This window comes from Mesorhizobium sp. M1006 (assembly GCF_040318825.1).
GTDB lineage: Bacteria > Pseudomonadota > Alphaproteobacteria > Rhizobiales > Rhizobiaceae > Mesorhizobium.
The window spans coordinates 1-53,057 of record NZ_JAMYMZ010000012.1; the positions used below are offsets into that span (position 1 = coordinate 1).

Consider the following 53,057-nt stretch of genomic DNA (forward strand, 5'->3'; position numbering starts at 1 on the left):
TCGGTGCCATCGAAGGCCGGCATGCCATAGCCGGGGCTTGCCCGCTCGATGACGTCGAAACCGCCAAGGCCCCAGGCATAGCCCAGCCAACCCTGGTAGAGGGCACCTAGCTTGGTCCTGCGCGAAGACTCGTAGGTGAGTGCGATCGACGGCTCGATGCCATGAAAATCCAGGACATCGATGCCGATGGCATAGCCCAGATTGCCGTTGCCTGAGCTCTTCGGCAAATCCACCTTCGGCGTGCCGATCGCCTCGGTATCGCCGCTTGTCGTGGTCGTTGTCGCGGTGGCAGCCGCCGCGGCCGGCTCCTCGGGTGCAGCTTCCGTGTCGGTCGACTGATCTGTGGTGCCGACCGCGGCCGCCGCGTCTGGGGCCTCGGTCGCAGGCGCGGCATCTCCCGTCGCACTTGCTGCCGACGTTGCGCCCGCATCATTCGTCCCGGAGGCCGTCCCCGAGCCGAGCGCTGCCCCGCCATTGCCAAGGCCACCGCTTGCGGCTGCGCCAGGGTCGGGCGAAGTTCCTTGCGCCTCCTGCGCAAAGGCCGCCATCCCTGCGGAGCTTCTAATATAAGAAACGAAAGATGTATCCGCGCCGAAGACACCGCCGGCAAGCAATGCTGCGCCAACAAGCAACTTGTTCATGATTCCCCCGAGCCCAAGTTGCTTACTTCTACTCAGCCGCGACCAAACGAATACGACACCGCATCGTCACAATGGGAGTATCCACAGGGAAATTTTTAGGAGCCGTGAGCCTAGGAGAGGTATTTTTTTGACACCCAAGAGCCCTCGGCTGATCTATGGGATGCCATTGGGAGCGCCTTTGATTGATCGTCCACTGCAACACAGAATTATCGCCCGTGCGGCTGTCACTGACCTTCACGCGAAAGCTCTGAAGAAACGGCGACGGACCCGGTTCCGATGACCACGGGACCCCGCGTGGGGGATAGGTTTCGTTGAGACTGGCCTCGCATGTGTCACCCTTAGCGTGTGGGCGATACGGCAAGCTTCGAAATTGAGCTATCAAGAGGCCGAAATCGGTTCCGCATTGAGCGATACAGCTTGAGATACAAACTGTGATACAAACCGCTACGAAATCCCGGAAAAAACGCTTTAAAATCAATATGGGAACCGGTGCAGTGTTGCATCTCGAAGACTCGAACCTCAAATCGCCTTCTGAAGGGAATGTCGGTATCGGCGGTCGCGCGTCCCCGCAACCGGACAATGGATGTCGCACGAATCCATATCGGCGCTGCGGACTGGCCATCAAAAACGCCGTACTAATTGCCGTACTAATTCGCAAAAAAGTACGCGGCAATTTGCTAAACACCTGAAGACATTGGTGATCCCGACAGGAATCGAACCTGTGACCTACAGATTAGGAACCCGTGCTAGACTCAGCATTTGTACGGCTTGTCGCCAGCATGTTGCGTTTATGTTGCGTTCACAACGAGGGCAGGGAACGAGCGCATAACGGCGTCGAGTTCTCCCTCATCCTCCTTGTGCTCAAATAAGTGGCCGTAAGTGTCCATCGTTAAGCCGATAGTTGAATGGCCTAGGAGCTTTTGAACGCGGGCGGGCAGCAATCCCCTGCCGCCGTCTTTCTCACGGTTCAAGCACCACGACGCAAACCAATGGCGGAAGACGTGGAGGCCGGTGTATTTGGGCGCGAGGATCGGTTTTCCGTCCTGGTCCTTCTCGCCAGTGTCAACTGTGACGCCCGCTGCAAACATAGTCGGAATAAGCCCGCTGCGAATGATGTTGCCATGCGCCTCAATGTTCCCGAGCGTGTTGGGGAAAACGAGATCCAGCTTCTTCTCGCCCTTCGGGCATTGCAGCTTCCATTCCTTCAGCACATTCACCACGAAGGGTGGAAACAGGGGGATGGTGCGCTGGCTCGTCTCCGATTTTGGCATCCCGATCACATGGAAGCTGTCTGCCCGCTGGGTCACATGAAGCCTGCTCTTCACCAGATCGACATCTGCCCAGCGCAGGCCGCGCAACTCGGATGCGCGCAAGCCGGTAAAGACCGCGGTTATCAGCAGCGGGCGGAAGCGGCCCTTTGCAACGGCGATCAGCTTGTTGACTTCATCCAGCGTCGGAATGTCCACGCCATACCTAAGCTTCTTCTTGCGTCGTTTCTCGCCCTTCGCGGCCGTACGTTTGTTACGCATGCCATGAAGCGGGTTCTGCATCATGTAGCCGCTTTCCTTCGCTTCCGAGAAAATGGAACTGAGGCTGGTGCGCACTGCCATGACCATGGCGCGCGAGCGGGGTTCGCGGCGCAGATCGTCCTCAGCAAGGCTATCATCACCCATCGCCAACGCGTCCAGGAAGTTGCGAATGCGCGGCATGTTCATCCGCGATAGCTTTACGTCCCCGATGAACGGTTTGATGTGGAGGTTGAGGTGCTGCTTGTATTGGAGGTAGGTGCCGTGCTCCAATTCATTCTGCGCTCGCGTCAACCACAGCTTACCAACGTCGTTGACCGTTTTTGACGTGCTGTCCACAACGTGCAGGCCATCACGAACTTCGGCGCCGGCTTTCAATGCGTAGGCATCGGCATCCTTCTTCTTGTCGAATGTCTTGGCGCGGCGCTCGCCGTTCTGATCAACATAGTCGACTAACCACGCTTCCCGATGTGCGCCGTTCTTCGTGGTCCACTTACGCTTACGAACTGACATAGCTGTGTATCTCCTGTCTCAAGAGACACTATGTTGCATAAAATCTGTTGGTCAACAACGAAGCCGCTATTGACTCTTTGACCAAGGGGCAGTCTGATGGTCGGCGAGCTCTCCAGCTCGTTCTCCAGTTCTTCGGTTTAGACACACTGGGGCGGAATCGCAGGTGCCAAAAGGCCTGCAGGTCCGCTGCGGTGCGTTGTGCTGCGGTCTTCGTCCTAAACGCGCCAACAGGAGAACTACACATGAGCATACTCGATGAAATCACGGCCGCAGAAATTGCGCAGTTGGACACCGCCTTCGCGCCCAATGCCGCGGCACGGATCAATAGCCGCACGTCTGCCGACATTCCGGCCGGCCACGTGCTATTGCGCCAACCCAAGTCCAACGAGAAAGACCTCCGCGTCACAATCCCTGTGGAATTCATGCAGGATTGGAAGGCTGAGGAATGGAAGGGCGTGGCGATTAAGCAAAAGAAGATCCAGCTGCTTCTCGCCAACGCTACCCCCGGGCTGTTTGCCTTGAAGCCGGTCGCATCCGACTTTGAGGGCAAGGGGGTCTATAGCCTCGACCAGAACAACGATGGGAGCCAGGCTCGTTTCATGACCACGCGGTCGTATGTGATGCGCAAGCTCAATGGGCCATCGGCTGTGGTCCCGTTCAAGCTGGTGGATTCAGTAGGGTTCCTCGATCTCACTACCCTTAGCGTAATTTAGGTCTGCCTTTGCACTTTGCAGCGCAGCTTTTCCCCTAGCTGCGCTGCATTGCAGCCCCGCCCAGCGCGATAAGCGCACGCGTCGCCCAACTACTACGCTGTGCGCTTATCCGCGCTGTATGGGGCATCCCAACTCTCAGATAAAACAGGAGCAATTCTAAACGTGCTCGTTCCCTGAATCGCAGCGAGCAAGTTGGTCGGAATGCTGGGCCAAATCTTGATGGCGCGCCCGTATGTGAGGTCATCATGATGGAACATGGGTCCCATATCTTCGATGTAGCGCGGTTCGAGTAAACCAAACTCGGAAGGTTCAAACGCCTGGCCGATAGCACTCACAACGCAGTCGGCCATCTGTAAGCCGCGAAACTCGTTGTTGGGGCGGAGAAAAATCCCTTTGTTTCGAAGAAAGCTCCACTCCATTCGGTCAGTGGTAACAAACGGACTGGCAATGACCTTCGTGAGATAATCGTTCAGATTCCCGAGCTGGAGACCGCGCCGGGTGGACAGATAGACATGCATTTCGTCGTATGACCCATGGTCTCGGCACCAAATTGTGGCCTTTTCCAACAAGAACCGAAGCGCGTAGAAATAGAGAAAGTACTTTTTGCGGAAGTTATCTTGGCGAGTAATCGATGGTTTGTGGATCGCAACGGCGATCGCGCGCATGCCGGTGTCACGCATGGCATGAATAAACCCGAGACGGATGTTATGGGAGGCATTTTGGAAATGAAAATGCCAATTGGGTTGCCTGTGCTCGGCTTTGAACGCGTCATAGGCAATCTTGGTCGCCTGGAATACTTCTTGGGAGGGCTGCAAGACGCCGCCGACGATGAGCCACTGAGAACTTGTGGGACTAAATCCTTCCTCGCCAGATTCATCGACATAGAGCACGGCCATTTTACAGGCTCCAGAAGATCAAACTAGACGCGGAGAAAGAGTAGAAACAGGACATGCTAGGCGACTCCTTTGCTGAACAGGAATCACTCTACACCGCCCTGAAATCGAACGGAACATGAACATTTCGTGATGACCGGTCTTCAATGCACCGATCCAAGCGCTACGACTGCAAGGAGATATGAAAGAGCTATCATCATGTAAGCAACTTGGAGGGAGGTCATCTGGGAGCGAATCCTTGGTTGAAGATGACCCCCTACATACTCTTCCTTTTGGCGCTCATTGCCAGTTATCTGCAAGAGTCCCCACCAAAACGACATTGATACCCGCTATTCACACCTCAAACGAACTTGTGCACAGCCAAGGGCTTGACACGTTCCCGATGACAACTGCTCGTACGTCTACCAACTAGGAATGTTGTCCTAGTCTGCTTTTCGTCCATCAAGGACGTGTCAGACAGGAGAACATCACATGCCCAAGAGCAAAGACGTAGCAGCCGCCAAGCCGCAGACGAAGAAATCCCGCGTCCAGGAACTGCTAAATGCCGGCGCCGTTAGCGTGGCAGAAATTGCCGACGCACTTTCGATCAGCAAGCAGGCCGCCTACTCGCTGATCGGCGACGTGAAGCGCAGCGGCATTGAAATTGCCGGTGTCATGAAAGACGGCGCGATGCGCTACAGCGTCGTTCCTGCAAAGCGCGGAAAGGCCAAAGCAGCCGCTTTTGGCAAGGGTCCAGTTGTCAGTGCCGCCGCTTCAAACCCGACTGTAGCCGACTGAAGTTGTTGCCAGCGGAGGGGGCGGCGGGCTTGCCGCGATATGCTGCCCCTTCCTCGCTCTGCATGAACTGCTGGACGACGCGATCAACAGGAGCGAGTCCAAGACTTGTCCGGGCGAGCACGGCGTAGGTGCCGTCATCAGACTTCTCCGCCTCAAACTCATTCCTGTTTTTCAGTATCGCCATAGCGCCTTCAACCAGCCCTTCGTGTGCCCCGGCTTTCGCGAGCGACAATTGAAGGGTCGTATTGACCGCGTCGTCGCGCATCTGCTGCTTCACGGCGGCGAGCTTTACTGGTCCCTCCACTTGAAGTTTTTCGAACTGCGCATTGAGCGACGCAATCTCAGCCTCGCCGTCCCGAATGACATCCGCGATAGCGGTGGACAGTTCGTAGCCCCGACCGGGGTCATCTTCCTCGATATAGTCGTATGCGGCACGGTAGGATTCCGGGATCGCCTCCAGCCGATCCGTTGCGATGCGTCGTGGCAGCCGCAACAGATCAGCTTGATTGTGCACTTTGACGAAATAGTTGTTGATGTGGTTTTCACCGGCCATGATCATGCCTCCTGTTGATGTGCCGCCAGCGCGCTTTCGCGCTTCGAGCGAGCAGCGATTGCGCCATTGGCGAATGTGGTGTCGGCCGCCTGCTCAACGAGCTTGACGAACGCCTTGCCGCCGGTGTCCGATGCGGCGCGCATCTTCTTGAGGCGCTCTAGACGAGCCATCTCAGCGGGGAAATATTTCATCTGGAACCGGTGCCTAAGGGCGGCGAGCTCAGTTGATTTCATGCCTGACAGCAGTGCAGGGGCGCGCAGCACGGCGCCGATCAACGTCATGTCATCAGCTTCGAATGCCTCAGCGAAAGCTTCGCCGCGTTCGTCGTGTGTCATGGTCTTGAGGGCATAAAGGATCTGCTTGTCGAACTTCTCGCCCATGTCTGCGTCCGGCGAGGGAGCGAACGTAGCCTTTTGAAGCGAAGCGATTGTGGCATCCGCCTTCTCCTGAGCGTCGAGCAGGCGGGACGCAACACGCTCGCCTGTCTTCTTGGCGGCGGTAGCCACTTGGATCGCCGCGGCAGCGGGCGTCTGCGACGCGTCCCCGTAAACAGTGTTGGCAAGGGCGACCAGCGCGTGGGCCTGCTCCCGTGCTTCCCGCATCGCTCCCGATAGGGCGACATGCTCCAGGTCGGGTTCCGGCTTATCGTTGCCTCTCTGCCGTTCGGCAAAGTGGTCGATCGCCAGTTCACTGATGCTGGGCGAGACGTGCAGTTTCAGTTCTTGTTCGGCGACGGTTGTCATGGTTCTTCTCCTTAGATTTTTCGATTTTGGATGACGAACAGGGCGTAGCTGGCGCGGGCAACGCCGGCCTCGATCTGGACAAATCCGCCGCTCGATAACTGGCGTCGGCGTGGTTCCAGCATGATGCGCGCCACGTCGCCATCGCGGCTCATGTATGTGCCCTTGAAGCCGTCAATCGTCACTGCATCGCCGGACTCGAAAACAGGCGTCTCCACCGGGATCAGCATTTCGGCGTCCTTCTGGAGGCCGGTGAAAGCGCCTTCGCTGTTTTTGCGGATTAGCTTCGCGTCCTGTGTCCCGGATGCGTTGCCAACGAAGCCCAAGACGCACCATCGCAACCCTGATCCCGACACGACGATATCGCCAACTTGCAGGGCCATCAGATTGCCCCCTCTGCGAGGGTTGTTATGTCCGCCGTCTCAAAGCTCATCGGCTTTTTGCGCAACACGAGGAGCGACGCTTGCCAACGCCACAAGGCGGTGAACGATTGGTCTGCCATACGGAAGAAGACGAACAGAGCTGTGGCGCTGTGCACTTCGACGCGCTCGCCCTCCACCATGAAGCGCTGCCCCTTTTCGAAGGCAGGGCCGGCTTGCCAGCCGAGGTAAATATTATCCTCGGACTGCAGTGTGGAAACGAGATCGACATCCCCGTCTGCGTTCTTTTCATCACGAATGAGGAAGGCGTGCCTGCCGTCGCCCAGACATGGGAACATGCCCTCGGGGATGACATTGGCGACCACCCATGTCTTGCCTGAATTTGATTTGCTGTAGTCACCAATGCGCATGTTCGCCCTCATGACGACTGCTTCAAATACTCAGGCCAGACAATCTCGTGGAACGGGCGTTCGCGAGGGGTAATGTCAGTGGCTGATGGGCCGACGCCCCTGCCGCGCATCTTTGACACCAGCATGCCGAGTTCCACCAAGCTGCGTTCCGACATGCCAGGCATTCCCACCTCGTTTGCCTGATGACTTAGCATCTTGAAGCGTTGCTGCTCCGAGGGGGAAAGCTTCATCGTGTCTAAGACAGGTGTGACGTCGCGAGGGGGTTCAACGCGGGCAAGGCCCAGCGTCTCGAAGATGCGCCGAAGGCTGTTCGCGATAGTCTGGTAAGCGAGCAGTGCGGGCAGGCTAGCCGTCCCTTCCTTCGCAAACTCAAGCTCCCATTGCTCCATCACGATGATGATGTTAGCCGCGCTCTTGACCAAGACGTACTGCGACTGTGTGACGTGACCGGGTCCACCGAGGTCCGCGACATGATTTGCGATTAGGTCATGCAGTCGCCGCGCCCACTTCGACCGCCCGTCGATCCCTGGCAGGATCTCCTTGCCGTTAGTGACGCGGGTCTGAAACTGCCGGCTTCGGGGGCGTGGGTAATTGCTGGACATAGGTGAAGTGCGGGCTTTCGGGGCGCTTGTTTGGAGCAAGATGAAGTAATGCAAAGCGTATGGCGGCCTGCAACACGGGCGCAACATGAACTATTTTCGGGAATAGTTTGAATCACTTAGCTGGTGAGGGACAGATACAAAAACTGTGGGTAAAAAGTGAGATCTAGCCCAGCTTGGATCGAGGGACGCGCACAACAAAACGCTGGCCTTGGCTCGGAATTCGTCATCACCCGAGTTTATGCAGGTGGCGCGGGATGTGCGGCCTTCTCTCCAAGGACTTTCTTCTCAGATTAAACAGGGGTGACGCCGCTTGCTGTGCCGGGGGTGCCGGGGACTTACTCACCTTCTACACGTAGGGGAATGTATTTTTTTCTTGCAGCGCGCAGCGCAGTAGCAATCGTTGTTGTGTATATCCCCGGCACCCCCGGCACAGCTAAAACGGGATTTTCGGATCAATCATCTCGCCCGGGGGCATCTCACCCGAGTCCCGGTAGAGCATCGCGGCCTGATTGGGCGTCAGCTTGCCGCCGGTCGGAACCATCTCCGTTAAGTTGATCCCGGCATAGTGAGGAGTGTGCTTGCCCTCAAGCCGTGGTTTGCTGGGCCTGATGCCCATTTGCAGCGCATACAGGTCGGACCCAATAGTCTCGTCGGCCATGGCGTAATGGCCGTGGTCCCTCAACCACTCGTTCAATTCCATATTGAATAGTTTCTTGCTGATTTGGTGTTCGGGTCCGACGGTGCACATCTCTTCGACAAAGCGCTTCACCGGCCCGGTGTTCTCGTCCATCAGATCGAGCAACTCTCGGCCTGACTCGGGCTGCTCAAAGCGCCCGCGCGCCCGCAACCGTTTCAGCCCCTCGATCCAGACGTTGATGATACCAGGCAATTCAGCCAGCAGCTCGGACGTAAGGTTCGGGTTCTCGCGACCATAGAAGGACTGCCGGAACTCGATCACAATGAACCGCGTCACGATGACCCCGGAAGCATCTTTGAGCTTCGGGATTGTGTTCGCCATCATGATGATGCGCGTATTGAGGACGCCGTTCCAATCCGACTTGTACTTGCGATGGATCGATACCGGGTCCTCGCCAGTGATAGTCAGGATGTTCTCCACCGCCGCGTGTGGATTTGATCGCCCCTGTCCTCTTGCGTCGGATATGACGGCCAGCGACTTGCCGACAAGGTTCTGCATCCCGAATGTTTCGCCAAAGTCCGACAGCTTGGGATTTGCGTATCTGCCTGCGCCGACCGCCGCTCGGGCTATTCGCCCCGTGGTGCCTTTACCTGAGCGCTTCTCCCCGATGAAGGCGAAGGCCTTCTGCTGCGACGTGTCGCCGGTCATGCAGTAGCCAAAGATTTCGGCAATGCACTCGATGGACTTGGGATCGTCGGGAAATCCATCCCGCATGAACTTGTTCCATACGGGTGCTGTCGCTGTCGGATCGTAATTGCACTCAACGCCATGTAACGCGAACAGGCGTTGCTGGGGCGGAAGCAGCACGTATGTCCGCAAGTCTAAGGTACCGTTTTTGAAGGGGAGCAGGTCCGCTGGCGCCGGGTCGTTGCTTGTTGCGTCGATCCAGAATGGTGGCTCGGTGGCATTATGCAACTGTCTGACGCCGGCAAGTGCGGCGAGGATGTCACCAACTGCATTGCGTGTTGACTTGAACGGGACAGGCTTCCCTTTATCCAGAACCCTGATTGTTTCAAGCCATGGATAGAGCCGGCCCCGAAGCTCCTCGTCATCCATTTGGACCCACCAGCTTCCGGTCCAGCGGTAAAAGTCGCCCCGCCAGTGCCAGACATCATCCAGCGTCTTGGCGAACTGGCGTGCGATAAAGATGGGTTCCGATGACGCGAGGATGCCGCGCTCTTCCTCGGGGCGCATGTCGATCCATGAGCGCAGCGTGTCCGGGTTGATATTGAGCGATTCAGCCAGTTTCGGGATGCCGGTGCACGCCTTCTGTTTATCGCCTAGACGCTTGGCCGTAGCGCTGACGCGTTTGACGGATTTCTCTATCGCCCCGGCATCGTCACCGCACTTGGTTGCCACCTTGCGGATCAGCTTTTCAACTTCCGCCTCCGTCCAACCGTGCGTTAGCAAAGCGCCAGGCACGCGAAGGCCAAGCACGTTGCGTAGTCCATCCTGCCAATGCCGCATTATCAGGGATGCGAGCGCGAGGCATCGCACGCACTGAAGAAGGAACTCACCATCTATCTCAAACGGCTGGCCCTCCTCGGTCCAGCTAAGTCGTTCCCCCGAAGGATGGACGGACGGCGGAAACATTGTCTGCCCGCCTGTGGACCGAAGCTCGACCAGCATCCCGTCCTTCTTGCCGTTGTAGGTGAAGGGCACAGTGGCGGGCACGACCGCCCTGTAGAGCCGGTGCGCCTCGGGCGTAGCGGGGCGGCCAAATCGCGCCGCTGTAGGTGGCAGGAACTCCGCCGCGAGCGCAATTGCTTCTGCGCTGTCCAGATCCACGTCAACGAGATTGCCTGATGGCGTCCCAAGCAACACGCCAACGTTTGAACTGTTGCCTGCGAAGGCTTTATCGACATCGACCTTATCGAGCGTCTTCTTCTGCCAGTTCTTTTCGAGGGGTGCCTTGGTCTGGTGCTGGTAGGCGATTGGTACCCAGCCCGCCTCTTTATATCGCCGCGCTGCTGATCGGGTCTTGTCAATATCGATGGTACCTGTTCGTTGAGCCATGACGCCGCAACTCCTTGTTTTATCAAGCTTTTGCGGGTATATTGGGAGTTGGTCCAAGCGAATTTTCGCACCACTTGGCTCCATTGCTCATGCTTCTCCTGGACGCCGGTCCTGCTCATACAGGGCCGGCGTCCTTTTTTTGATAGACGATGCCCCTTGCCATGCGCATGGCATCGATGGCCTCCAGCATCGACAGGCTGTGGGCGCTGCGCAGGCGAGGGATGATCGGACGCTCGATCGTGTGCCAATTGTCGGCAAGCCATTTTGCCGCCGATTCCACGGTTGCGGATGGGTGATAATCGCCCATGTCACGCGGCCTCTGTCATGCCGAACTTCTCGCGCAGCTTGTGGCGGCTGATAACCCACTTGCCCAGCACCTTCGTCGCGCCAGGAATTTCACCCTTCTCAAGCATGTAGGCGGTGATGCGGGGCTTGCGGTTGATAGCGCGGGCAATGTTGGGGCTGCCCCAGATTAGGCTGAGGTCAGTTTCGTCGGGACTGGCTTCCATGATCTTCGCTCCGAGTCGAGCGCCGGTGGCAGTCAACGGGAGCGGAGACAGAGGACGGCGCAATTGAATGCGTCAGGCGCTTTTGGCGCGGGCCTAGCTGAGAAAATCTCAGCGGGCCTTATGTCCTGTTTTCCTGTCTAAGGGGTAGCTAAGCACGCATTAGCGGTTCATGCAAGCGCCCGCAAACACTGGCGTTTTTGCCCCGGCCATGTTGCGTTCATGTGGCGTGTAGCAGCTTGCCTGTCCTTGCAAGTCATTGTTTTTGCTTGCCGCGTGTTGCAGGCCGGCGCAACATAAAATCACCAGATTTTAAGAGCCACCAAATCTCCGCAAAGCCTTGTGCTGTATGGGTTTGCGAGTGGTGATCCCGACAGGGGTTGAACCTGTGACCTGCAGATTAGGAATCTGCCGCTCTATCCTACTGAGCTACGGGACCACGCGGCCCGACACATAACCGCTTCGGGACGTTTCGCCAAGAGGCAGCTAGGCCGCTCGCTTGGGTTCGACCGCGAACGGGCTCAGGCCGAGCCAGGTCTGCATTTTGCGCGCGATGTCCTGGTCGCCCGTCAAGATGACTTTCGGCCCGGCCTTCTCGACGGTGATCAGCCCCATCCAGATTTCGGTCATGGTGTGCAGGTCGGTCGAGACGTAGAGATCGACATCGAAGCCCGGATCGTACCAGCAGAGGTCGACCTCGCCGTGCTTCTCGACGATCAGCCACCATGACCGCTTGGAGGCGGGGAGCTCCTGATACAGAAATTGTATTACTGTGCGCCCGTCGGGCAGCGGCGACGCGTTGAGATTGCGCCGCATGTCCCACATCAGCAGCGATGGATCGAGGTTCTTCAGCGACAACCGGGACTCGACCCATTTCTGGCCCCAAAAACCCATCGCCTCGACGACGGAACGCAGATCCCTGCCTGCCTCGGTCATCCGGTATTCGAAGATGCCTTTCTCGCCGCGCACCTCCTTGCGCTCGACGATCCCGGCCAGCTCGAGCTCCTTGAGGCGTTGCGACAGAAGGGTCGGCGACATTTTGGGGACGCCGCGGCGCAAATCGTTGAAACGGGTCGATCCCGCCACCAATTCGCGAAGCAGAACCATGGTCCAGCGGGTGCACAGCACCTCGGCGGCCATCGATAACGGGCAGAACTGTTTGTATCCGGACTGGGTCACGATGTTGCCTTCCCTCAAACTCCGCCGGAACCATAGGCCTTTCCCGGCGACGCGGCGAGTACAGAAACTGTACCGGCCCAGTGCGGTGGATTCGAAGTTCCTGCTTTCTGGGTGGCATCAGCATTAGGAACTTCAAATCCAAAACCACACTGGAAATCCAAGCACTTGCTGGTGTGGCTTTTGAATCCGAAATTCGCTCGCTGCGTTGCTCCAAAGTGAATGCGAATTTCGGATTCGCCACACCAGTACAGATCGCGGACTGGCTGGCGCCGGCCCTGCCATGCGACCCCTTGGCCGCTGCACGGGATACCCCTGTGCACGACCAGGAGACATGACCCATGACCGCTTACGTTATCGCAGACATCAAGGTGAGGGACCCGAAGTGGATGCCGGCCTATGCCGCGTCGGTCCACGACCTCGTTCACAAGCACGGCGGCAGATATCTGTCCCGCAGCGGCAATGTGAAGACGCTCGAAGGCAAGCCGCTCGACACCACGCTGATTGCCTTGATGGCGTTCCCGACCGAGGCCGCGGCGCGCGCCTTCACCGACGATCCTGCCTACGCGCCGTTCGTTTCGGCCCGTCAGGGCGGCAGCGACAGCCGTTTCCAGCTGATCGACAACTCCGATCTGGCCGGAACCATCCCGTATCTGCCGAAGGGATGATCTTCCCCTGCATTCGTCGCATCGGGACAGGGATCTCCCAGCAACAACAGCCACAGCGCCCACCTGCCGGACCTCCTTACCTCCGGCGGCCGGCCGGGCTGTGCTTTTCAAGAAGAATGGAATGACTATGACAATCAACTTTCGCAATAGAGTTCTCGCTGCCGCGGCGCTGCTGTCGGCCTGCACTGCGTTGGCGCAGGCGCATCAGGCAGCGCCCGCGTCCGGTCCCAATCCGCTGGCCGACAAGGTACGCGCGGCCAACAGCCGCTTCGAGAATGTGGCGGCGGCGACCGCCGAGGGCTATGCGCCAATCCCCTGCGCCAGCGGCATCACCGGCGGCGCCATGGGCATCCACTACGTCAATCCGGGCTACCTCAAGGACGACGCTGTCGATGTCGCCAAGCCGGAAGCGGTGATGTACGAGCCGATGGCCGACGGCACGCTAAAACTGATCGCTGTCGAATACATCACCTCGAAAGGCCCGGCCTCGCTCGATGGGCATCTGTTCAACTTCAACAGCGCGCCCAACCGCTATGGCCTCGGCCCGTTCTACGAGCTGCATGTCTGGGCCTGGAAGGGCAACCCGACCGGCGCGTTCGCGGACATGAACCCGAACGTGTCGTGCGAACCGACGACTGCTGCCAGCCAGTAAGCAGCCGAGCCAGGCGGCGCCAACGCCGCCTGGCCGCGCTGAGTTGCGGGGCAGCCGGCAACGGGCGCAAAGACGGCTCAGAGAGCGGAACTTTCGGGATGCCGACGCGCTTTAGTGTCCCGAGGAGAGACCGCATGAGCGCCACCAAAGAGTTCTTTGAGACCTGGCTGCAGGAGAATGTCGGCAATCTGCCGGCCGAGAGCGAGGTGAGCGTCGCTGTCCTGGCGCAGCAATTCGAGCAGGATGCCGATGCTGCCGGCTATGGCCACGAGGTTCGCGAAGACGAACTCGGCAATATCCAGGAGGCGATCGAGGCAGCCCTGACGAAGGCGAGGACAGGCGAAGAGCCGCAGGCTGCCGATGACAATGAGCTGGCGCCGGTCATGGAGGCGCTGGAGGTCGAGGATCCGAAGAGCGGACCGTAGCGGTTGCGGCTCTTCCCTTCCACGCTACATGACCGGGCATGATGGATGCCAAACACCTCACACTCGGCGTCGTGATCGGCGTGGCTATCGGCGTCGTGTTGGACAACATTGTTACGGGCATTGGTATAGGTATCGCTCTGGGCATTGCCTTCGGCCTTGCCCGGAAGTCGTCCGGCCGGAAGTGACCAGCCGAACATGTCCTGCCCAGTTTTGCCGCCCAGAGGTGCGGCGGTTGCCGCACCGCCGATGCCGAATGGCTACGCCGCCAGCGCTGTTTCCGCCAGCTTCACCCAATAGCTCATGCCGTGCGGGATGACCTCGTCGTTGAAGTCGTAGGCTGGGTTGTGCAGGCCGGCGGTATCGCCATTGCCGATGAAGATGAAGGCGCCCGGCCGCGCTTCAAGCATGTAGGAGAAATCCTCGCCGCCCATCACCGGCTGGATGGCGCGGTGCACATGGCTGTCGCCGGCGACGTCGGCCGCGATGTCGCTGGCAAAGACCGTCTCTTCCGGATGGTTGAAGGTGACGGGGTAATTGGCATTGTAATCAACCTCGATTGTCGCGCCGAAGGCAGCGCCCAGGCCTTGGCAAAGTGCGCGGATGCGCTCTTCGGCCTTCTTGGCGACTTCCTTCTTCAGCGTGCGTACGGTGCCGGCGATCTCGGCAGTCTCGGGAATGACGTTATAGGCGTCGCCGGCGTGGAATTTCGTCACCGAGACGACCACCGCCTCGACCGGATCTGTGCTGCGCGAGGCGATCGTCTGCAATGCGCCGACGAGTTGGCTGGTGATGACGATCGGATCGATGGTGCCGTGCGGCATCGCCGCGTGGCCGCCCCGGCCCTTGACGGTGATGGTGAATTCGGCGGTCGCCGCCATGATCGGGCCGGGCCTGATGGCGAACTGGCCGACCGGCAGGCCCGGCATGTTGTGCATGCCGAAAACCTTGGAGATAGCGAAGCGCTCCATCATACCGTCCTTGACCATCTCGTTGCCGCCGCCGCCGCCCTCTTCGGCCGGCTGGAAGATGACCGCGACGGAGCCTGCGAAATTGCGCGTTTCGGCGAGGTATTTGGCGGCACCCAACAACATAGCGGTGTGGCCGTCATGGCCGCAGGCGTGCATCTTGCCGGGGACGGTCGAGGCATAGGATTTGCCGGTGATCTCGTTGAGCGGCAGGGCATCCATGTCGGCGCGCAGGCCGATGGTCGAGCCTTCGCCGTGGCGGCCGCGGATGATGCCGACGACGCCGGTCTTGCCCAAACCCGTCACGATATCGTCGCAGCCGAAAGCCTTCAGCTTCTCGGTGACGAAAGCGGCGGTCTTGAAGACGTCGAAATTCAGCTCCGGCGTCTGGTGCAAATGGCGGCGCCAGCCGGCCACCTCGTCCTGCATTTCGGCGGCTCGGTTCAGGATCGGCATGATGGTTCCATTTCGCTGTTGGAGCAGGCGGTCTTGGCCTGCTGCTTTGCAATTGTGCCTGCTGCCTTGCAACCATGCACGCTGCTTTGCATTGTGCTGCTGCTTCCACATTGTGATCGGCAGCACTTTGCCATGTTGACGTCACATAGAGTAAATAGCACCGCGACTGTGGTCCGGGAACAGAGGGCCGGACCATTATCCTGGCGATCGTGTAACGAAATCTTACGGAGCCAGGTGCGACTGCGGCAAGAGGCTATTTCGGTTTTCATGATGCGCTACAGGCATTTCCTCAGACTGTTGGTGGCGGGCACGGTGGTGCTTGCGTCGCTGGCCGGGCCTGCCTTGGCCAATCCGACAATCCTGTTCGACCTGAACAGCGGCAAGATCCTGCAGCACCAGGAGGCGTTCAGGCGCTGGTACCCGGCGTCGCTGACCAAGCTGATGACCGCCTATGTGGCGTTTCGGGCGATTGCCGCGGGCGAGGTCCAGCTCGATTCGCCGGTCAAGGTAACGAAACATTCTGCCGGCGAGCCGCCGAGCAAGATGGGCTTCAAGCCGGGCTCGGTGATGCGGTTGGACAATGCGCTGAAGATGATGCTGGTCAAATCGGCCAACGATATCGCCATGGCGGTCGGCGAGAATATCGGCGGTTCGCAAGCGGCTTTCGCCGAACGCATGAATGCCGAAGCGCAGAGGCTCGGCATGAGCGGGTCCCATTTCGTCAATCCGAACGGGCTCTATTCGCCGGACCAGTATACGACAGCGCGCGATCTCGCTTTGCTGGTGATGGCGATTCGCAAGGAATTTCCGCAATATGCCCCCTGGTTCTCGATCGAAGGCCTTGCCGTCGGCAAGAAGGCGATCTCCAACTACAACCTGCTGATCGGCCGCTATCCGGGTGCCGACGGCATGAAGACGGGTTTCGTCTGCTCGTCCGGTTTCAACATGATCGGCTCGGCGACCCGCAACGGCCGCACCCTGGTCGCCGTGGTGCTCGGCGAACGATCGGCAGTCACCCGCGCCGAGGCGGCGGCGAAACTGCTCGACCAGGGTTTTGCAACCCCGGCGCCGAGCTGGCTGACGGTCGCGGCGCTGCCCGCCTATGGCGACACCATGTCGGCCAACGACATGAACGACGAAATCTGCAAGAAGAAGCCGGTCGAGGAGCAATCGGAAACCGCACCCGCCGTCGGCGACAAGGGCAAGGACGTGCCGAAATCGCCCTATCAGGAAAAGCTCGACCATGTACCGACGCTGATCGCCGTCGGCCTCGGCGGCGCCACGGGACCGAAGCCGAAGGCGATGCTCGACGCCTCCGGGCAGGAATATGCCGACGTGCCGCTGCCGACATGGCGGCCGGACCGGGCGCCGCCGGCCGGCGCCGAGCCAGTTGTGGCCGGATCCGCCACCGCCGCGCAGGTCCAGCAGCCGGCCAAGGCGCTGAACTAGCCGCATGGCCGGCTTCCCGATCCCCGTTTCGGTGCTCACCGGCTTTCTCGGTGCCGGCAAGACGACGCTGCTCAACCGGCTGCTCCGGGATCCGGCGCTCGCCGACACCGCCGTCATCATCAACGAGTTCGGCGAGGTGGCGATCGACCATCTCCTGGTCGAGCAGGCCTCCGACGGCATCATCCAGCTCTCCGACGGCTGCCTCTGCTGCACGGTGCGCGGCGAGCTGGTCGACACGCTGGCCGACCTCGTCGACCGGCTGCAGACCGGCCGCATCGACCGGCTTGCCCGCGTCATCGTCGAAACCACCGGGCTCGCCGATCCCGCCCCCGTACTGCAGTCGATCATGGCACACCCGGCCCTGGTCCAGGCCTTCCGGCTCGACGGCGTCATCACCCTGATCGATGCCGTCAACGGCAATGCGACGCTCGATGCGCATGTCGAGGCGGTGAAGCAGGTGGCCGTCGCCGATCGCATGGTGCTCAGCAAGGCCGACCTGACCACGGATGCAGGCGATGTCGAGGCGTTGCGGGCGCGGCTCAGGCAGCTCAACCCGGGCGCCGTGGTGCTCGACGTGGGCGAGGCAAGCACCGCGACCCTGTTCGATAGCGGCCTCTACAATCCGGCCACCAAATCCGTCGATGTGCAGCGTTGGCTCGGCGAACAAGCCGGCCACGACCATGACCACGGCGGGCATGACCACGGCGGGCATGATCACGACGGGCATGACCATGCCGACCATGATCACCATGACCACAGGCACGATTCCCGCGTGCGTTCGTATTCGCTGGTTCATGACGGGCCGGTGCCGTTTTCGGCAATCGAGATGTTTCTCGATCTGTTGCGCTCGGCGCATGGCGAGCGCCTTTTGCGGATGAAAGGCGTCATCGAGCTTGCAGAAGACCCGTCGCGGCCGCTGGTTATCCATGGCGTGCAGAAGATCCTGCATCCGCCGGTGCAACTGCCGGCCTGGCCGGACAGCCAGCGCGGCACCAGGCTGGTGCTGATCACGCTCGACATGCCCGAAGACTATGTCCGGCGGCTGTTCGCCGCCTTCACCAACCGGCCGTCGATCGACACGCCGGATCGCGCAGCACTGGAAAGCAACCCGCTGGCTATTGCCGGATCGTGATCTCCCCCCTTGAGGGGGAGATGTCGCCGAAGGCGACAGAGGGGGTCGCCTCGGCTGGCGCGACCCCCCTGTGGGACCAAACTTGGTGCTTCACGCGCGGCGACCCCCTCTGGCCTGCCGGCCATCTCCCCCTCAAGGGGGGAGATTACGCGTTCAGCCGCCGCGCTCGACCAGGAAGCGGTGGCCGCCTGCCGCCGCCGCCGTTTCGACCAGTCGATGGCCGCTCTCGGCGCAGAAGGCGGGAATGTCGATGACGGCGAGCGGGTCGGTGGTTTCGAGCCACAGCCGGCTGCCCGGCTGCATTGCGGCCAGGCGCTTTTTTGCCTTGAGCACGGGCAACGGGCAGTTCAGGCCTTTGAGGTCGTAGACGGCGGCGGGGCTGGTTGAGGGCCTGTCTTCTTGGCCCCCATCTTCTTGCTCAAGCATGAAGTTCAGCCGCCAAACATGCCGAGCAGCTTTTTCTTCAACCTTGTCGCCGTGCTTTCGGCGTCCGCAGCCTGCGTTTCGACTGCCGGGGCGGCGTCCGATGGCGCTACGGTGGCGGTGGCGACAGGCATCTCTGCGGCGGTCTTGGCAGCTTCCTTTTCGGCTAGCGCCTGGGCTTTTGCAGCTTCCTTCTCGGCCAAGGCCTGTGCCTTGGCTGCCGCTTTCGCTGCCTTCGCCGCTTCTATCGCGGCAAGCCGCTGTTCCTCGGCCTTCTGCTTGGCAGCCTTTTCGGCGTCGAGCGCTGCCATCTTGCGGCCCGCCGGCGAATCGATGCGGCCCATGCGCGCCGTTTCGGCCACCGTGCCGTCCGGGTTGAGCGAGGGCGGCTCGATCGGAACGCGTTCGCCGCGCGCACGCCGCTTCGACCAGTCGGAAACGATGCTGGCTTCCTTGATCCCGGCGATGGTCGGCTTGGGTGCCGGCACGCTGGCCTTGATGGCGCCGTTGAAGGCCGCCTCATAGGTGCTTTGATAGGCGTTGATGGCGCTCTTCAGCGAATCGGGCTGGGTGGTCACAGGGCAAGGGCCGGTCGGATTGAAGGTCGAGCCGTCGGCCGCAACCTGGTTGAACACGTAGCGCTTCTCGCAGACGTCGACTTTCGGCGGCACCTTGGTGACCTCGAAATTGTCGTAGCCAACCTTCAGCATCTTCCAGAATTCGTAGTTCGGGTCGTTGCGATAGCGCGCCATGTTGGCGGCGGTCATGCGGAACGGAAAAGCCTGGATCTGGAACTCGGTCTGGCCGCCCTGGAAGGCGTCGCGGCCGAAAGCGTAGATCTGCTCGATCTGCGCGTCGGTCATCGAATAGCAGCCCGACGACGAGCAGGCGCCGTGGACCATCAGGTTGGAACCGGTGCGGCCATTGGCGCGGTCATAGGCGTTCGGGTAGCCGATATTGAAGGACAGGTGGTAATTCGACCGCGGGTTCATCTGTGCCGGGCGGACCGTGTAAAAGCCTTCCGGTGCCTGGCGGTCGCCTTCGGTGAATTTCGGGCCGAGCTTGCCCGACCATTTGCAGATGTCGTAGCTGGCGACCAGGTCGTAGCGGCCGTTGGTCTTGGCCTTCCAGATTTCGAGCTTGCCTTCTTCCTTGAAGATGCGCGCCATCACCGAGGAGGTGCGGATCATGCCCTTGGCTTTCATCTCGGCCAGGATCTTGTCCGGCAGCGGCTTGTTGGCTTGCGGCGCAAAATCCTTCATCGAAGCGTCATTGCAGCCGGCGACGCCGATCGCAGCGATCAGAACTCCGGTGCGGGCAAGCTTGGCAAACATGGATATGGCTATCGTCTTCATCTCTGCGCCGCGGATGCCGCAGCTGCTAAACCGACCGCTGACGGACCTTAAGCCCGTTAACCTTGAAAATTCCTTACCGCAAGCATGCGGCGCGTCCCCTTACGTTAAGCTCACTGAGCCGAATGCAGCGGCATTTTTGTGGCGAAACTGGTTCACGCCGCCACATTTCAGGCTGCGTGTCTGCGTTGGTTACAGATTGCGGCCCATCGCCAGGTATTTCTCGCGGCGATGCTCGCGGAAGTCGGTGTTGGCGCCGGAGAATTCCTTCATCGTCCTGGCGATGAGGTCGCCGGTGGCGGCGATCACCGTTTCGGGGGCGCGATGGGCACCGCCGAGCGGCTCGGCGATGATGGCGTCGATGATCTTCAGCTCCAGCAGGTCCTGCGCCGTGATCTTCATGTTGGTCGCAGCATCCTTGGACCGCGTGGTATCGCGCCACAGAATCGAGGCGGCGCCTTCCGGCGAGATCACCGAATAGATGGCGTGTTCGAGCATGTAGACGCGGTTGGCGGTGGCGATCGCTATGGCGCCGCCCGAGCCGCCTTCGCCGATCACCACCGAGATCGACGGCACCTTCAGGCCAAGGCAGGCCGAGGTCGAGCGGGCGATGGCTTCTGCCTGGCCGCGCTCTTCGGCGTTGACGCCGGGATAGGCGCCGGCCGTGTCGACCAGCGTCAGCAGCGGGATCTGGAAGCGGTCCGCGAGTTCCATCAGCCGCACCGCCTTGCGGTAGCCCTCCGGCCGCACCGAGCCGAAATTATGCTTCAGCCGGCTTGCCGTATCGGAACCCTTCTCCTGGCCGATGATCGCCACCGGCTCGCCACGGAAGCGGGCGAAGCCGCCGACGATCGCCTGGTCTTCGCCGAAATTGCGGTCGCCGGCAAGCGGCGTGAAATCGGTAAGCAGGCCCTTGATGTAGTCGATGCAATGCGGCCTGTCCGGATGGCGCGCCACCTGCACCTTCTGCCATGGCGTCAGCGCCTTGTAGGCGTCGCGCAGCGCATCGCGCGAGCGCTTCTCGAGACGGGCGATCTCATCGCCGACATCGACCGCCTCGCCGTTCTCGGCAAGCTTCTTCAGCTCAAGGATCTTGCCTTCGAGATCCTGCACAGGCTTTTCGAAATCGAGGTAATTGTACATTCTTGGGCGAACCGGCAAGTCGGAAGGCAATGACTGACGCAAGCCCGAAAATGCAGGCTGGGCGCGGTGGAGCGTCGTTCTCACATAGCGATATGACGCCTAGTCGGCAAGCGGATGATGATCGTTGACCAGACGCACCAGCCGCTCCTCCAGCACATGCGTGTAGATCTGCGTCGTTGAAATATCGGCATGGCCGAGCAGCTGCTGCACGGCCCTGAGATCGGCGCCGTTCTGCAGCAGATGGCTGGCGAAAGCATGGCGCAGCACATGCGGCGATATCTTCGCCGTGGCAATGCCGGCCCGCGCGGCAAGCGCTTTCAGCTCGCGGGCAAAGACCTGTCTCGAGAGATAGCCGCTGTCGGCGGCGGCCGGAAACAGGAACGGGCTGTCGGCAAAAGCCGGCACCGTTGCCCGTGCGGCAAGCCAGGTCCGCATCGCCGCGCGCGCCTTGGCCGACAGCGGCACCATGCGCTCCTTGTTGCCCTTGCCGCGCACCATGAAGAAGCGGTCGTCGCGCTGTGCCACCGTCACGGGAAGGCCGACCAGCTCCGAAACGCGCAAGCCGGTGGCGTAGAGCACCTCGACCAGTGCGTGCAGGCGCAGCGCCGCCAGCCTGTCGCCGTCATGCATGGAGGGGTCCATCGCCTCCTGCGCGGCGCGGTCGAGCAGCCGGCCGGTATCGGCCTCGCTCATCGTCTTAGGCAGCGGCCGGCCCTTCTTCGGACTGTCCAGCGTGCCGGTCGGATCGTCACCGCGCAGGCCTTCGGCGTAGAGGAACTTGAAGAACTGCCGGATCGCCGACAATTTGCGCGCCTGCGAGGTGGCGGCAAAGCCGCGCGCGGCGATGTCGTCGAGATAGGCACGGATGTCGGCGCTGGTGGCAGCGGCAAGCCCACCGCCGATCCCGGCGGAAGCGTCTTCGAGGTCGCGGCGATAGGAGGAAAGCGTGTTTTCGGCCGCGCCGCGCTCGGCGCTCATCATCTCCAGGAAGGCTTCGATGCGGGCGGCGCTGTTCATTTTTTGGGATTGAGCTTTTCTGGAGGGATACGCACGCTCATTTCCGCCTTCCTCGGCTCGACGAACATGACCAAGGCGAACATCGCGCCATAGACAATGCCGGCCAGAATCGCGAGCGTCACGACAAAGCGAAACAGTGTTGGCATTAATTTTCGCCCGTCGTCTTATTCTGCATTTCCAACCCTGTGCCCTTATGAGACGCCAATCCGGCCAATTCAAGGGTGAAGCCCATAGTCCCGGTTGCGCCGCGCTTGACGCAAACAGGCTTTTGATGTCGATACGCCGCCAAAGAGGCCCTAGAAGCATGAACGCGCTACCAGCAAATCCTCCGGGCGAGAGCCATGCCGCGCTGCTCGGCCGGCTGGGCGGCCGTTCCATCGTCTTTGTCGGGCTGATGGGCGCCGGCAAGACGGCGATCGGCCGCAAGGTGGCGGCGATGCTGGCACTGCCCTTCATCGACAGCGACCAGGAGATCGAAACTGTTTCGCGCATGAGCGTCCCGGACCTGTTCGAGCGCTATGGCGAGGCGGAGTTCCGGGCACTGGAGCAGCGCGTCATCCTGCGTGTGCTGGAGCACGGGCCGCAGGTGCTGTCGACCGGCGGCGGCGCCTTCATGAACGCGCAGACGCGCGAGGCGATCGCCAGCCATGGCGTTTCGGTTTGGCTGAAAGCCGAGATCGACCTGTTGATAGAGCGCGTTTCCAAGAAACAGAACCGGCCGCTGCTGAAAAGCGCCGATCCGCGCGCCGTGCTGGAACGGCTGATGGCGGAACGCTACCCGGTTTATGCCGCGGCCGATGTCATCGTGCCGACCCGCGACGACCGCAAGGAGATCATTGCCGCCGAAGTGGTGGACGCGCTGCGCGGCCATCTCGGCGTTGCCGATATTGACGAGGTGCGGTCGTGAGCGCTGATGCAACGGTCACTGTCGAAGTCGGGCTTGGCGAGCGTGCCTACGACATTTTGATCGGCCCCGGCCTGCTGTCACGCGCCGGCGCCGAGATCTCGCGCCGTCTGCCGGGAACGCGGGCGGCGGTCGTCACCGACGAAAACGTCGCTAGCGCGCATCTCGCAGCGCTTGCGGCCGGCCTGGCAAGCGGTGGCATCCAACATGCCGTCATCACGCTGCCGCCAGGCGAAAAGACCAAGAGCTTTGCGCATCTCGAGGAGGTGGTCGACGGCGTGCTGGCCGCCAAGCTGGAGCGCGGCGATGTCGTCATCGCGCTCGGCGGCGGCGTCATCGGCGACCTGGCCGGCTTCGCCGCCGGCATCGCGCGGCGCGGCATGAACTTTGTGCAGGTTCCGACCTCGCTGCTGGCGCAGGTCGATTCCTCCGTCGGCGGCAAGACCGGCATCAACAGCAAGCGCGGCAAGAACCTGGTCGGGGTATTCCACCAGCCGAAGCTGGTGCTGGCCGACACCGAAGTGCTCGACACGCTGCCGATCCGCGAGTTTCGCGCCGGCTATGCCGAACTGGCCAAATACGGGCTGATCGACCGGCCCGAGTTTTTCGCCTGGCTGGAAGAAAACTGGCGTCAAGTGTTTGCCGGCGGGCCGGAGCGGGCTGCGGCCATCGCCGAGGCCTGTCGTGCCAAGGCCGACGTCGTTGCCCGCGACGAGTTCGAGACCGGCGACCGCGCGTTGCTCAATCTCGGCCACACCTTCGGTCATGCGCTGGAGGCGGCGATCGGCTATGACGGCGCAAGGCTCGTGCATGGCGAGGGCGTCGCCATCGGCATGGCGCTGGCGCACCGCTTTTCGTCAAGGCTCAATTTGGCGAGCCCCGACGACGCGGCGCGTGTCGAGGCGCATCTTCGCGCCGTCGGTCTGCCCTGGCGGATGGCCGACATTCCAGGCGAACTGCCCGACGCCGAGACGCTGTTCTCCTTCATCACCCAGGACAAGAAGGTGTCGCGCGGCGCGCTGACCTTCATCCTGACGCGCGGCGTCGGCCAGGCCTTCATCGCCAGGGATGTGCCGGCCTCGGAAGTGCTGGCGTTCCTCCGGGAGAACCATCCGGGTCGGCAGGAAAGCCGGCCGGGATGAGCCAGGCCGGCTGGATCGCGGCTGCCGTGCTCGCCGGCCTCGGCGTGCTGGGCTTCGTCTTGCGCCGGCGCCTGCTCGCCGCCTTCGGCTACGAGCTGCAACGCATGGAGCCGCAGCGCTCTGCGCGCGAGGAACTGCGCGGCGCCGTCGACGATTTCCGCCGCGACGGCCAGGTGGTGCGCGAGGACCGCGCCCGCATCGGCGGCCTGTTCGACCTCGAGGAGCTCGAAGTGTCGGACGTCATGGTCCACCGCACCAATATGCGCTCGGTCAACGCCGACGACCCGCCCGAAGCGGTGGTTCGCGAGATCCTGCAGAGCCCGCACACCCGCATGCCGTTGTGGAAGGGTTCGCTCGACAACATTGTCGGCGTGCTGCACGCGAAGGATCTGCTGCGCGCGCTGAACGAGGTCGGCAACGATTTTTCCAGGATCGACGTGATGAAGATCGCGTCGAAACCGTGGTTCGTGCCCGACACCACGACGCTTCAGGAGCAGCTCAATGCCTTCCTGCGCCGCAAGGCGCATTTCGCCATCGTCGTCGACGAATATGGCGAGGTCGAAGGGCTGGTGACGCTGGAGGACATCATCGAGGAGATCGTCGGCGAGATCGCCGACGAGCACGACATCGACATCCAGGGCGTCAAGCAGGAGGCCGACGGCTCCGTCGTCGTCGACGGCACGGTGCCGATCCGCGACCTTAATCGGGCGCTCGACTGGAACCTGCCGGACGAGGAAGCCACCACCATCGCCGGCCTTGTCATCCACGAGGCGCAGTCGATCCCGGACGAAAAGCAGGCCTTTACGTTTCACGGCAAGCGCTTCGTCGTCATGAAGCGCGACAAGAACCGTATCGCGCGGCTGAGGATCAAGCCGGCGATGCTTGGAGAATGACAGTGCGCACCTTGTGGCAGCCGTGGGCAGTCAGGCGTTGATGAAGATCGATCGGCGAAGCCTGCTTCTGGCGTCGATGGCGGCGCTGCTGCCGGGACAGGCTGCGGCGGCATTGCGGCTGCGTTCGCCGTCGCCCGAAACCTTCGACTATGGGCCGGCCAAGCTCGACATTTATTCCCGCGACGGCGCAAGCGGCCTGCCGGTCGTCTTTTTCGTCCATGGCGGCGCCTGGCGAGTCGGCAACCGCGGCAACGTCAATGCCAAGCCGCAATTCCTGCTCGACAATGGCTTCGGCTTCGTCTCGATCGACTACCGGATGCTGCCCAAGGCCGACGTCGCCACCCAGGCGGCAGATGTCGAACTGGCCTATCGTTACGTCCGCGCCAACATCGCCAGGCATGGCGGCGATCCGGACCGGATCGTCGCCATGGGCCATTCGGCCGGCTGCCATCTCGTCGCATTGACCGGGCTGCGCGGCGGCCTGCCCGGCGTCGCGGCGCTGGTTCTCGACGACACCAGGGCCTACGATCTGGAGGCGCTGGCCAGAAGCGGCGGCATGGCAGGGGTCTATGCCCGCGCCTTTCCCGATCCGGCGCAGTGGCGCGCGCTGTCGCCTGTCACCTACGTCGAAGGCCGCAAGCACCCGCCGACCTTCATCGCCCATTCGCGCGCGAAAGCCCGCGCGGCGGATGCGCAGGCCTTCGCCGGGCGTCTGCGCGCCACCGGAACCAGGGTCACGCTGTTCGACGGCAGCGCCTATTCGCACATGTCGATCAATCGCGACTTCGGCACCGAGGGCGATGCATTGACCGCCGCGGTGATGGCTTTCCTGAGGGCGAGCTTCGGCTGAAATTACCAGCGGGTCTTTTCGCCGGGCGCCGCCGGCTCGATCGCCAGGGCGTGCACGCCGGATTTCAATTCCTCGGCCAGCAATGTGTTGACGGCGCGGTGACGTTCGACGCGGCTCATGCCGGCAAAGGCTGGCGCGACGATGCGGACGCGAAAATGCGTCTCGCCGGTGCCGTCGAAGGTGGCGTGATGGCCGGAATCCACATGATGATGCCCGGCATGGAGATGGCTTTCGTTGATGACGGCCAGCCGTTCCGGCGAAAACGCCTTTTTCAGCTTGTCTTCCATCGTTGCCTGTATGGACATCGCCGCTTCCCTTCACCACATCTATGTCATCGCACAAAATTCGCAATTCGCCGGTTTTATGCCGCGATTCAGCGGTTAGGGCGATCATCGCGAAAATGTCAATTCTTGTTTCGCATCCGCGAACAGCCCATAAATGGGTGAGATGAAGCCGTACCCAAAATATTTCGAGAAGATTCGCATCCGCCCGGAGAAGGACGCGGAGCTGAAGTCGCGTTCGCCGATCTGCCAGTGGGATGGCTGCAAGGAGGCCGGTACCCACCGTGCCCCGGTCGGACGGATGAAGGAAGGCGAGTATTTCCAGTTCTGCTTCGATCACGTGCGCGAGTACAACAAGGGCTTCAATTATTTCTCGGGCGTTCCCGATACCGAGATCGCCCGCTTCCAGAAGGAAGCCATGACCGGCCACCGGCCGACCTGGAAAATGGGCGTCAACGGTGCCTCGACACGCTCCTCGCCCGACTTCGCACAGGCGCGCTCCGGCCGCGCCGGCTACTACAATCGCATGCGCGATCCGTTCGACCTGTTCAAAGGCCCGAAGGACCCGCGCGAAGCACGCGAGCGCAAGGCCAAGCCGCTTGAGGCCAAGGCACTGGAAACGCTTGGCCTTGATACAAAGGCAACTGGCAAGGATATCAAGGCGCGCTATAAGGAACTTGTGAAACGCCACCACCCGGATGCGAATGGCGGCGACAGAGGTTCGGAAGACCGGTTCCGCGATGTGCTCCAGGCGTATCGCGTGCTCAAGCAGGCAGGTTTGTGCTGAGCGACCATACGGTTCGTGTCGCTTTCCAACTTTCATAAGGTTGGAAAAGGCTCTAAGACCGCCCCCGAACAAAATCGATTGCCGGCGAAACGCGGCGTTTCGCTTGTGGAGATGTTGATAGAGATGAACAAGGTCGATCGCGACATCGCCAACCTGCCCGACACCACGGTGTCGGTGAAGGAGAAATTCGGCTTCGACTCCAAGATGGTGGTGCCGGCCTATGCGGTGACGAGCGAGCATGTCCCCGACATCGATCCGGACTACCTGTTCGACAAGAACACGACCATGGCGATCCTCGCCGGCTTTGCCTACAATCGCCGCGTCATGGTGTCGGGCTATCACGGCACCGGCAAGTCGACGCATATCGAGCAGGTCGCCGCCCGCCTCAACTGGCCTTGCGTGCGCGTCAACCTCGACAGCCATGTCAGCCGTATCGATCTCGTCGGCAAGGACGCCATCGTCGTCAAGGACGGGCTGCAGATCACCGAATTCCGCGATGGCATCCTGCCCTGGGCCTATCAGCACAATGTCGCGCTGTGCTTCGACGAGTACGATGCCGGCCGCCCGGACGTGATGTTCGTCATCCAGCGCGTGCTGGAATCGTCGGGCCGGCTGACGCTGCTCGACCAGAGCCGGGTCATCCGCCCGCACCCGGCCTTCCGGCTGTTTTCGACCGCCAACACGGTTGGGCTGGGCGACACCACCGGCCTCTACCACGGCACCCAGCAGATCAACCAGGCGCAGATGGACCGCTGGTCGATCGTTACCACGCTGAACTATTTGCCGCACGACAATGAAGTGAACATCGTGCTGGCCAAGGCCAAGCATTATCGCGACGGCAAGGGCAAGGAGATCGTCAACAAGATGGTCCGTGTCGCCGACATGACGCGCTCGGCCTTCATCAACGGCGATCTGTCGACGGTGATGAGCCCGCGCACGGTTATCACCTGGGCCGAGAATGCCGAAATCTTCGGCAATATCGGCATGGCGTTCCGGCTGACCTTCCTCAACAAATGCGACGAGCTGGAACGCTCGCTGGTGGCCGAGTTCTACCAACGCGCCTTTGGCGAAGATCTGCCGGAATCGGCGGCGAATGTGGTGCTGGGCTAAGCAGAGTCTCGATGGCGGGTCCGGGCGACAATACGCGAAACAAATCCAAGACCGGCGCTGAGAACGACAGCTTCAAGCGCGCCGTCACCGTCTGCATGCGCGCCATCGCCGGCGACAAGGATCTCGAGGTCGGTTTCGCCAAGGATCGGCCGGCGCTGGCCGGCAGCCGCGCCCGGCTGCCGGAACTGCCGAAGAAAGCGTCGAAGGCGGACATCGCCATCACCCGCGGGCTCGGCGATTCCATGGCGCTGAAGCGCGCCTGCCACGATTCGCGCATCCACACCAGGCTGGCCCCGGAAGGCAAACAGGCCCGCGCCATCTATGACGCGGTCGAGCAGGCCCGGGTGGAGGCGATCGGCAGCCGCGCCATGCAGGGCGTCGCCGACAATATCGGCTCGATGCTCGAGGACAAATACGCCAGGGCCAACCTCGTCGACGTCAAGGACAAGGCCGACGCGCCGATCGAGGAAGCGCTGGCGCTGATGGTGCGCGAAAAGCTGACCGGCCGCACTGTGCCGAAGAGCGGCGAACGGCTGGTCGATCTCTGGCGCCCCTGGGTCGAGGAAAAGGCCAGTGCCGACCTCGACGGGCTGTCGGCAAAGCTCGATGACCAGCAGGCGTTCGCCCGCGTCGTGCGCGAGATGCTCGCCTCCATGGAAATGGCCGAGGAGCTCGGCGATGACCAGGAGACGGAAGACTCCGAGGACAACGACGAAAACCAGCCGCAAGGCGAGGAGCAGAGCGAGGAGGGCGGCGAAGACGATTCCGGCTCCGAGCAGTCGCAATCCGAGGATACCGAGGCATCGTCGGACGACGAGCAATCGGCCGAGACGGAAGCCTCCGACGCCACCGCCGAGGATCTCTCCGACGATGACGACGCCGATGCGGAGACGCCGGGCGAGGCGCGCCGCAACGACAATCCCTTCACCAATCTGCCGAAAGAGATCGACTACAAGGTCTTCACGACCGCCTTCGACGAGACCGTAGGTGCGGAGGAACTGTGCGAGGAGGAGGAGCTCGACCGGCTGCGCGCCTTCCTCGACAAGCAGCTCGCCAACCTTTCCGGCGTCGTCGGGCGGCTGGCCAACCGGCTGCAGCGCCGCCTGATGGCGCAGCAGAACCGCTCCTGGGATTTCGACCTCGAAGAAGGCTATCTCGATCCGGCACGGCTGGTGCGCGTCGTCATCGACCCGATGCAGCCGCTGTCCTTCAAACAGGAGCGTGATACCAAATTCCGCGACACGGTGGTGTCGCTGGTGCTCGACAATTCGGGTTCGATGCGCGGCCGGCCGATCACCGTCGCCGCGACCTGCGCCGACATCCTGGCGCGCACGCTGGAACGCTGCGGCGTCTCGGTCGAAATCCTCGGCTTCACCACCCGCGCCTGGAAGGGCGGGCAGGCGCGCGAGAAATGGCTGAAGGAAGGCAAACCGCCGAACCCCGGCCGGCTCAACGATCTGCGCCACATCATCTACAAATCCGCCGACCACCCGTGGCGGCGGGCGCGCCGCAATCTCGGCCTGATGATGCGCGAGGGCCTGCTCAAGGAAAACATCGACGGCGAGGCGCTGCTGTGGGCGCACAACCGGCTGATCGCGCGGCCGGAGCAGCGCAAGATCCTGATGATGATCTCCGACGGCGCGCCGGTCGACGATTCGACGCTGTCGGTCAACCCCGGCAATTATCTCGAGCGGCATCTGCGGGCCATCATCGAACTCATCGAGACGCGCTCGCCGGTCGAGCTTTTGGCCATCGGCATCGGCCACGACGTCACCCGCTACTATCGCCGCGCCGTCACCATCGTCGATGCCGAAGAACTGGCCGGCGCCATGACCGAGCAGCTGGCCTCGCTGTTCGCCGAGGAAACCGTGCGCGACACGCGGCGCGGCGGCATGCGGCGCGCCGGATGATTTTTTCCCGCGGCGGCTTTTGGCAGAAGCTTTTGGCCGCCAGTGCGTTGTTAGGCATCAGTTTGGCGCCAGCTGTCGCTGCCGGCCCGGCCTCGGTCGAGCCGGCCGAAATCACGGCACGGCCGATCAGCGAATTCCACATCGGCCGGCCGGACAAACAGTTCGGGCCGCTCGAATTCATCGGCGGGCTCGAAATGACCTCGTCGACGCGCGATTTCGGCGCGCTGTCGGCACTTCGGTTCCTCGAGCCCGGCAGCGATTTCATCGGCGTCGCCGACACCGGCTTCTGGTTCTTCGGCACCCTCGTCCACGATGCCGAGAAGCGGCCTTCCGGCATCCAGAATTTTCGCATGCAGCAGATGGTCGATGCGGCCGGCCAGCCGATCGACGAGAAATGGGCGGTCGATGCCGAAGGCCTCGCGGTCAAGGACGGTATTGCCACGGTCGGTTTCGAGGGCGATCACCGTATCGCAGAGTTCAAGATCGATCCGGACGGCATGAAGGTGCCGTTCAGGCAATTGGACTTCCTGATCCCAGCCTGGGAACTTCGCCGCAATCGCGGCTTTGAGACCGTCACCCGCGCCAGTCCCAACGGGCAGCACGCGGGCGGACTGGTCGTGGTGTCGGAAAAGAGCCTCGACAAGGCCGGCAACATCTTTGCCGCGATCATCGAAGGGCCGCACAAGGGCGTCTTCACCGTCAAGCGCAATGGCGATTTCGACATCACCGACGGCGCCTTCCTGCCGGACGGCGACCTGTTGCTTCTGGAGCGCAGTTTTTCGATGGCCGGCGGCGTCAAGATGCGGCTGCGGCGCATCTATGGCGAAGGCGTCGAGAAGGGCGCCGTCGCCGACGGGCCGGTGCTGCTCGAAGCCGACATGGGCTACCAGATCGACAACATGGAAGCGCTCGACGTCTGGACCCGCGACGATGGCGCGCTGATCGTGTCGCTGATGTCCGATGACAACCACTCGATCCTGCAGCGCAATCTTTACCTGGAATTTGTGCTGCACGAGGATTGACGCGCGACAGGCCTGCTGGCTGACAGCATCGCTGGCATTTCCGCGCCGTTTTGCAGCGCAGGCAATTTCCCCTGGCAATGACCCGCGTCGCGGGTTTTCCAGCCGGCTCTCACCATCTGAAAAAATACTTTAGTCGTGACTTGACAATTTGTGTCATCGGCGAAATACTCAAGTCCATGCTTAAGTGTTCCGAGATCGACAGCATCCTGCGGGCTCTTGCCGAGCCGACGCGCCGGGCAATCCTGGAAAGGCTGAGCCGCGGGCCGGCCACCGTCAGCCAGTTGGCGGAGCCGTTCGGCATGACCTTCGCTGCCGTGCTCCAGCATCTCCAGGCGCTGGAAGCGTGCGGGCTGATCCGCAGCGAGAAGGTCGGACGCGTGCGCACCTGCCGGATCGAGCCCGGCGGGCTGGCCCCGCTCGCCGACTGGATCGCCGCGCGCCGTACACCGGCCGAACGCCAGCTCGACCGTCTCGGCCAGATCCTGGCGGAGACTGACCAACCGGACGCAACACTCCACGACCAGGAAAAGGACGACAAGAAATGAACCAGATTGCCCCCGTGAACGACCAGTCCGTCATCCATTCAAGCTTCACGATCGAGCGGACCTACCCGCAATCGCCCGAGAGCGTCTTCCTCGCCTTTGCCGACAAGGCGACGGTGCGGCGCTGGCGCGTCGAAGGCGACGGCTTCACCATCGCCGAATTCACCTTCGATTTCCGTGTCGGCGGCAGCGAGGTTTCGCGGTTCAGCTACCAGGGCGGCCCGGAGATCAGGCTCGATGCGCAGTTCCAGGACATCGTCCCTGACCGGCGCATCGTATTTTCATACCGGATGGCGGTCGGGGCGCAGCCGCTGTCGGCGTCGCTCACCACGGTCGAGCTTGCCCCTTCCGGCGAGGGCACCCGCCTGACCTATACCGAACAGGGTGCGTTCTTCGATGGCGTCGATTCAGCGCAAGGGCGCGAGGAGGGCACACGCGGGCTGCTGCAGGCGCTCGCCGCCGAGCTTCAGAAGGCGAAGTAGAGGTTCGCGGGTGTACCGGGCGGCGTCCACCAAGGCCCGCCCGGATTGCGAGGTGGTGGCCTATTGCCCCTTGGTCGCGAGCCAGACGATGTGACGGGCGCCGCGCTTGCCGTGAGCCCGCACCTTGACCTCCTCGACCGTGAAGCCGGCCTGCTTGAGCCTTCGGGTGAAACCTGCGTCAGGGCCCTGCGACCAGACCGCCAGCACACCGCCGGGCTTGAGAGCTGCTCTCGCGCTGATCAGGCCGGCTGCGCCGTAGAGCGCATCGTTGGCCTTGTAGACGATGCCCTCGGGGCCGTTGTCGACATCGAGCAGGATCGCGTCCCAGGCCGAAGCTTGCGATCGGATGAGCTGACCGACATCGGCCTCGCGAATGCCGACACGCCGGTCGTCAAGGCAACCGTCGAAAACTTCGGCCATCAGGCCGCGCGCCCACGCCACGACCGCCGGCACCAATTCGGCAACGGTGACCTGCGCATCGTCGCCGAGCTCGGCCAGCGCCGCGCGCAAGGTAAAGCCCATGCCGAGGCCGCCGATCAGGATGTTTGGGGTCCGGCGGCCGGCAATCCTTTGGCAGGACAGTTTCGCCAGCGCCTCTTCGGAACCGCTGAGCCGGCTGTTCATCAGCTCGTTGGCGCCAAGCATGATCGAGAATTCGCCGCCGCGCCGCTTCAGGCGGAGTTCCCGTCCGCCGTCAGGCGTTTTTGCCGAATCAAGCTGGACCCAAGGGATCATGCTCGATAGCCTTTGAGCATGATCTTGTCCGAAAACCGGTTCCCACTTTTCGCTAACGCGGACCTTTGGTTCGGGATCATGCTGCCAGTGCCGGTTGGCTCCAGCGGGCGGCAAGCAGCCGGTAGGGGATCAGCGCCACCACCGCTATGACCAGCTTGACGCCGAGATCGCCGAGCGCCCAGGAAATCCAGCGCATCGTCTCGACCGGCAGCACGCCCATCAGCGGCGCGGTTTCCAGCGCAAAGCCGTCGTTGGGCCCGGCGAAGGCGAACGCCGCCGCGAAGGCGACGGTGAAAAACACCACCGTATCGAAAACGGAGCCGACCAGCGTGCCGACGATCGGCGCGCGCCACCAGCTCTGCCGGCGCAGCCGGTTGAATACGGTGACGTCGAGCAACTGCGCGGTGAGGAAGGCGGCGCCCGAGGCAGCGGCAATGCGCACCAGCCGGTCGGCGGCGGTCTCGAATTCGATCAGGCCGTGGCGAAACAGCAGCGGTGGGATGACGATCGAGCAGATCACCGCTGTCATGAAGCCGACAAAGACGATCCTGCGCGCCACCGCCGGCCCATAGCGGCGGTTGGCGAGATCGGTGACCAGGAAGGAGAACGGATAGGTGAAGGCGCCCCAGGTCAGGATGTCGGCCAGCGACAGCCCGCCGATTGAACCTTGCATCGGGAACTGCACGAGGATGTTCGAGGCCACGACGACGAGCGCCATGGCCGCCACGAAGGGCAGGTACCGCGAGAGGAAAATCATTTTTTTATCCTGGGTAATGGAACCAGCGGAACGCGATCCGGAGTTCGGACCCCGCCCTGGAAGGCGCTGCCGCCGAAAAACTCAGGCGGCCGGCTGCTCGGCGATCTTCTTGGCGATCTGCTTCTTCAATAGGCGGGCGCGCTGCGACAATTCCTTGGCATCGGCCTTGGCCAGGAAGGCGTCGAGGCCGCCGCGATGCTCGACCGAACGCAATGCGTTGGCCGAAATGCGCAGGCGCACGTTCTGGTTCAGCGCTTCCGAGATCAGCGTCACATTGACGAGATTGGGCAGGAAGCGACGCTTGGTCTTGTTGTTGGCGTGGCTCACATTGTTGCCGGACATGACTGCCTTGGCAGTGAGTTCGCAGGTGCGGGACATGGTTCTAACCTTCGGTTCTCGGTCCTGGCCAAACATTCGACCCGCGCCGGGTGGCGCGCGGTTTCGGTCAGGCGGCCTTATGGAAAAAGTTGGCGTTCCATAGTTGCATTTCGCCGAGGCGTCAAGCTTGGGGTTGGTTAGTGCCAAGGGAATCAATCAAAAGATGACCGATGCCGGCGCTGCCCCTCATCCGCCTGCCGGCACCTTCCCCCGTATAGTGACGGGGAGAAGGGGCTGGGCCGCAGGCTCGGCGCTTTCTGCAACTCCGCAAATTGGCGAAACCGTTTGCAAGGCGACCTTCTCCCCGTCCCTATACGGGGAGAAGTGCCCGGCAGGGCGATGAGGGGCTGCGCAAACCTGTCGCGATTTTCCAGGTGGCCACATTTTGTTCTTGCTTTGTGCCGGCAGCTATGCTACTAATTTCGGTATGGTGCTAATTGGCTCCAACGACCCGCCCGTCGAGGCGGGTTTTTTATTTTGGCCGTCGACCAGCCCCACCGTCCCTGCCGACGCCGCCTTCACATTAAGGCCGGAATTCAGCCTATAAGCGGTCGCACAGGGACATGCCAGATCGGAGCCGCCCGTCTCCGGTCGACAATCAAGGACCCGCCCATGCCTCGTTCTTTCCTCCATGCCCTGGTCGTGCTGTTGGCCGTCGCGCCGCCGACAACGGCTTCGGCCGCTGAGCCGCAATCCTTCACGGGCGAGTATTCGGTGTCGTTCCTCGGCCTCTCCGTGGCCAAGGCGAAATTCTCCAGCCATTACGAGGGCGACACCTATTCGATCGAGGGCAGCGTTTCCGCCGCCGGGCTCGCCACTTTGTTCGACGATACGCGGGGCACGATCTCGTCGAAGGGCAAGATTTCGGGCAAGCAGTTGCAGCCGCAAGCGTTCCACGCCGACTACACGTCCGGCAAGAAGGCATCGATGATCGACATCCAGTTTGCCAACGGCGTCGTCACCTCGACCAAGGTCGTGCCTGAACCGAAGAAGCGCAATCCCGAGAATTGGATACCGCTGGCCGGCAGCCATCTCGTATCGGTCCTCGATCCGATGGCCGCCACCGTCATCCATGCCGACAGCCTCGACCAGGTCTGCGGGCGCACGGTGAAGCTCTATGACGGCGAAATGCGTGCCGATCTGAAACTGACCTACGAGTCCAAAGGGTCGATCTCGGTGGCCGGCTACAAGGGCGATACGGTCACCTGCAGGCTGGGCTTCGAGCCGGTGGCCGGTTACCGCAAGAACCGCAAGGCGCTGAACTACCTGAAGAAACGCAGCCGCATCATGGTGACGTTTGCACCGGTCGGCCAAAGCGGCGTATATGCGCCGATCCGCGCCACGGTCAGCACGCAAATCGGCCCGTTGACGATCAGCGCGGAGCGGTTCGAAGCAAACGAATAGGCGTGACGGTGCGCCGCCAACGATGGGCAGGGGGCGACCGGTATGGCGCGCGCAACACTGATCGGCTTCTCCGCGGTCGCCATGTGGGCGCTGCTGGCGCTGCTTACGGATGCTTCGGGCGCCGTGCCGCCGTTCCTGCTTTCGGCAATCACCTTTACGATCGGCACTTGCGTCGGGCTGGTTGCCCGGCTGTTCATGCCGGCAGCTGATGGCGCCGCGAAGATACCGCGCCAGGTTTGGGCGATCGGCATTGCCGGCCTGTTCGGCTACCACTTCTTCTATTTCACCGCGCTGCGCAATGCGCCGGCCGTCGAGGCCAGCCTGATCGCCTATCTGTGGCCGCTGCTGATCGTGCTGGGGTCGGCGCTGATGCCGGGCGAGCGGCTGGCCTGGAACCACGTCGCCGGCGCGCTGCTCGGCCTTGCCGGCACGGTCCTGATCGTCACCAAGGGCGGCGGGCTTGCCTTCGATGCGCGTTATGCCTTCGGCTATGCAATGGCCGGCGTCTGCGCGGTGCTGTGGTCGTCCTATTCGCTGTTGTCGCGGCGCTTCCCGTCGGTGCCGACCAGCATCGTCACCTGGTTCTGCGCCGCCACCGCGGCACTTTCGCTGGTCTGCCATCTGTTGCTGGAAGAAACGGTGCTGCCCAACGGCGCCGGCCAGTGGCTGGCCGTGCTCGGCCTCGGTCTGATGCCGGTGGGGGCGGCGTTCTATGCCTGGGACATCGGCGTCAAGCGCGGCAACATCCAGGTGCTGGGGGCGGCGAGCTATGCCGCGCCGCTGCTGTCCACCCTGGTGCTGATCACCGCCGGCTTCGCCGAGCCGTCATGGCGCATCCTCGCCGCCTGCGTGCTGATCACCGGCGGCGCGGCACTGGCGGCGAAATCGCTGTTGCTGCGCAAGAGGGCCGCGAGCGAGGCAAACGCGTGATGCCGTTTTCCGGCGGCATCGATGCCAATGCCAATGCGACGCTGCTGTTTTCGCTGGCGGCGGCGGTGATTTACGCGTTCAGCCTCGGCATGCCGCCGCGCCTTTCGCGGTCGGCGGCAAGGACATTGGCGGTGGCGATGCTGGCGGTGCTGGTCGCGCAGCAGGGCGGCCCATGGCTGCTCGTCGCCGCGCTGGGCGCCAGTGCCATCGGCGACGCCTTCCTGTCGCGCGACGGCGAGAAGGCATTTCTTGGCGGCACGGCCAGTTTTCTTACCGCGCATGTGCTTTACGTCGTGCTGTTCCTGCGCGCCGGCAGCGGCCTCGGGCTGCTCTCGGCCGAACCGTGGCGAGGAATTATTGCCCTAGCGATGGCCGTGTTGGCGCTGGCGATGGTTTTCGCGCTCTGGCGCCGCATCGGCCCGGCCTTGCGTTTGCCGATTGGCATCCATGTCGCGGCGTTGCTTGGCATGGGCATTGCGGCGCTCACCCTGAACAGCGTCTGGGTCATTGGCGGCATCGTCCTGCTCATGCTGTCCGACGGGCTGCACGCCGCGGAAAAGTTCCTGCTGCCCGCCATCTCGCCGCATCGCATTTGGGTGCGCCATGGGGTCTGGGCGCTGTATTACGTCGGCCAGCTGGCGATCACGCTGGGTTTGCTGCTGGGCTAAGGTGCCTTAGGCGTTCCCGGCTGCCAGCCTGGTTCGGCCAGTTCGAAGGCGGAGAAATCGAAACCCGGCGCCACGGTGCAGCCGACCAGGGTCCATTCGCCGAGGCTGCGCGCCGACTGCCACCAGCCCGCCGGCACGACGATCTGCGGCCGCTCGCCTGCGGCAAGCGCGGTACCGAGGATCTCCTCGATGACGGGACCGCCTTCTCGGTGTATCGACAGCGCCAGCGGCGCACCGTCATAGAAATGCCAGACCTCGGCCGCGTCCTTGACCCGGTGCCAGGCCGACAATTGGTCCTTCTCGAGGAGGAAATAGATCGCCGTCGAATGGCCGCGCGTGCCTGCCGCGCCGTCGCGAAAGGTCTCGGCATACCAGCCGCCTTCCGGATGCGGCTTCAGGCCGAGCAGGGCGATGATTTCGGCGGAACTGGTCATGACCCTAGCTCCTGGCGCCGCTCAGAAATTGTCCTTGCGCTTGCGGATCTCGGCGAACACTTCGGCGTCGGAGGCGTTCTCGAGGCCGAGATGCCTGCGGATCGCCGGATCGTGCCAGCGCAGGAACGGATTGGTCGACAGTTCCTCGCCGATGGTCGTCGGCAGCGTCGGTTTGCCGTCGGCGCGCAACGCCTCGACTTTCGCGGCGCGCTCTTTCAGCGCCGAATTGGTCGGGTCGACGGTCAGCGCGAAACGGGCGTTGGCCAGCGTATACTCATGGCCGCAATAGACGACCGTGTCGGCCGGCAGCGCCGCGAGCTTCTTCAGGGATTCGTACATCACCGGCGGCTTGCATTCGAGCAGCCGCCCGCAGCCGAGCGCAAACAGCGTGTCGGCGGCGAATGCCACTTTCGACGCCGGCAGATGATAGGTGACATGGCCGGCGGTATGGCCGGGTGTGGCGATGACCTCGATCCGCTCGTCGCCGAGATGGACCACCGAGCCTTGCTCGACAGTTTCGTCGATGCCGGGAATCTTTGCCTTTTCGGCTTCCGGCCCGACAATGCGCAGCTTGAAACGCTCCTTCAGCGCCAGATTGGCCTCGACATGGTCTAGATGGTGGTGAGTGGTCAGGATCATCGTCGGGGTCCAGCCCGTGCGCTTGATCGCCGCCAGGATGGGCGCCTCCTCGGGCGCATCGATGAGCGCCGTCTGGCCGCTTTTCGGGTCGTGCACCAGCACGCCGAAATTGTCGCTGCGGCACATGAATTGTTCGATCTCGACCGGCATCGCATCTCTCCCTTTATTGCCGCAGACATAGGGCGCCTGCCAGCCGATGTCATCTGCCTTTGTTGAACTTGGACTGCTTCGAAGCTACCGTTCCGCGCATGCATTCAGACATTGTCGATCTCCGTTCGTTTTATTCGACCACGCTCGGCCGCCTGGCCGAACGCTCGATCACCATGGCGCTGTCCTCGATATGGGCCGTCGTGCCCAACGAGCGGCTGGTCGGCCTCGGCTACACCTTGCCGTGGCTGGAGCGCTTCGGCAGCGATGCCGAGCGCGTCTTTGCCTTCATGCCGGCAACGCAGGGCGCGGTGGTCTGGCCGGCGACCGGGCCGACGGCGACTGCCCTGGTCTTCGACGAGGAACTGCCGCTGGTCGATTCCTGCATCGACCGCATGCTGCTCGTCCATTCGCTCGAACATGTCGAGAACCCGCGCGAGACGCTGAACGAGATCTGGCGGGTGCTGTCGCCGGCCGGCCGTGTCGTCATCGTCGTGCCCAACCGGCGCGGCGTCTGGGCACGCTTCGAGCATACGCCTTTCGGCAATGGCCGGCCGTTCTCGCGCGGCCAGCTGACCGAATTGCTGCGCGAAGCGAATTTCACGCCGGCGGCGTGGTCCGATGCGCTGTTCTTCCCGCCGTCGCCGCGACGTTTCATGATGCAGTTCCATAATGTGCTGGAACGCGCCGGCCGGCGCTTCTGGCCGATCTTTTCTGGCGTTATCGTTGTCGAGGCGCAGAAGCGGCTCTATCAAGGCGTGCCGGTTGCCCAGCGCGCGTCCCGCCGCGTCTTCGTGCCGGTTCTCTCGCCGCATGGCGCGCCGACGCTTGGCCGGGCTGTCGCGGGCCGGACGTCCGACACCGCCAGGATGACGCGTTCGTGATCCGACGCAGGCTTTTTCTCACCAAAAGCGCGTCGCATTAGACCGGCCTCGTACGACGCGCTTTAGGTTGTTGTTTTATGCATGTCGTTATCGCAAAACCGCTGCACACTTTTGCGCGACATGCATTGTCTGTCGCGGACGGGTTGGCTGCCGGATTGAAGGCATACGCGGTCGATTCTATGACCGGGTTTCAGCATCGCTTTCGAATGCAAGGATCCACTCATGGCTGATCTTCCGGATGTCGAGGCCAGCGCCCAGAAGCTTGCCACGTCGATCGAAGCCAGCAGCCTGCGTGAGCAGCTGGCAACAATCAAATTGGCACTGACCAGCTCGCCAGTGCGAAAACAATTGCTTTGGGCAGCGATCGGCATCGTCGCCGTCATCGTGGCGAGCTCGATCGGGCAGGTTCTGCTCAATCGCTGGAACCAGCCTTTCTACGACGCGCTTGCGCGGCGCGACATGCCGGCTTTCCTGCATCAGCTTCTGGTCTTTGCCGGCATCGCCGGCGGGCTTGTGGTGCTCAATGTCGGCCAGACCTGGCTCGACCAGATGCTCCGCCTGAAGCTGCGCGAGGCGCTGACGCTCGACCTGATCGACGAATGGATGCGGCCGGCGCGTGCCTTCCGGCTGACCCATGCCGGCGCCATCGGCGTCAATCCCGACCAGCGCCTGCAGCAGGATGCCGGGCATCTCTCCGATCTTTCCACCGGTCTTGGCATCGGCCTGCTGCAGTCCTGCATCCTGCTTGCCTCGTTCGTTGGGGTCCTGTGGTCGCTGTCTTCCGGCTTCGTCTTCCACATAGGCGGCCATTCGCTGGCCATACCCGGCTATATGGTCTGGGCGGCGATCCTTTATGCGGGCACCGCCTCCTGGTTGAGCTGGCTGGTCGGGCGACCGTTGATCCGCTTCAACAACGATCGCTATACGCGTGAAGCGGAGCTGCGCTCCTCGGTGGTTCGCGTCAACGAGAATGTCGATGCCATCGCGCTGGCGCATGGCGAGGCCGATGCCAGGCGCCGGCTCGAATTCGATCTCGGCATGGTGCTGGGCGCCATGCGGCGCATCTACAGCGCCCAGATCAATCTTTCCTGGGTTACCGACACCTATGGCTGGATCACTGTCGTCGCGCCGATCCTGGTCGCCTCACCGGTCTATTTCGCCGGCGATATCAGCTTTGGCGGCTTGATGATGGCAGTCGGCGCTTTCAACCAGGTCCATTCGTCGCTGCGCTGGTTCATCAACAATATCGGCGGCATCGCCGATTGGCGCGCTACGCTGATGCGGGTCGCCGACTTCCGCATCGCGCTTGCCGACACCGACGCGCTGCACCATACGGAAAGGCGCATTTCGTTCGGCGAAAACCCGGACGGCAGCCTGACCTTCGAGAAACTCGAGGTCGCCTCGCCGGAGGGATGCACCAAGCTTGCCGAGCCGCATGTCGAAATCCGCGCCGGCGACCGGGTCATGATCACCGGAGATCCGGGCGCCGGCAAGACGCTGTTCTTCCGGGCCATTGCCGGTCTGTGGCCATGGGGCAGCGGACGGATCGGCATGCCGGCCGGAGAAGCGCCGATCTTTGTTCCGCGTACCCCCTATTTCCCGCTCGGCAAGCTGCGCGAGGTGCTCAACCATTCAGACGGCGCGGCGGAGGCGAGCGATGCCGAGATCTCGGAGGTGCTGGCCGATGTCGGGCTGCAACGCCTGTCGTCCTCGCTCGATCGCTCGGCGCGCTGGGAGCGTGAGCTCAGCGACGACGAGCAGCGTCTGCTGGCCTTTGCCAGGCTGGCCTTGCGACGGCCGAAATGGGTGATCATCGACGAGGCGCTGGACGCGTTCGACGGCCCAACGCTGAGGCAAGTGCTGTCGATGCTGGAGAAGCGCCTTCCCGACGCCGCGATCCTCAATATCGGCCGCGGCCAGCACAATGCCCGCTTTTTCCGGCGGGCGTTGACCATCGTCAAGGATGCCGGCCAACCGCCACTCAAGCCGGCCCGTATCAGGGCAGGTGCCATCGAACCGCCCCCGGCGATCGCCTCGACCGGCCGAAAGAAATAGAAGGCAAGCTTTATTTCGCCGCGATCGCGGCGAAAAACTGTCGCGATCGTTTCAGATGGGAACGTTCCGATCGGCCATGCTTGACGCACTCGCCCTGCTCGCCTGCCTTGCCTGCACCCCGGCGGCACCTGCGGCCGCGCCGGCCAATGCAATTGCCGTCGATGTCGAGCTGGTGCTGGCCGTCGACATCTCGCAGTCGATGGATGAAAGGGAGTTTGCCCTGCAGCGCGCCGGCTATGTCGCGGCGCTGCGCCACCCCGACTTCATCAACGCCGTGCGTGCCGGTACCTTCGGCCGCATCGCCATCGCCTATTTCGAATGGGCCGGCACCATCCGCGACGATGCGGTCATTGCCTGGCAGGTCGTCGACAGCAAGGAGAGCGCCAACGCTTTCGCCGACAAGATCGCGGCCCGCCCGTTCAGGAGCTTTCGCGGCACCTCGATTTCCGGTGCTGTGGCTTTCGGCGCCGAGCTTTTCGACGGCACGGCCTTCACCGGCAAACGCCGCGTCATCGACGTCTCGGGGGACGGCCCAAACAACACCGGCTTGCCGGTCACAACGGCACGCGATGCGGCGCTGGCGAAGGGCATCGTCATCAACGGGCTGCCGATCCTGGTCAGCCCGTCACCCACCTTCAGCCATCTCGACCGGTACTATGCCGAATGCGTCACCGGCGGGCCGGGCTCGTTCGTGCTGCCGATCTATGCTGCTTCCGAATTCGCCACCGCCACTCGCCGCAAACTGATCCTCGAGGTCAGCGGCATCGAGTATCCCAAGGTGGATCCGAGGACGATCCGCATCGACGCACCGATCGACTGCCTGCAAGGTGAGCGCGACCGAAGGTTTTTCTCGGACCCCTATTTCCCGGAACTCGACCGATAAGGCTGGCCCAGGGGTAAGCTAGGCTGGTGGCAGGCCGAAGGCCGGGAACAGAGATGGCCCGAGCGGCCCTATGAAGATCGTCAAGGAAGCGATCCCGCCCTCGGCTGCGTCGAACACATGCAGGGAATGGGCCCGCCATTCAGGGCCATCGTGGCTGCGGGAATAAACCCCGACCGCCGGCTGGGCATTGGCGCGGGTGGCCAGCGTGCGGAAGCCGCCAAACCTCGGCCAGACGGTCTCGAAGAAACCGCGGATCGCTTCGCGGCCTTGATACCATTCACGCCAAGGCGGCATGGTGTAGATGGCGTCCTCACGCAGCAGCTCGATCAAGCTGTCGAGATTGGCGGCCTGCCAGGCCTGCATGTAGCGTTCGAGCAGCAGGCCTTCTTCGGGGCTGGGCCGTGATCGGCTGGCCGGCCGTCCCTGAGGATAGCGCGTCGCCAGCGTTGCGCGGGCCCGTTGCAACGCGCTGTTGATCGAAGCCGTCGATCCGCCCAGCAAACGCGCCGTCTCGACAGCCGACCATCCGAGGACGTCGGCAAGCAGCAGCGCGGCGCGCTGCCTGGGCGGCAGATCCTGGATCGCCGCGACGAAGGCGAGCTGGACGGCCTCGCGGCTCTCGTAACGGGCTTCCGGACCTGGCTCGCTGCTGGCAACGTCTGGAAGCTCGGCGTCGGGGTAGGGCTCCAGCCAGGCGATGTCGGCTACGGGCCCGCCTATGGCCGCCCCGTGCGAGGGCTGCCGTCCGGGTTCCCGGAGAATGCGACGCGCCCTCGACCTCGCCTTGATGGCGTTGAGGCAACCGTTGGTCGCGATCATGTAGAGCCAACCGCGAACCGAACCTCGCCCGTCGAACTCCGATCTTGCGCGCCAGGCGCGAAGCAACGTGTCCTGGACGAGGTCGTCGGCCTCGTGCAGCGAACCCATCATGCGATAACAATGCAGCTTGAGCTCGCGGCGATGCGCGGCCGTGACCTTCTCGAAGGCCAGCCGATCGAGGATCGGCTGGCGTGATGGTTCCAGAGGTGGTTGAGCGTCTGTCATGTGGCTTGTGCGGTTACGAGCGAGCGTTGCATTACGCGCCCCTCAGGCGGCCGGGGCAAGCCCGCTACCGCTCACCATGAAGGAACTGCCTTGCGGCTGGCCGGTGGCGAGTGCGACCACCGCCCGTCCGACATCGGCCGGCGTTTGCATGTCGGTCATGGCGGCGATGAAGTCCGCCGGCTGGATGCCCATATAGGCCGCTATGCTGTCGACGCCGGCTTTGCCCACGCCGGTTTCCGGCATGATGCGCATCGGCGCGAGCGCCATGAAGCGCAGGCCGAGGCCAAGCCGGTCGGCCTCCTTCTGGCTATGACCGGCCAGGAACATCTGCATGCGTTTTGCGCCAGCATAGCCGCCGGCGTTCGGTGGTCCGCCGGTCAAGGCCGCGCCGCTGGAGATCAGAACGATCCGGGTCCCCGGCTTGAGCGGACGCCGCAGAGCGGCCCGGCAAAACAGGAACGACGCCTTGACGTCCGTGTCCCAATTTGCCGAGAACGCCTTCCAGTTCTGTTCATGCACCGGCGCAGAAGGCGCCAGCGCACCTGCGCAGATCACCAGTACGTCCGGCTCAAGCGCGGCGAAGACCTTATCCGGGGCGGAGTCCATCGTAGCATCGGCCGCGAGCGTCTTCACGCCCGAGACCTCCCAGGCAAATTGCGCCAGGGCCTGTTTTCCGCGGGCGACGGCCAGCACCGTCGCTTTCTCCTTGAGGGCGGCCTCCGCGATGGAGCGGCCGACACCACGGCTGCCTCCGACGACGACGACATTCTGATTTTGCAACGATCCCATGGATCACCTCTCTATTCCCGGCCGCCGGACCATCCAGGCGCGCTCATCGATAAGGACAGCGCAGGTGGGTGGAAATCATCGGTGCCAGGCGGAAATATCTTTCAGCTGACGGCAGCGGCGCGTCGGTTTTGTATTCAGTGTCATTACCTCGGGGGTAATCGACCTGTGCGCGACGTCTCGGCAAACTGCTCCCATCAAGCCGGTTGTCCGGCCTTCGACCACAAGGAGTTACGCCATGACCGCCTACGCCGTCGCCCATATGCGCCAGGTCACGCCGGGACCGCAGATCGTCGAGTACCTGCACAAGATCGATGCCACGCTGGAACCGTTTGGCGGCCGCTTCGTGGTGCACGGAGGCGAGGTGGAAGTCGTTGAAAACACCTGGCCGGGCTATCTCATAGTCATCGAGTTTCCCAACCGGCAGCAGGCACGTGCATGGTACGACTCGCCCGCCTATCAGGAGATATTGCCGCTGCGTACCGGCAATTCCCGGTCCGACGTGGTCTTCGTTGATGGCGTCCAGCACCCGCACAAGGCCACGGACGTGCTTGAATAGAGGGAATGATCGGGTACAACCGGCGTCTATGGTGCCGCCATCTATCTGGCGGCACCGAATTTGGATCGCGTCTGCATCGGCAGCTTCACCGCCCCTGCAGCACCTTGATCGCGTTGGACATGTCGCCATGCGACAATGCAGCCAGGTAATCCGAGTAGTTGATCCTGCCGTTCGCGAAGCCGTTCATCAATCGCGTGCAGAACGTGTGTTCCAATCCGGCATCCGGGACGTTCATGAGCGCGGCGAGGTTTGCCCTTTCAACCTTGCCGAACCGCATCTTGAATTTGGTCATGCACCGCTGGATCGCCTGCCGTTTCAGCGCCGGGCTGCCGCTCAACGCGACTTGTCCATTCTGGAAATCGGTCTTCGACGTCGTGCATCCGGAAATCAAAGTGGCCGACATCAAAGCTGTTGCTAATACTAACGTCTTCATTGCTTCCCCCAAACCAACCCGTTTGAGACCTGTTAAAGCAACAAAGAATGCCGGGCAACTTCATTGGATTGAAAATTGAAAATATGGTTTCTTGCGCAGGTCTGAGGTTCGTTGCTTCTGCCTGTCAAACCTATCGTTTCAGCAGGAATACCGCCTGCTGGCCGAAAAAGTTCCAGAACCACCAAGGCATGGAGAAGCCGATCCGCTGGCCGTTGGCGTCGAGCGCGGTTGCCTTTTCCACCGTCGCGCCAAGCTCGTCGCACAGATTGACGAAGTCGCGAATGGTGCAGAAATGGATGTTGGGCGTGTCGTACCAGGAATAGGGCAGGTCCTTGGTCACCGGCATGCGGCCGTTGAAGAGCAGCGAAAGGCGCACCCGCCAGTGGCCGAAATTCGGGAATGAGACGATGGCGCGGTTGCCGATCCGGAGCAGTTCGTCGAGCACCAGCTTCGGATTGCGGGTCGCCTGCAAGGTCTGCGACAGAACGACGAAGTCGAAACCCTTGTCGGGATAGAATTGGAGATCCTTGTCGGCATCGCCTTGAATAACCGACAGGCCGCGCGCCACGCATTCGTTGACGCCGCGCTGCGACAGTTCCAGCCCGCGGCCATCGACCTTCTTGGTCTCCTGCAGCAATTCGAGCAGCAGGCCGTCGCCGGAACCGACGTCCAGCACCCGCGACTGCGGCGGGATGAGATCGGCGACGACTTCGAGGTCGACGCGCTGGGCGCGGTTGACGCTCATGCCTTCGGCTCTTGCTCGGCACATGACCCTGATCCGAAAAGCCTGCAACTTTTCGGGGTCATGCGCTGATGCCTGGCACATGGTCCTGATCCGAACAATCCGCAACTTTTCGGGGTCATGCGCCGAGCCCTCTCGCCCGCGCGGCCGAGGCGATGAAGCCCTTGATGGCGGCGAACAGTTCGGGCTCATCGAGCAGGAAGGCGTCGTGGCCGCGGTCGGTCTCGATCTCGACGAACGATACCGAGGCGCCGGCCGCGTTCAGCGCGTGCACGACCGAGCGGCTCTCCTCGGTCGGGAACAGCCAATCGCTAGTGAACGAAACCAGGCAGAAGCGCGTCTTGGTGCCGGCGAAGGCATCGGCCAACCGGCCGCCATGGTCGGCGGCGAGATCGAAATAGTCCATCGCCCGGGTCATGTAGAGATAGGAGTTGGCATCGAAGCGATCGACGAACGTCATGCCCTGATGGCGCAGATAGCTCTCGATCTGGAAGTCGGCATCGAAACCGAAGGTCAGGGCTTCGCGGTCCTGCAGGTTGCGGCCGAACTTGCGGTGCAGCGCTGCTTCCGACAGATAGGTGATGTGGGCGGCCATGCGCGCCACCGCCAGCCCCTTTTCCGGCCGCTTGCCGTGCTCGAAATACTTGCCGCCATGCCAGTCCGGGTCGGCCATCACCGCCTGCCTGCCGACCTCGTGGAAAGCGATGTTCTGCGAGGAATGGCGGGCGCCGGTGGCGATCGGCAGCGCCGAGAAGACGCGCTCGGGATAGCTCGAGGCCCATTGCAGCACCTGCATGCCGCCCATCGAGCCGCCCAGCACGCTGAACAGCTGTTCGATGCCGAAATGCTCGACCAGCATCAACTGCGCCCGCACCATGTCGCGGATGGTGATGATCGGCAGGTCGAGCCCGTAGGGCTTGGCGGTGGCGGGATTGGTCGAGGCGGGGCCGGTGGAGCCGAGACAGCCGCCGATGACGTTTGACGAGATGACGAAGAAACGGTCGGTATCGATGATCTTGCCGGGACCGATCAGCACTTCCCACCAGCCCGGCTTGCCGGTCACCGGATTGGTGTTGGCGACGTGCTGGTCGCCGGTCAGCGCATGGCAGACGAGGATGGCGTTGGAGCGCGCGTCGTTGAGCGTGCCATAGGTCTGGTAGGCAATCTGGAACGGCGACAGCAGCGTGCCGGCGTCGAGCTTGAGCGGCTTGTCGGCGCCGAAACGCAACACCGGGCTCGACGGCTGGTCGGCCTCGTTGTTGGTTTTTCGCGCGCGCAAAGCGACCATCACATCTCCTTGCCCGGCCTTCAGTTGTCCACCGGTCTGGCAACAAAAAACCGGCCATGCCTTCGCAAAGCCGGTTACAAGATGCAAACGGCCCTTTAGCAAGTTGTTTAACGTGGCTGCAAGCCGACCGGCCAAATCACCACGGAACTGTAGCCGTTCTTCTATGACTCGCGCATGGCTTCGTCAACGGCAAGTTCTTGATCCCGAATTGCCGCCCCTCGACATTCCGGGCCACGGCTTGTATTTCCGCTGCGGCTTCCGGATGGAGGCACTCTCGACGGATTTCATGAAATGAGCCAGACACCGGATCAGACACGTCCAAAGCCCCGCGCCGGCATCATGGACATCGAAGCCTATGTGCCCGGCAAGAGCGCGGCGCCTGAAGGTGTCGCCAAGGTCCATAAATTGTCGGCGAACGAGAACCCGCTCGGCCCTTCGCCAAAGGCGATAGAGGCCGCGCGCGCGGTCGCCGACAAGCTCGCGGTCTATCCCGACGGCAGCGCCAGGCGCCTGAGGGAAGCGATCGCCGAGGTGCACGGGCTCAACCCGGCGAACATCGTCTGCTCCAACGGCTCCGACGAGATTCTGGGCCTGCTGGCGCAGACCTACCTCGCGCCCGGCGACGAAGCCATCATCACCGAACACGGCTTCATGGTCTACAAGATCTACATACAGTCGGCCGGTGCCGTCCCGGTGACGGTCAAGGAGACCGATGAACGCGCCGATATCGATGCGATCCTCGCCGCGGTGACGCCGGCTACCCGGATCATCTTCCTTGCCAATCCAAACAATCCAACCGGCACCTACGTGCCGTTCCAGGAGGTGCGCCGCCTGCATGCCGGCCTGCCGCGAAACGTGCTTCTGGTGCTGGATGCAGCTTACGCCGAATATGTCCGGCGCAACGATTATGAAGCCGGCGTCGAGTTGGTGGGCAGCGCGGAAAACGTGGTCATGACCCGCACTTTCTCCAAATTGGGCCTGGGCGGGGCGCGGATCGGCTGGATGTATGCGCCAATGCACGTCATCGACGCGATCAACCGCGTGCGCGGGCCTTTCAACGTCAATGCAACGGCAATCGAGGCCGGCATCGCGGCGATCCACGACCGCGCCCATATCGAACGCAGCGTCGCGCACAACGAGACCTGGCTGGCCTGGCTGAGCGAGCAACTAAGCGGGCTCGGGCTGCGGGTGACGCCGAGCGTCGGCAATTTCATCCTCATCCACTTTCCCGAGGACAAAAGGCATTCGGCGGCGGCCGCCGACGACTACCTCAGTGCGCGCGGCTACATATTGCGGCGCGTTTCCGGGTACGGTTTTCCCAACGCGCTGCGCATGAGCATCGGCACCGAAGAGGCCAATCGCGGCGTTGTCGCAGCACTCGCGACATTCCTGAAAAGCTAGAACACCATGACATCACCGATGTTCGAAAAAATCGCGCTGGTCGGCATCGGCCTGATCGGCTCGTCGCTGGCCCGCGTCATCCGCCGCGAGGGGCTCGCCGGCCAAATCGCGATTTCGACGCGCAGCGAAGCGACGCTGGCACGGGCGAGCCAACTCGGCCTTGGCGACACCTATACGACGGATGCGAAAGAGGCGGTTCGCGATGCTGATCTGGTTATCGTTTCGGTGCCGGTCGGTTCTTCCGGTACGGTCGCCGCGGAGATCGCGCCGGCGCTGAAGAAGGGCGCCATCCTCACCGATGTCGGCTCGACCAAGGCGTCGGTGATCGCGCAGATGCAGCCGCACGTGCCTGATGGCGTGCACTTCATCCCCGGCCATCCTTTGGCCGGCACCGAAAAATCGGGACCGGACGCCGGTTTTGCCGAACTGTTCGAGAACCGCTGGTGCATTTTCACGCCGCTGCCCGGCACCGATCCCGCAGCACTGGAAAAGCTCTCGGAATTCTGGCGCCGCTGCGGCTCCAACATCGACACGATGGACCCGCAGCATCACGACATGACGCTGGCCATCGTTTCGCACCTGCCGCACATCATCGCCTATAACATCGTCGGTACCGCCGACGATCTGGAGTCGGTGACCAAGTCCGAGGTCATCAAATACTCGGCTTCCGGCTTTCGCGACTTCACTCGTCTCGCGGCGTCCGACCCGACCATGTGGCGCGACGTCTGCCTGCACAACAAGGACGCCATTCTCGAAATGCTGGCGCGGTTTTCCGAGGATCTGTCCTCGCTGCAGCGGGCGATCCGCTGGGGCGACGGCGAAAAACTGTTCGACCTGTTCACCCGCACCCGCGCCGTCCGCCGCTCGATCATCGAGGCCGGCCAGGATATCGACGTACCGGATTTCGGCCGCCAGGCAGTCGAACACCCGCCGAAGGGATAAGCCGCGGCAGGCCGATCGCAGGCCGGCCCGGCTTAGAGCGGTTCATCGTTTCACAGAAACGCCGAACCGCTCTATCTCTTTGTTTTGCGCAATTCCGGACGGAAAACCGTTTCACACTTTTCCTGGAGTTGCTCTAGTCGAGCGGCTTGATCTTGCCGAGCGGGATGAAGCCGAGCGAGGCCTTGCCCCTGACGATCTTCAGCGGCATCGACGGCTGGTTGCCGAGCAGCGCCAGTCCGGCAAAGCCGGTTTGGATCTGTTTCTTCTGCTCGGGGATGGCGGTGGCGAGGATTGCCGCCACGGCCTTTGGATCATTGAGCCTGATCGTCAGGTCGGCATTTATGAGACCGTCGTCATCGACCGACAGCGGTCCCGAAACGGTGATGCGCGCAGTTCCGGACGACAGATCGAGCTTGTGGATTTCGGCCGCCTGGCCGCGCAGGCTCTTCGGATTTGCCTTGATCAGCGTGACGCCGTTCTTCAGCGTCAGGTCGCCGCTGCCGTCGAGCGGCGGCAAGACGCGCCCGTCGATGGCCGCCGCGTCGATTTCAAGATCGGTGAAATTGCCGGCATAGTCGATGTCCGGGCCGTTTGGGCGCAATTGTCCGGTGGCGGTTCCGGCGCTGAACAGCGAGACGGGATCGGTGTCGTCTGCCGGATCGGTCTGGCCGGACAGGCCTTCTGCCTGCAGCGAGAGGCGCCTCGGCAGCGGCCAGGACAGCTTCATGTCGGCCCGCAGATCATCCCAGTCGATCCAGAGCGGGGTCATGCCGGGAACAGAGGTCCTGAGCGGCCCCCTGAGCTCGGCGGCAGGCGACAGAAGCCGGGTGATCTGCGTGGCGGCGTTGATCTTGCCTGTCGATGCCGCGACGTTGCGGCTGTCGTCCTCGTAAGCCAGGCTGTCGCAGGAAACGGTGAAGCTGAAGGGATAGCCGCTGACCGCGAGATTGGCGCAGTCGGCCTTGATGCCTTTGTCGTCGAGATCGGCGACCGCCTTTTTGGTGGCGCTCTCGACCAGGTCCGCCAGGTAGAACCAGCCGGCGCTGTAGATGCCGAACAGCACGAGGATGAAAGCGGCAAGCCACAACAGGCGGCGACGTTGGCTGGGCGGCGGGCGCTCGTCACTTGACGTCATGCTGCGGCTTTCGTTAACGCGGGGTGGCACGGGCGGGCTGTCGCTTGCGGCACCAACAGGTAGACGGACTGAAACACCACCGGTGAGGTGGTCGTCACAATCAGGCTTGGCGATATGGGCGATTTTTGGGTTTTTGGCTACGGCTCACTGATCTGGCGACCGGGATTCGCACATGTCGAGACGCGGCGCGCCCGCCTGCATGGCTACCGCCGTTCGCTCTGCGTCTATTCTTTCGTGCATCGCGGCACGCGCGAACGGCCGGGCCTGGTGCTCGGCCTCGACCGCGGAGGCTCCTGCATCGGGCTGGCGTTCCGGGTTCCAGGCGAGCTGCGCAACGAGGTCATTACCTATCTGCGCGAACGCGAGCTGGTCACCAACGTCTATCTCGAACGTGTGCTCAGCGTTCGCCTCGACAAGGGTGAAACGGATGGGGGCAAGACGGTCGACGCCGTCGCCTATGTCGTGGACCGCAGCCATGAGCAATATGCCGGTGCGCTCGACCCGGCCGAGGCGGCGGCCGTCGTTCGCGGCGCCGTCGGCCAATCGGGGAGGAATGAGGATTACGTGCTCAGCACGCTGGAGCACCTCGAAGCACTGGGTATAAGCGACCACTGGCTGGAAGACGTGACGAGACGGATCGCGACGTAGCGCCTTTTGTCGTTACCATGATGTTTTCGGTGTCGTGACGCGGGCTACATCCTGAAAATCTGTTTTCCAAGATCGGCGCGATCCAGACTGTTTGCCACGGCAAGCTTGAACTCGGTCAGCGGGTGGAGACCGCCGACAGGAACGTGGAAGCCGGGCTGGCCGAAGGTGTCGATAATCTCGCATAGGACAGGCCGGTCGGCTTCGGCAGGCGGCGAAAAGAAGTAGCGATAGATATTCGCCCTGATTTCGACGCCGCTCAGCAACACGTCGAAATTGTGCAGTTCGAAGCGCTCGGCACTCATTCCGCCATTGATCACCATCTGCCCGCCGAGCGCCAGGGTGCGGATCAATTCGCCGCTGACAGGTCCGCCGACATTGTCGATAATCCCGTTCAATCCGGCGCCGCCGGTGATATCCATCACGGCTTCCCGGATACTTGTCTTCAACTCCGAAAGGTCAAGAGTGGCGGCGGCGCCAAGCGTCTTCGGATCGAAGCTTTGGTGCGAGCGCCGCACAAGAGCGATGACGTTGATGCCGCGTCGTTGGGCGAACTGCATCACCATTGTCGAAATTGACGAATAGCCGGCCGTGACAGCCAGCCATTGGCCAGGCCGCACACGGGAATCCACCAGCAGATCCCACGCGGTAATGGGGTTCACCATCTGCCCGGCGCGTTCGACAGGATAGCCGGCAGGCAACGGGATCAGCCATTCGGCGGGAATGGCGGCGTACTCGGCCCAGCTGCCATAATAGCTGAACGCGACAAGCATCCCCGGTTCCAACCCGACGTTCGCGCCAACGGCTTCGACGATGCCGGCGCCATGGTTTCCGGCGATCTGCCGGGGAAAATGCGGCTTCTTCGGTTCGGGATAGAGGTTCTGGATAAACAGGAAGTCGCCCGGATTGATCGAGGCCGAGACCATCCTGACCAGCACCTCGCCGTCGCTGATCCGTGGCATCGGCAGGTCATCCACATAGAGCACGTCGCGCGGCGAACCGATGGCGTCAAATACAATTGCTTTCATGCCGGTCTCCATAACAAACAATCCGAGGCCAACAGTCTGAGCCCCGGCCAGGCCGTGCCGAGACTTGCGTCGGCGCGGCGGAACCTATGGCCGGCCGGCAAAGGTCTGAATTGGCAGATTTGACAATCTATGTGCCAAACTTGCCAGATCGTTTCTTCAGAGGCTGCCGGTTTGGATGCCCGGGACCAGCGCCTTGGGGCCGGACACGGCGCGGCGGGTCGCGGTTTTGTGAAGCGCCGGCGGGCTGGAAAAGAGGCTATGCGTTTGACGTTGCCACGGTGCGACATAGGTTAGCTCGGTCGGCGGCTCCCACCCGCCCCAGCATGAATCACCATGGAGATCAGCCTTGCAGAAACGTCGTCTCGGTCGCACCGACCTATCCATCGCGCCATTGGTTCTGGGCGGCAATGTGTTCGGCTGGACCGCCGATGAGAAAACCTCGTTCGACCTGCTCGACCGCTTTGTCGACGCTGGCCTCAACGCCATCGACACGGCCGATTCCTATTCGCGCTGGATTGCCGGCCACGAGGGCGGCGAATCCGAAACCATCATCGGCAAATGGATGAAGAGCCGTGGCAACCGCGACAAGGTTGTCGTCATCACCAAGGTCGGTTCGGATATGGGACAGGGTAAGAGGGACCTGTCCGCCGCCTATATCGAACAGGCCATCGATGCTTCGCTGAAGAGGCTGCAGGTCGATAGCGTCGATCTCTATCTGTCGCACTGGCCCGACCCGGCGACCCCTTATGAGGAAACGCTCGGCGCTTACCAGAAACTGCTCGACAAGGGCAAAATCCGTTATGCTGGCGCTTCCAACCTCGACGCCGCCCAGCTGCGGGCCGCACTTGACGTAGCAAGCCTGCGCGGCCTGCCGCGCTACGAGGTGCTGCAGCCGGAATACAACCTTTACGACCGCTCGTCCTTCGATGGTCCGCTGCGCGACCTGTGCGCGGCCGAGGACATCGGCGTCATCACCTATTTCAGCCTCGCGAAGGGGTTTCTGAGCGGCAAGTACCGCAGCGAGGCCGACCTCGGCAAAAGCCCGCGCGGTGGCGGTGTGAAAGGCTATCTCAACACCCGCGGCATGCGCATTCTCTCAGCGCTCGATGCTGTTTCAGCCAGACACTCGGCCAAGCCAGCGGAAGTGGCGCTTGCCTGGGTCATGGCACAGCCCGGCGTCACCGCTCCGATTGCCAGCGCGACGACGCTCGACCAGCTCGACAGCCTGGTGCGTGCCGCGTCGTTGCAGCTCAGCCCGGACGATCTGGCCGAGCTCGACAAGGCCAGCGCATAGCCGCGCACGATCGTTCAAGACCGGCGCCGCTGCCTTGCCCTACCGTCCCTGCATCGTCGCAGGATGCAGGGACGCCGCATGACCGGACAGGGTCTTCT

The 53,057-nt window shown here is 62.5% G+C and carries 61 protein-coding genes, 1 tRNA gene, 1 pseudogene and 1 riboswitch (1 of these 64 running past the window's edge); of the genes and pseudogenes, 31 read left to right on the plus strand and 32 right to left on the minus strand.

Going from position 1 to position 53,057, the window contains the following annotated elements; all coding sequences use genetic code 11:
• A pseudogene (locus tag NKH60_RS13820) lies at positions 1-641 on the minus strand (hypothetical protein); the annotation flags it as partial.
• Positions 642-1,429: 788 nt separating this feature from the next.
• On the minus strand, positions 1,430-2,680 hold the full coding sequence (locus NKH60_RS13825) for a tyrosine-type recombinase/integrase (RefSeq protein WP_352872485.1): 1,251 nt from the start codon (positions 2,678-2,680) through the stop codon (positions 1,430-1,432).
• A 242-nt stretch (positions 2,681-2,922) separates the two neighbouring features.
• On the opposite strand from NKH60_RS13825, the gene NKH60_RS13830 reads away from it, so the two are divergent.
• Positions 2,923-3,393 carry a hypothetical protein gene (locus NKH60_RS13830; RefSeq protein ID WP_352872487.1) on the plus strand — a complete coding sequence of 157 codons (471 nt, stop codon included), beginning with the start codon at positions 2,923-2,925 and terminating at the stop codon, positions 3,391-3,393.
• A gap of 92 nt (positions 3,394-3,485) precedes the next feature.
• Here NKH60_RS13830 and NKH60_RS13835 read toward each other — a convergent pair whose 3' ends face one another.
• Positions 3,486-4,289: a DUF3800 domain-containing protein gene (locus NKH60_RS13835; RefSeq protein WP_352691600.1), complete on the minus strand. Its 804-nt coding sequence runs from the start codon at positions 4,287-4,289 to the stop codon at positions 3,486-3,488.
• 468 nt (positions 4,290-4,757) lie between these two features.
• Between NKH60_RS13835 and NKH60_RS13840 the strand changes: the two genes are divergently transcribed.
• Positions 4,758-5,063 carry a helix-turn-helix domain-containing protein gene (locus NKH60_RS13840; RefSeq protein ID WP_352872489.1) on the plus strand — a complete coding sequence of 102 codons (306 nt, stop codon included), beginning with the start codon at positions 4,758-4,760 and terminating at the stop codon, positions 5,061-5,063.
• Here NKH60_RS13840 and NKH60_RS13845 read toward each other — a convergent pair.
• The 10 genes from NKH60_RS13845 to NKH60_RS13890 all read right to left on the minus strand — a co-directional run bounded on the left by NKH60_RS13845 (position 5,026) and on the right by NKH60_RS13890 (position 12,146).
• Complete coding sequence (locus NKH60_RS13845; protein WP_352872491.1) at positions 5,026-5,616, minus strand: hypothetical protein; 591 nt, start codon at positions 5,614-5,616, stop codon at positions 5,026-5,028. The two genes, NKH60_RS13840 and NKH60_RS13845, sit on opposite strands and share 38 nt — an antisense overlap.
• A gap of 2 nt (positions 5,617-5,618) precedes the next feature.
• A complete protein-coding gene (locus NKH60_RS13850) occupies positions 5,619-6,359 on the minus strand; it encodes a hypothetical protein (protein ID WP_352872493.1) in 741 nt (246 codons plus the stop codon).
• Positions 6,360-6,370: 11 nt separating this feature from the next.
• A complete protein-coding gene (locus NKH60_RS13855) occupies positions 6,371-6,739 on the minus strand; it encodes a hypothetical protein (protein WP_352872495.1) in 369 nt (122 codons plus the stop codon).
• Positions 6,739-7,146, minus strand: coding sequence for a hypothetical protein (locus NKH60_RS13860; protein ID WP_352872497.1), 408 nt, complete (start codon positions 7,144-7,146; stop codon positions 6,739-6,741). Before NKH60_RS13860 ends, NKH60_RS13855 begins: the two co-directional genes overlap by 1 nt.
• 8 nt (positions 7,147-7,154) lie before the next feature.
• Positions 7,155-7,568: a hypothetical protein gene (locus NKH60_RS13865; RefSeq protein WP_352872499.1), complete on the minus strand. Its 414-nt coding sequence runs from the start codon at positions 7,566-7,568 to the stop codon at positions 7,155-7,157.
• Positions 7,569-8,181: 613 nt separating this feature from the next.
• Complete coding sequence (locus tag NKH60_RS13870; RefSeq protein WP_352872501.1) at positions 8,182-10,461, minus strand: phage/plasmid primase, P4 family; 2,280 nt, start codon at positions 10,459-10,461, stop codon at positions 8,182-8,184.
• Between the two features lie 115 nt (positions 10,462-10,576).
• A complete protein-coding gene (locus NKH60_RS13875) occupies positions 10,577-10,768 on the minus strand; it encodes a hypothetical protein (protein WP_352872503.1) in 192 nt (63 codons plus the stop codon).
• 1 nt (position 10,769) lies between these two features.
• On the minus strand, positions 10,770-10,970 hold the full coding sequence (locus tag NKH60_RS13880; RefSeq protein WP_352872505.1) for a DNA-binding protein: 201 nt from the start codon (positions 10,968-10,970) through the stop codon (positions 10,770-10,772).
• Positions 10,971-11,329: 359 nt separating this feature from the next.
• Positions 11,330-11,406, minus strand: a tRNA-Arg gene (locus NKH60_RS13885).
• Positions 11,407-11,453: 47 nt separating this feature from the next.
• A complete protein-coding gene (locus tag NKH60_RS13890; protein WP_352457625.1) occupies positions 11,454-12,146 on the minus strand; it encodes a winged helix-turn-helix transcriptional regulator in 693 nt (230 codons plus the stop codon).
• Positions 12,147-12,484: 338 nt separating this feature from the next.
• Between NKH60_RS13890 and NKH60_RS13895 the strand changes: the two genes are divergently transcribed.
• The 4 genes from NKH60_RS13895 to NKH60_RS13910 all read left to right on the plus strand — a co-directional run bounded on the left by NKH60_RS13895 (position 12,485) and on the right by NKH60_RS13910 (position 14,073).
• Positions 12,485-12,811 carry a DUF1330 domain-containing protein gene (locus NKH60_RS13895; RefSeq protein WP_023677873.1) on the plus strand — a complete coding sequence of 109 codons (327 nt, stop codon included), beginning with the start codon at positions 12,485-12,487 and terminating at the stop codon, positions 12,809-12,811.
• A 121-nt stretch (positions 12,812-12,932) separates the two neighbouring features.
• Complete coding sequence (locus tag NKH60_RS13900) at positions 12,933-13,463, plus strand: hypothetical protein (RefSeq protein ID WP_352570595.1); 531 nt, start codon at positions 12,933-12,935, stop codon at positions 13,461-13,463.
• A 134-nt stretch (positions 13,464-13,597) separates the two neighbouring features.
• Positions 13,598-13,888 (plus strand): hypothetical protein, encoded by a 291-nt coding sequence (locus NKH60_RS13905; RefSeq protein WP_352451191.1) that lies wholly within the window; start codon positions 13,598-13,600, stop codon positions 13,886-13,888.
• Positions 13,889-13,926: 38 nt separating this feature from the next.
• Positions 13,927-14,073 carry a glycine zipper domain-containing protein gene (locus NKH60_RS13910; RefSeq protein WP_352831451.1) on the plus strand — a complete coding sequence of 49 codons (147 nt, stop codon included), beginning with the start codon at positions 13,927-13,929 and terminating at the stop codon, positions 14,071-14,073.
• Positions 14,074-14,145: 72 nt separating this feature from the next.
• On the opposite strand, the gene NKH60_RS13915 is transcribed toward NKH60_RS13910, so the two are convergent.
• Complete coding sequence (locus tag NKH60_RS13915; RefSeq protein ID WP_352616115.1) at positions 14,146-15,309, minus strand: M20 aminoacylase family protein; 1,164 nt, start codon at positions 15,307-15,309, stop codon at positions 14,146-14,148.
• Between the two features lie 270 nt (positions 15,310-15,579).
• Between NKH60_RS13915 and NKH60_RS13920 the strand changes: the two genes are divergently transcribed.
• Both NKH60_RS13920 and NKH60_RS13925 read left to right on the plus strand, forming a co-directional pair.
• On the plus strand, positions 15,580-16,758 hold the full coding sequence (locus tag NKH60_RS13920) for a D-alanyl-D-alanine carboxypeptidase family protein (RefSeq protein WP_352831457.1): 1,179 nt from the start codon (positions 15,580-15,582) through the stop codon (positions 16,756-16,758).
• A 4-nt stretch (positions 16,759-16,762) separates the two neighbouring features.
• Positions 16,763-17,890 (plus strand): CobW family GTP-binding protein, encoded by a 1,128-nt coding sequence (locus NKH60_RS13925; RefSeq protein ID WP_352831453.1) that lies wholly within the window; start codon positions 16,763-16,765, stop codon positions 17,888-17,890.
• A gap of 153 nt (positions 17,891-18,043) precedes the next feature.
• Here the strand turns inward: NKH60_RS13925 and NKH60_RS13930 are convergent, their stop codons facing one another.
• The 5 genes from NKH60_RS13930 to NKH60_RS13950 all read right to left on the minus strand — a co-directional run bounded on the left by NKH60_RS13930 (position 18,044) and on the right by NKH60_RS13950 (position 21,971).
• A complete protein-coding gene (locus NKH60_RS13930) occupies positions 18,044-18,316 on the minus strand; it encodes a sulfurtransferase TusA family protein (protein WP_352451194.1) in 273 nt (90 codons plus the stop codon).
• Between the two features lie 5 nt (positions 18,317-18,321).
• Entirely contained in the window at positions 18,322-19,647 is a 1,326-nt protein-coding gene (locus tag NKH60_RS13935; protein WP_352831732.1) for a L,D-transpeptidase family protein, read from the minus strand.
• Between the two features lie 210 nt (positions 19,648-19,857).
• A complete protein-coding gene (locus NKH60_RS13940) occupies positions 19,858-20,808 on the minus strand; it encodes an acetyl-CoA carboxylase carboxyltransferase subunit alpha (RefSeq protein WP_352471457.1) in 951 nt (316 codons plus the stop codon).
• A 99-nt stretch (positions 20,809-20,907) separates the two neighbouring features.
• Positions 20,908-21,825 (minus strand): site-specific tyrosine recombinase XerD, encoded by a 918-nt coding sequence (locus tag NKH60_RS13945; protein ID WP_352831620.1) that lies wholly within the window; start codon positions 21,823-21,825, stop codon positions 20,908-20,910.
• Entirely contained in the window at positions 21,822-21,971 is a 150-nt protein-coding gene (locus NKH60_RS13950; RefSeq protein WP_023677884.1) for a hypothetical protein, read from the minus strand. Before NKH60_RS13950 ends, NKH60_RS13945 begins: the two co-directional genes overlap by 4 nt.
• Before the next feature lie 158 nt (positions 21,972-22,129).
• Here NKH60_RS13950 and NKH60_RS13955 point away from each other — a divergent pair, with 158 nt between their 5' ends.
• Genes NKH60_RS13955 through NKH60_RS13970 form a run of 4 tightly spaced genes read left to right on the plus strand, consistent with a single transcriptional unit; the run spans position 22,130 to position 25,614 of the window.
• Positions 22,130-22,732 carry a shikimate kinase gene (locus tag NKH60_RS13955; protein WP_352831622.1) on the plus strand — a complete coding sequence of 201 codons (603 nt, stop codon included), beginning with the start codon at positions 22,130-22,132 and terminating at the stop codon, positions 22,730-22,732.
• Positions 22,729-23,871 (plus strand): 3-dehydroquinate synthase, encoded by a 1,143-nt coding sequence (gene aroB / locus NKH60_RS13960; RefSeq protein WP_352831624.1) that lies wholly within the window; start codon positions 22,729-22,731, stop codon positions 23,869-23,871. The genes NKH60_RS13955 and aroB overlap by 4 nt, the downstream gene beginning before the upstream one ends.
• Positions 23,868-24,764 carry an HlyC/CorC family transporter gene (locus NKH60_RS13965; RefSeq protein WP_352471453.1) on the plus strand — a complete coding sequence of 299 codons (897 nt, stop codon included), beginning with the start codon at positions 23,868-23,870 and terminating at the stop codon, positions 24,762-24,764. The genes aroB and NKH60_RS13965 overlap by 4 nt, the downstream gene beginning before the upstream one ends.
• 40 nt (positions 24,765-24,804) lie before the next feature.
• The gene (locus NKH60_RS13970; RefSeq protein ID WP_352471492.1) at positions 24,805-25,614 is read left to right on the plus strand and encodes an alpha/beta hydrolase; all 810 of its coding nucleotides are present in this window, start codon (positions 24,805-24,807) and stop codon (positions 25,612-25,614) included.
• A gap of 2 nt (positions 25,615-25,616) precedes the next feature.
• Here NKH60_RS13970 and NKH60_RS13975 read toward each other — a convergent pair whose 3' ends face one another.
• A complete protein-coding gene (locus NKH60_RS13975) occupies positions 25,617-25,919 on the minus strand; it encodes a BolA family protein (protein ID WP_352471452.1) in 303 nt (100 codons plus the stop codon).
• Positions 25,920-26,052: 133 nt separating this feature from the next.
• Here NKH60_RS13975 and NKH60_RS13980 point away from each other — a divergent pair, with 133 nt between their 5' ends.
• The 6 genes from NKH60_RS13980 (at position 26,053) to NKH60_RS14005 (ending at position 31,748) form a co-directional block, all read left to right on the plus strand.
• On the plus strand, positions 26,053-26,682 hold the full coding sequence (locus tag NKH60_RS13980) for a J domain-containing protein (RefSeq protein ID WP_036238769.1): 630 nt from the start codon (positions 26,053-26,055) through the stop codon (positions 26,680-26,682).
• A 123-nt stretch (positions 26,683-26,805) separates the two neighbouring features.
• Entirely contained in the window at positions 26,806-27,792 is a 987-nt protein-coding gene (gene cobS, locus NKH60_RS13985; RefSeq protein ID WP_352872512.1) for a cobaltochelatase subunit CobS, read from the plus strand.
• An 11-nt stretch (positions 27,793-27,803) separates the two neighbouring features.
• On the plus strand, positions 27,804-29,702 hold the full coding sequence (gene cobT / locus NKH60_RS13990) for a cobaltochelatase subunit CobT (protein WP_352816737.1): 1,899 nt from the start codon (positions 27,804-27,806) through the stop codon (positions 29,700-29,702).
• The gene (locus tag NKH60_RS13995) at positions 29,699-30,724 is read left to right on the plus strand and encodes an esterase-like activity of phytase family protein (RefSeq protein ID WP_352849976.1); all 1,026 of its coding nucleotides are present in this window, start codon (positions 29,699-29,701) and stop codon (positions 30,722-30,724) included. Before cobT ends, NKH60_RS13995 begins: the two co-directional genes overlap by 4 nt.
• Before the next feature lie 176 nt (positions 30,725-30,900).
• On the plus strand, positions 30,901-31,269 hold the full coding sequence (locus NKH60_RS14000) for an ArsR/SmtB family transcription factor (protein WP_352831734.1): 369 nt from the start codon (positions 30,901-30,903) through the stop codon (positions 31,267-31,269).
• Positions 31,266-31,748 carry an SRPBCC family protein gene (locus tag NKH60_RS14005; RefSeq protein ID WP_352831629.1) on the plus strand — a complete coding sequence of 161 codons (483 nt, stop codon included), beginning with the start codon at positions 31,266-31,268 and terminating at the stop codon, positions 31,746-31,748. The genes NKH60_RS14000 and NKH60_RS14005 overlap by 4 nt, the downstream gene beginning before the upstream one ends.
• A gap of 60 nt (positions 31,749-31,808) precedes the next feature.
• On the opposite strand, the gene NKH60_RS14010 is transcribed toward NKH60_RS14005, so the two are convergent.
• From NKH60_RS14010 to rpmB, 3 genes are all read right to left on the minus strand, one after another.
• On the minus strand, positions 31,809-32,483 hold the full coding sequence (locus NKH60_RS14010; protein WP_352831631.1) for a spermidine synthase: 675 nt from the start codon (positions 32,481-32,483) through the stop codon (positions 31,809-31,811).
• A 76-nt stretch (positions 32,484-32,559) separates the two neighbouring features.
• Entirely contained in the window at positions 32,560-33,240 is a 681-nt protein-coding gene (locus NKH60_RS14015; protein WP_352505074.1) for a queuosine precursor transporter, read from the minus strand.
• Between the two features lie 81 nt (positions 33,241-33,321).
• Complete coding sequence (gene rpmB / locus NKH60_RS14020; protein ID WP_352505075.1) at positions 33,322-33,618, minus strand: 50S ribosomal protein L28; 297 nt, start codon at positions 33,616-33,618, stop codon at positions 33,322-33,324.
• A 612-nt stretch (positions 33,619-34,230) separates the two neighbouring features.
• Here rpmB and NKH60_RS14025 point away from each other — a divergent pair.
• The 3 genes from NKH60_RS14025 to NKH60_RS14035 are packed head-to-tail and all read left to right on the plus strand — an operon-like array spanning position 34,231 to position 36,620.
• A complete protein-coding gene (locus NKH60_RS14025) occupies positions 34,231-35,022 on the plus strand; it encodes a DUF3108 domain-containing protein (RefSeq protein ID WP_352831633.1) in 792 nt (263 codons plus the stop codon).
• A gap of 42 nt (positions 35,023-35,064) precedes the next feature.
• Positions 35,065-35,952, plus strand: coding sequence for an aromatic amino acid exporter YddG (gene yddG, locus NKH60_RS14030; RefSeq protein ID WP_352831635.1), 888 nt, complete (start codon positions 35,065-35,067; stop codon positions 35,950-35,952).
• Positions 35,952-36,620, plus strand: a complete 669-nt coding sequence (locus NKH60_RS14035; RefSeq protein ID WP_352831637.1) for a lysoplasmalogenase family protein — start codon at positions 35,952-35,954, stop codon at positions 36,618-36,620. The genes yddG and NKH60_RS14035 overlap by 1 nt, the downstream gene beginning before the upstream one ends.
• Here NKH60_RS14035 and NKH60_RS14040 read toward each other — a convergent pair.
• Positions 36,617-37,054, minus strand: a complete 438-nt coding sequence (locus tag NKH60_RS14040; RefSeq protein ID WP_352831639.1) for a cupin domain-containing protein — start codon at positions 37,052-37,054, stop codon at positions 36,617-36,619. The two genes, NKH60_RS14035 and NKH60_RS14040, sit on opposite strands and share 4 nt — an antisense overlap.
• A 21-nt stretch (positions 37,055-37,075) precedes the next feature.
• Complete coding sequence (gloB, locus tag NKH60_RS14045) at positions 37,076-37,843, minus strand: hydroxyacylglutathione hydrolase (RefSeq protein WP_352831641.1); 768 nt, start codon at positions 37,841-37,843, stop codon at positions 37,076-37,078.
• A 98-nt stretch (positions 37,844-37,941) separates the two neighbouring features.
• Between gloB and NKH60_RS14050 the strand changes: the two genes are divergently transcribed.
• The 3 genes from NKH60_RS14050 to NKH60_RS14060 all read left to right on the plus strand — a co-directional run bounded on the left by NKH60_RS14050 (position 37,942) and on the right by NKH60_RS14060 (position 41,662).
• A complete protein-coding gene (locus NKH60_RS14050; protein ID WP_023677904.1) occupies positions 37,942-38,724 on the plus strand; it encodes a class I SAM-dependent methyltransferase in 783 nt (260 codons plus the stop codon).
• 222 nt (positions 38,725-38,946) lie between these two features.
• A complete protein-coding gene (locus NKH60_RS14055) occupies positions 38,947-40,779 on the plus strand; it encodes an ABC transporter ATP-binding protein/permease (protein WP_352768121.1) in 1,833 nt (610 codons plus the stop codon).
• A 76-nt stretch (positions 40,780-40,855) separates the two neighbouring features.
• Entirely contained in the window at positions 40,856-41,662 is an 807-nt protein-coding gene (locus NKH60_RS14060) for a DUF1194 domain-containing protein (RefSeq protein ID WP_352616064.1), read from the plus strand.
• Between the two features lie 18 nt (positions 41,663-41,680).
• On the opposite strand, the gene NKH60_RS14065 is transcribed toward NKH60_RS14060, so the two are convergent.
• Both NKH60_RS14065 and NKH60_RS14070 read right to left on the minus strand, forming a co-directional pair.
• Entirely contained in the window at positions 41,681-42,706 is a 1,026-nt protein-coding gene (locus NKH60_RS14065) for an RNA polymerase subunit sigma-70 (protein WP_352831644.1), read from the minus strand.
• Between the two features lie 42 nt (positions 42,707-42,748).
• Positions 42,749-43,495, minus strand: coding sequence for an SDR family NAD(P)-dependent oxidoreductase (locus NKH60_RS14070; RefSeq protein ID WP_352683094.1), 747 nt, complete (start codon positions 43,493-43,495; stop codon positions 42,749-42,751).
• A 235-nt stretch (positions 43,496-43,730) separates the two neighbouring features.
• Between NKH60_RS14070 and NKH60_RS14075 the strand changes: the two genes are divergently transcribed.
• A complete protein-coding gene (locus NKH60_RS14075; RefSeq protein WP_352540204.1) occupies positions 43,731-44,051 on the plus strand; it encodes a DUF1330 domain-containing protein in 321 nt (106 codons plus the stop codon).
• Between the two features lie 85 nt (positions 44,052-44,136).
• Here the strand turns inward: NKH60_RS14075 and NKH60_RS14080 are convergent, their stop codons facing one another.
• On the minus strand, positions 44,137-44,343 hold the full coding sequence (locus NKH60_RS14080; RefSeq protein WP_352483502.1) for a hypothetical protein: 207 nt from the start codon (positions 44,341-44,343) through the stop codon (positions 44,137-44,139).
• On the opposite strand from NKH60_RS14080, the gene NKH60_RS14085 reads away from it, so the two are divergent.
• The gene (locus tag NKH60_RS14085) at positions 44,342-44,563 is read left to right on the plus strand and encodes a hypothetical protein (protein WP_352616055.1); all 222 of its coding nucleotides are present in this window, start codon (positions 44,342-44,344) and stop codon (positions 44,561-44,563) included. The two genes, NKH60_RS14080 and NKH60_RS14085, sit on opposite strands and share 2 nt — an antisense overlap.
• A gap of 51 nt (positions 44,564-44,614) precedes the next feature.
• On the opposite strand, the gene metW is transcribed toward NKH60_RS14085, so the two are convergent.
• Both metW and metX read right to left on the minus strand, forming a co-directional pair.
• Positions 44,615-45,229: a methionine biosynthesis protein MetW gene (gene metW, locus NKH60_RS14090; RefSeq protein WP_352471435.1), complete on the minus strand. Its 615-nt coding sequence runs from the start codon at positions 45,227-45,229 to the stop codon at positions 44,615-44,617.
• Between the two features lie 115 nt (positions 45,230-45,344).
• Entirely contained in the window at positions 45,345-46,514 is a 1,170-nt protein-coding gene (metX, locus tag NKH60_RS14095) for a homoserine O-acetyltransferase MetX (protein ID WP_292661143.1), read from the minus strand.
• A 75-nt stretch (positions 46,515-46,589) separates the two neighbouring features.
• A riboswitch (SAM riboswitch) is annotated at positions 46,590-46,667 on the minus strand.
• Between the two features lie 138 nt (positions 46,668-46,805).
• Between metX and hisC the strand changes: the two genes are divergently transcribed.
• Both hisC and NKH60_RS14105 read left to right on the plus strand, forming a co-directional pair.
• Entirely contained in the window at positions 46,806-47,915 is a 1,110-nt protein-coding gene (gene hisC / locus NKH60_RS14100) for a histidinol-phosphate transaminase (protein ID WP_352831646.1), read from the plus strand.
• A 6-nt stretch (positions 47,916-47,921) separates the two neighbouring features.
• The gene (locus NKH60_RS14105) at positions 47,922-48,857 is read left to right on the plus strand and encodes a prephenate/arogenate dehydrogenase family protein (RefSeq protein WP_352471433.1); all 936 of its coding nucleotides are present in this window, start codon (positions 47,922-47,924) and stop codon (positions 48,855-48,857) included.
• Between the two features lie 133 nt (positions 48,858-48,990).
• On the opposite strand, the gene NKH60_RS14110 is transcribed toward NKH60_RS14105, so the two are convergent.
• Positions 48,991-49,992, minus strand: a complete 1,002-nt coding sequence (locus NKH60_RS14110) for a DUF2125 domain-containing protein (RefSeq protein WP_352452468.1) — start codon at positions 49,990-49,992, stop codon at positions 48,991-48,993.
• Between the two features lie 114 nt (positions 49,993-50,106).
• On the opposite strand from NKH60_RS14110, the gene NKH60_RS14115 reads away from it, so the two are divergent.
• Positions 50,107-50,640, plus strand: coding sequence for a gamma-glutamylcyclotransferase (locus NKH60_RS14115; protein WP_352616048.1), 534 nt, complete (start codon positions 50,107-50,109; stop codon positions 50,638-50,640).
• Between the two features lie 44 nt (positions 50,641-50,684).
• Here NKH60_RS14115 and NKH60_RS14120 read toward each other — a convergent pair whose 3' ends face one another.
• Positions 50,685-51,665 carry a quinone oxidoreductase family protein gene (locus NKH60_RS14120; RefSeq protein WP_352831648.1) on the minus strand — a complete coding sequence of 327 codons (981 nt, stop codon included), beginning with the start codon at positions 51,663-51,665 and terminating at the stop codon, positions 50,685-50,687.
• Between the two features lie 346 nt (positions 51,666-52,011).
• Between NKH60_RS14120 and NKH60_RS14125 the strand changes: the two genes are divergently transcribed.
• Together NKH60_RS14125 and NKH60_RS14130 are read left to right on the plus strand one after the other, a co-directional pair.
• A complete protein-coding gene (locus NKH60_RS14125; protein ID WP_352831650.1) occupies positions 52,012-52,959 on the plus strand; it encodes an aldo/keto reductase in 948 nt (315 codons plus the stop codon).
• 78 nt (positions 52,960-53,037) lie between these two features.
• Positions 53,038-53,057, plus strand: the start of a protein-coding gene (locus NKH60_RS14130) for a LysE family translocator (RefSeq protein WP_352831652.1). It continues 601 nt past the right edge of the window; 20 of the gene's 621 nt are visible here — the first part of the coding sequence; the start codon lies at positions 53,038-53,040; the stop codon falls past the right edge of the window.

What these genes read in the sequence shown, in the direction of transcription:
- NKH60_RS13825 (WP_352872485.1), bottom strand. Translation starts at nt 2,680, where the DNA reads ATGTCAGTTCGTAAGCGTAAGTGGACCACGAAGAACGGCGCACATCGG.
- NKH60_RS13830 (WP_352872487.1), top strand. Translation starts at nt 2,923, where the DNA reads ATGAGCATACTCGATGAAATCACGGCCGCAGAAATTGCGCAGTTGGAC.
- NKH60_RS13835 (WP_352691600.1), bottom strand. Translation starts at nt 4,289, where the DNA reads ATGGCCGTGCTCTATGTCGATGAATCTGGCGAGGAAGGATTTAGTCCC.
- NKH60_RS13840 (WP_352872489.1), top strand. Translation starts at nt 4,758, where the DNA reads ATGCCCAAGAGCAAAGACGTAGCAGCCGCCAAGCCGCAGACGAAGAAA.
- NKH60_RS13845 (WP_352872491.1), bottom strand. Translation starts at nt 5,616, where the DNA reads ATGGCCGGTGAAAACCACATCAACAACTATTTCGTCAAAGTGCACAAT.
- NKH60_RS13850 (WP_352872493.1), bottom strand. Translation starts at nt 6,359, where the DNA reads ATGACAACCGTCGCCGAACAAGAACTGAAACTGCACGTCTCGCCCAGC.
- NKH60_RS13855 (WP_352872495.1), bottom strand. Translation starts at nt 6,739, where the DNA reads ATGGCCCTGCAAGTTGGCGATATCGTCGTGTCGGGATCAGGGTTGCGA.
- NKH60_RS13860 (WP_352872497.1), bottom strand. Translation starts at nt 7,146, where the DNA reads ATGCGCATTGGTGACTACAGCAAATCAAATTCAGGCAAGACATGGGTG.
- NKH60_RS13870 (WP_352872501.1), bottom strand. Translation starts at nt 10,461, where the DNA reads ATGGCTCAACGAACAGGTACCATCGATATTGACAAGACCCGATCAGCA.
- NKH60_RS13875 (WP_352872503.1), bottom strand. Translation starts at nt 10,768, where the DNA reads ATGGGCGATTATCACCCATCCGCAACCGTGGAATCGGCGGCAAAATGG.
- NKH60_RS13880 (WP_352872505.1), bottom strand. Translation starts at nt 10,970, where the DNA reads ATGGAAGCCAGTCCCGACGAAACTGACCTCAGCCTAATCTGGGGCAGC.
- NKH60_RS13895 (WP_023677873.1), top strand. Translation starts at nt 12,485, where the DNA reads ATGACCGCTTACGTTATCGCAGACATCAAGGTGAGGGACCCGAAGTGG.
- NKH60_RS13900 (WP_352570595.1), top strand. Translation starts at nt 12,933, where the DNA reads ATGACTATGACAATCAACTTTCGCAATAGAGTTCTCGCTGCCGCGGCG.
- NKH60_RS13905 (WP_352451191.1), top strand. Translation starts at nt 13,598, where the DNA reads ATGAGCGCCACCAAAGAGTTCTTTGAGACCTGGCTGCAGGAGAATGTC.
- NKH60_RS13910 (WP_352831451.1), top strand. Translation starts at nt 13,927, where the DNA reads ATGATGGATGCCAAACACCTCACACTCGGCGTCGTGATCGGCGTGGCT.
- NKH60_RS13915 (WP_352616115.1), bottom strand. Translation starts at nt 15,309, where the DNA reads ATGCCGATCCTGAACCGAGCCGCCGAAATGCAGGACGAGGTGGCCGGC.
- NKH60_RS13920 (WP_352831457.1), top strand. Translation starts at nt 15,580, where the DNA reads ATGCGCTACAGGCATTTCCTCAGACTGTTGGTGGCGGGCACGGTGGTG.
- NKH60_RS13925 (WP_352831453.1), top strand. Translation starts at nt 16,763, where the DNA reads ATGGCCGGCTTCCCGATCCCCGTTTCGGTGCTCACCGGCTTTCTCGGT.
- NKH60_RS13930 (WP_352451194.1), bottom strand. Translation starts at nt 18,316, where the DNA reads ATGCTTGAGCAAGAAGATGGGGGCCAAGAAGACAGGCCCTCAACCAGC.
- NKH60_RS13935 (WP_352831732.1), bottom strand. Translation starts at nt 19,647, where the DNA reads ATGTTTGCCAAGCTTGCCCGCACCGGAGTTCTGATCGCTGCGATCGGC.
- NKH60_RS13940 (WP_352471457.1), bottom strand. Translation starts at nt 20,808, where the DNA reads ATGTACAATTACCTCGATTTCGAAAAGCCTGTGCAGGATCTCGAAGGC.
- NKH60_RS13945 (WP_352831620.1), bottom strand. Translation starts at nt 21,825, where the DNA reads ATGAACAGCGCCGCCCGCATCGAAGCCTTCCTGGAGATGATGAGCGCC.
- NKH60_RS13950 (WP_023677884.1), bottom strand. Translation starts at nt 21,971, where the DNA reads ATGCCAACACTGTTTCGCTTTGTCGTGACGCTCGCGATTCTGGCCGGC.
- NKH60_RS13955 (WP_352831622.1), top strand. Translation starts at nt 22,130, where the DNA reads ATGAACGCGCTACCAGCAAATCCTCCGGGCGAGAGCCATGCCGCGCTG.
- NKH60_RS13965 (WP_352471453.1), top strand. Translation starts at nt 23,868, where the DNA reads ATGAGCCAGGCCGGCTGGATCGCGGCTGCCGTGCTCGCCGGCCTCGGC.
- NKH60_RS13970 (WP_352471492.1), top strand. Translation starts at nt 24,805, where the DNA reads ATGAAGATCGATCGGCGAAGCCTGCTTCTGGCGTCGATGGCGGCGCTG.
- NKH60_RS13975 (WP_352471452.1), bottom strand. Translation starts at nt 25,919, where the DNA reads ATGTCCATACAGGCAACGATGGAAGACAAGCTGAAAAAGGCGTTTTCG.
- NKH60_RS13980 (WP_036238769.1), top strand. Translation starts at nt 26,053, where the DNA reads ATGGGTGAGATGAAGCCGTACCCAAAATATTTCGAGAAGATTCGCATC.
- cobS (WP_352872512.1), top strand. Translation starts at nt 26,806, where the DNA reads ATGAACAAGGTCGATCGCGACATCGCCAACCTGCCCGACACCACGGTG.
- cobT (WP_352816737.1), top strand. Translation starts at nt 27,804, where the DNA reads ATGGCGGGTCCGGGCGACAATACGCGAAACAAATCCAAGACCGGCGCT.
- NKH60_RS13995 (WP_352849976.1), top strand. Translation starts at nt 29,699, where the DNA reads ATGATTTTTTCCCGCGGCGGCTTTTGGCAGAAGCTTTTGGCCGCCAGT.
- NKH60_RS14000 (WP_352831734.1), top strand. Translation starts at nt 30,901, where the DNA reads ATGCTTAAGTGTTCCGAGATCGACAGCATCCTGCGGGCTCTTGCCGAG.
- NKH60_RS14005 (WP_352831629.1), top strand. Translation starts at nt 31,266, where the DNA reads ATGAACCAGATTGCCCCCGTGAACGACCAGTCCGTCATCCATTCAAGC.
- NKH60_RS14010 (WP_352831631.1), bottom strand. Translation starts at nt 32,483, where the DNA reads ATGATCCCTTGGGTCCAGCTTGATTCGGCAAAAACGCCTGACGGCGGA.
- NKH60_RS14015 (WP_352505074.1), bottom strand. Translation starts at nt 33,240, where the DNA reads ATGATTTTCCTCTCGCGGTACCTGCCCTTCGTGGCGGCCATGGCGCTC.
- rpmB (WP_352505075.1), bottom strand. Translation starts at nt 33,618, where the DNA reads ATGTCCCGCACCTGCGAACTCACTGCCAAGGCAGTCATGTCCGGCAAC.
- NKH60_RS14025 (WP_352831633.1), top strand. Translation starts at nt 34,231, where the DNA reads ATGCCTCGTTCTTTCCTCCATGCCCTGGTCGTGCTGTTGGCCGTCGCG.
- yddG (WP_352831635.1), top strand. Translation starts at nt 35,065, where the DNA reads ATGGCGCGCGCAACACTGATCGGCTTCTCCGCGGTCGCCATGTGGGCG.
- NKH60_RS14035 (WP_352831637.1), top strand. Translation starts at nt 35,952, where the DNA reads ATGCCGTTTTCCGGCGGCATCGATGCCAATGCCAATGCGACGCTGCTG.
- NKH60_RS14040 (WP_352831639.1), bottom strand. Translation starts at nt 37,054, where the DNA reads ATGACCAGTTCCGCCGAAATCATCGCCCTGCTCGGCCTGAAGCCGCAT.
- gloB (WP_352831641.1), bottom strand. Translation starts at nt 37,843, where the DNA reads ATGCCGGTCGAGATCGAACAATTCATGTGCCGCAGCGACAATTTCGGC.
- NKH60_RS14050 (WP_023677904.1), top strand. Translation starts at nt 37,942, where the DNA reads ATGCATTCAGACATTGTCGATCTCCGTTCGTTTTATTCGACCACGCTC.
- NKH60_RS14055 (WP_352768121.1), top strand. Translation starts at nt 38,947, where the DNA reads ATGGCTGATCTTCCGGATGTCGAGGCCAGCGCCCAGAAGCTTGCCACG.
- NKH60_RS14060 (WP_352616064.1), top strand. Translation starts at nt 40,856, where the DNA reads ATGCTTGACGCACTCGCCCTGCTCGCCTGCCTTGCCTGCACCCCGGCG.
- NKH60_RS14065 (WP_352831644.1), bottom strand. Translation starts at nt 42,706, where the DNA reads ATGACAGACGCTCAACCACCTCTGGAACCATCACGCCAGCCGATCCTC.
- NKH60_RS14070 (WP_352683094.1), bottom strand. Translation starts at nt 43,495, where the DNA reads ATGGGATCGTTGCAAAATCAGAATGTCGTCGTCGTCGGAGGCAGCCGT.
- NKH60_RS14075 (WP_352540204.1), top strand. Translation starts at nt 43,731, where the DNA reads ATGACCGCCTACGCCGTCGCCCATATGCGCCAGGTCACGCCGGGACCG.
- NKH60_RS14085 (WP_352616055.1), top strand. Translation starts at nt 44,342, where the DNA reads ATGCACCGCTGGATCGCCTGCCGTTTCAGCGCCGGGCTGCCGCTCAAC.
- NKH60_RS14080 (WP_352483502.1), bottom strand. Translation starts at nt 44,343, where the DNA reads ATGACCAAATTCAAGATGCGGTTCGGCAAGGTTGAAAGGGCAAACCTC.
- metW (WP_352471435.1), bottom strand. Translation starts at nt 45,229, where the DNA reads ATGAGCGTCAACCGCGCCCAGCGCGTCGACCTCGAAGTCGTCGCCGAT.
- metX (WP_292661143.1), bottom strand. Translation starts at nt 46,514, where the DNA reads ATGGTCGCTTTGCGCGCGCGAAAAACCAACAACGAGGCCGACCAGCCG.
- hisC (WP_352831646.1), top strand. Translation starts at nt 46,806, where the DNA reads ATGAGCCAGACACCGGATCAGACACGTCCAAAGCCCCGCGCCGGCATC.
- NKH60_RS14105 (WP_352471433.1), top strand. Translation starts at nt 47,922, where the DNA reads ATGACATCACCGATGTTCGAAAAAATCGCGCTGGTCGGCATCGGCCTG.
- NKH60_RS14110 (WP_352452468.1), bottom strand. Translation starts at nt 49,992, where the DNA reads ATGACGTCAAGTGACGAGCGCCCGCCGCCCAGCCAACGTCGCCGCCTG.
- NKH60_RS14115 (WP_352616048.1), top strand. Translation starts at nt 50,107, where the DNA reads ATGGGCGATTTTTGGGTTTTTGGCTACGGCTCACTGATCTGGCGACCG.
- NKH60_RS14120 (WP_352831648.1), bottom strand. Translation starts at nt 51,665, where the DNA reads ATGAAAGCAATTGTATTTGACGCCATCGGTTCGCCGCGCGACGTGCTC.